Origin of the sequence: Candidimonas nitroreducens (assembly GCF_002209565.1) — a bacterium.
GTDB classification, from domain to species: domain Bacteria; phylum Pseudomonadota; class Gammaproteobacteria; order Burkholderiales; family Burkholderiaceae_B; genus Candidimonas; species Candidimonas nitroreducens.
The window spans coordinates 56,595-112,897 of record NZ_NJIH01000006.1; the positions used below are offsets into that span (position 1 = coordinate 56,595).

The 56,303-nt window shown below is 62.8% G+C and carries 57 protein-coding genes, 1 tRNA gene and 1 CRISPR repeat array (2 of these 59 cut by a window edge); of the genes, 22 read left to right on the forward strand and 36 right to left on the reverse strand.

The window, feature by feature from the left end:
• Positions 1-77, reverse strand: partial view of a 2-methylaconitate cis-trans isomerase PrpF family protein gene (locus CEY11_RS10505; protein WP_088603357.1) — the 5' portion only. Its footprint begins 1,075 nt before the window's first position; only the first 77 of its 1,152 coding nucleotides appear in the window; the start codon lies at positions 75-77; its stop codon lies off the left edge, out of view.
• A gap of 57 nt (positions 78-134) precedes the next feature.
• Positions 135-1,238 (reverse strand): mandelate racemase/muconate lactonizing enzyme family protein, encoded by a 1,104-nt coding sequence (locus CEY11_RS10510; protein WP_088603358.1) that lies wholly within the window; start codon positions 1,236-1,238, stop codon positions 135-137.
• Positions 1,239-1,576: 338 nt separating this feature from the next.
• Between CEY11_RS10510 and CEY11_RS10515 the strand changes: the two genes are divergently transcribed.
• The 6 genes from CEY11_RS10515 to CEY11_RS10540 all read left to right on the forward strand — a co-directional run bounded on the left by CEY11_RS10515 (position 1,577) and on the right by CEY11_RS10540 (position 8,402).
• Positions 1,577-2,965 carry an MmgE/PrpD family protein gene (locus tag CEY11_RS10515; protein WP_088603359.1) on the forward strand — a complete coding sequence of 463 codons (1,389 nt, stop codon included), beginning with the start codon at positions 1,577-1,579 and terminating at the stop codon, positions 2,963-2,965.
• A gap of 11 nt (positions 2,966-2,976) precedes the next feature.
• The gene (locus CEY11_RS10520; RefSeq protein WP_158215275.1) at positions 2,977-4,233 is read left to right on the forward strand and encodes a CaiB/BaiF CoA transferase family protein; all 1,257 of its coding nucleotides are present in this window, start codon (positions 2,977-2,979) and stop codon (positions 4,231-4,233) included.
• Positions 4,230-5,450, forward strand: a complete 1,221-nt coding sequence (locus CEY11_RS10525; RefSeq protein WP_088603361.1) for a CaiB/BaiF CoA transferase family protein — start codon at positions 4,230-4,232, stop codon at positions 5,448-5,450. The genes CEY11_RS10520 and CEY11_RS10525 overlap by 4 nt, the downstream gene beginning before the upstream one ends.
• Before the next feature lie 16 nt (positions 5,451-5,466).
• Positions 5,467-6,249 (forward strand): enoyl-CoA hydratase/isomerase family protein, encoded by a 783-nt coding sequence (locus CEY11_RS10530; protein WP_088603362.1) that lies wholly within the window; start codon positions 5,467-5,469, stop codon positions 6,247-6,249.
• Between the two features lie 70 nt (positions 6,250-6,319).
• Positions 6,320-7,318, forward strand: coding sequence for a D-2-hydroxyacid dehydrogenase family protein (locus tag CEY11_RS10535; RefSeq protein WP_088603363.1), 999 nt, complete (start codon positions 6,320-6,322; stop codon positions 7,316-7,318).
• A gap of 103 nt (positions 7,319-7,421) precedes the next feature.
• Positions 7,422-8,402 carry a Bug family tripartite tricarboxylate transporter substrate binding protein gene (locus CEY11_RS10540; RefSeq protein WP_088603364.1) on the forward strand — a complete coding sequence of 327 codons (981 nt, stop codon included), beginning with the start codon at positions 7,422-7,424 and terminating at the stop codon, positions 8,400-8,402.
• A 57-nt stretch (positions 8,403-8,459) separates the two neighbouring features.
• Here the strand turns inward: CEY11_RS10540 and CEY11_RS10545 are convergent, their stop codons facing one another.
• The 5 genes from CEY11_RS10545 to CEY11_RS10565 form a co-directional block, all read right to left on the reverse strand.
• On the reverse strand, positions 8,460-8,876 hold the full coding sequence (locus CEY11_RS10545; RefSeq protein ID WP_158215276.1) for a Zn-ribbon domain-containing OB-fold protein: 417 nt from the start codon (positions 8,874-8,876) through the stop codon (positions 8,460-8,462).
• 14 nt (positions 8,877-8,890) lie between these two features.
• Entirely contained in the window at positions 8,891-10,072 is a 1,182-nt protein-coding gene (locus CEY11_RS10550; RefSeq protein ID WP_233154829.1) for a thiolase family protein, read from the reverse strand.
• 288 nt (positions 10,073-10,360) lie between these two features.
• A complete protein-coding gene (locus CEY11_RS10555; protein WP_088603367.1) occupies positions 10,361-11,356 on the reverse strand; it encodes a Bug family tripartite tricarboxylate transporter substrate binding protein in 996 nt (331 codons plus the stop codon).
• 81 nt (positions 11,357-11,437) lie between these two features.
• Positions 11,438-12,586, reverse strand: coding sequence for a CaiB/BaiF CoA transferase family protein (locus CEY11_RS10560; RefSeq protein ID WP_088603368.1), 1,149 nt, complete (start codon positions 12,584-12,586; stop codon positions 11,438-11,440).
• Between the two features lie 16 nt (positions 12,587-12,602).
• Positions 12,603-13,547 (reverse strand): hydroxymethylglutaryl-CoA lyase, encoded by a 945-nt coding sequence (locus tag CEY11_RS10565; protein ID WP_088603369.1) that lies wholly within the window; start codon positions 13,545-13,547, stop codon positions 12,603-12,605.
• A 105-nt stretch (positions 13,548-13,652) separates the two neighbouring features.
• On the opposite strand from CEY11_RS10565, the gene CEY11_RS10570 reads away from it, so the two are divergent.
• On the forward strand, positions 13,653-14,573 hold the full coding sequence (locus CEY11_RS10570; RefSeq protein WP_088603370.1) for a LysR family transcriptional regulator: 921 nt from the start codon (positions 13,653-13,655) through the stop codon (positions 14,571-14,573).
• Between the two features lie 93 nt (positions 14,574-14,666).
• Here the strand turns inward: CEY11_RS10570 and CEY11_RS10575 are convergent, their stop codons facing one another.
• Positions 14,667-15,644, reverse strand: coding sequence for a 2-dehydropantoate 2-reductase (locus CEY11_RS10575; RefSeq protein WP_088603371.1), 978 nt, complete (start codon positions 15,642-15,644; stop codon positions 14,667-14,669).
• 928 nt (positions 15,645-16,572) lie between these two features.
• On the opposite strand from CEY11_RS10575, the gene CEY11_RS10580 reads away from it, so the two are divergent.
• Complete coding sequence (locus CEY11_RS10580; RefSeq protein ID WP_143322793.1) at positions 16,573-17,433, forward strand: c-type cytochrome; 861 nt, start codon at positions 16,573-16,575, stop codon at positions 17,431-17,433.
• A gap of 216 nt (positions 17,434-17,649) precedes the next feature.
• On the opposite strand, the gene CEY11_RS10585 is transcribed toward CEY11_RS10580, so the two are convergent.
• The 6 genes from CEY11_RS10585 to cysS form a co-directional block, all read right to left on the reverse strand.
• Positions 17,650-17,742, reverse strand: a tRNA-Ser gene (locus CEY11_RS10585).
• A 195-nt stretch (positions 17,743-17,937) separates the two neighbouring features.
• A complete protein-coding gene (locus tag CEY11_RS10590) occupies positions 17,938-19,200 on the reverse strand; it encodes an aspartate kinase (protein ID WP_088603373.1) in 1,263 nt (420 codons plus the stop codon).
• A 188-nt stretch (positions 19,201-19,388) separates the two neighbouring features.
• On the reverse strand, positions 19,389-20,378 hold the full coding sequence (gene tilS, locus CEY11_RS10595; RefSeq protein ID WP_233154849.1) for a tRNA lysidine(34) synthetase TilS: 990 nt from the start codon (positions 20,376-20,378) through the stop codon (positions 19,389-19,391).
• Positions 20,379-20,436: 58 nt separating this feature from the next.
• Entirely contained in the window at positions 20,437-21,402 is a 966-nt protein-coding gene (locus CEY11_RS10600) for an acetyl-CoA carboxylase carboxyltransferase subunit alpha (RefSeq protein ID WP_088603375.1), read from the reverse strand.
• 44 nt (positions 21,403-21,446) lie between these two features.
• A complete protein-coding gene (locus CEY11_RS10605; protein ID WP_408608118.1) occupies positions 21,447-22,091 on the reverse strand; it encodes a DNA-3-methyladenine glycosylase family protein in 645 nt (214 codons plus the stop codon).
• Positions 22,092-22,107: 16 nt separating this feature from the next.
• Entirely contained in the window at positions 22,108-23,565 is a 1,458-nt protein-coding gene (gene cysS, locus CEY11_RS10610) for a cysteine--tRNA ligase (RefSeq protein WP_088603377.1), read from the reverse strand.
• Positions 23,566-23,777: 212 nt separating this feature from the next.
• Between cysS and CEY11_RS10615 the strand changes: the two genes are divergently transcribed.
• The 3 genes from CEY11_RS10615 to CEY11_RS10625 all read left to right on the forward strand — a co-directional run bounded on the left by CEY11_RS10615 (position 23,778) and on the right by CEY11_RS10625 (position 26,175).
• Entirely contained in the window at positions 23,778-24,668 is an 891-nt protein-coding gene (locus CEY11_RS10615) for a tetratricopeptide repeat protein (RefSeq protein WP_198958881.1), read from the forward strand.
• A 194-nt stretch (positions 24,669-24,862) separates the two neighbouring features.
• On the forward strand, positions 24,863-25,372 hold the full coding sequence (locus CEY11_RS10620) for a peptidylprolyl isomerase (protein ID WP_088603378.1): 510 nt from the start codon (positions 24,863-24,865) through the stop codon (positions 25,370-25,372).
• Between the two features lie 17 nt (positions 25,373-25,389).
• A complete protein-coding gene (locus tag CEY11_RS10625) occupies positions 25,390-26,175 on the forward strand; it encodes a UDP-2,3-diacylglucosamine diphosphatase (protein WP_088603379.1) in 786 nt (261 codons plus the stop codon).
• Between the two features lie 9 nt (positions 26,176-26,184).
• Here the strand turns inward: CEY11_RS10625 and CEY11_RS10630 are convergent, their stop codons facing one another.
• The 3 genes from CEY11_RS10630 to CEY11_RS10640 all read right to left on the reverse strand — a co-directional run bounded on the left by CEY11_RS10630 (position 26,185) and on the right by CEY11_RS10640 (position 29,719).
• Complete coding sequence (locus CEY11_RS10630) at positions 26,185-27,045, reverse strand: undecaprenyl-diphosphate phosphatase (RefSeq protein ID WP_088603380.1); 861 nt, start codon at positions 27,043-27,045, stop codon at positions 26,185-26,187.
• Between the two features lie 192 nt (positions 27,046-27,237).
• Positions 27,238-28,818 carry a TerC family protein gene (locus CEY11_RS10635; protein ID WP_088603381.1) on the reverse strand — a complete coding sequence of 527 codons (1,581 nt, stop codon included), beginning with the start codon at positions 28,816-28,818 and terminating at the stop codon, positions 27,238-27,240.
• A gap of 115 nt (positions 28,819-28,933) precedes the next feature.
• Positions 28,934-29,719, reverse strand: coding sequence for an inositol monophosphatase family protein (locus tag CEY11_RS10640; protein WP_088603382.1), 786 nt, complete (start codon positions 29,717-29,719; stop codon positions 28,934-28,936).
• 105 nt (positions 29,720-29,824) lie between these two features.
• Between CEY11_RS10640 and CEY11_RS10645 the strand changes: the two genes are divergently transcribed.
• A complete protein-coding gene (locus CEY11_RS10645) occupies positions 29,825-30,601 on the forward strand; it encodes an RNA methyltransferase (protein ID WP_088603383.1) in 777 nt (258 codons plus the stop codon).
• Positions 30,602-30,754: 153 nt separating this feature from the next.
• On the opposite strand, the gene CEY11_RS10650 is transcribed toward CEY11_RS10645, so the two are convergent.
• The 3 genes from CEY11_RS10650 to CEY11_RS10660 form a co-directional block, all read right to left on the reverse strand.
• A complete protein-coding gene (locus CEY11_RS10650; protein ID WP_088603384.1) occupies positions 30,755-31,369 on the reverse strand; it encodes a 3-oxoacid CoA-transferase subunit B in 615 nt (204 codons plus the stop codon).
• Between the two features lie 33 nt (positions 31,370-31,402).
• The gene (locus CEY11_RS10655) at positions 31,403-32,062 is read right to left on the reverse strand and encodes a 3-oxoacid CoA-transferase subunit A (protein WP_088603385.1); all 660 of its coding nucleotides are present in this window, start codon (positions 32,060-32,062) and stop codon (positions 31,403-31,405) included.
• 95 nt (positions 32,063-32,157) lie between these two features.
• Positions 32,158-33,144 (reverse strand): tripartite tricarboxylate transporter substrate binding protein, encoded by a 987-nt coding sequence (locus tag CEY11_RS10660; protein WP_088603386.1) that lies wholly within the window; start codon positions 33,142-33,144, stop codon positions 32,158-32,160.
• Positions 33,145-33,260: 116 nt separating this feature from the next.
• On the opposite strand from CEY11_RS10660, the gene CEY11_RS10665 reads away from it, so the two are divergent.
• Complete coding sequence (locus CEY11_RS10665) at positions 33,261-34,040, forward strand: IclR family transcriptional regulator (RefSeq protein ID WP_088603387.1); 780 nt, start codon at positions 33,261-33,263, stop codon at positions 34,038-34,040.
• Positions 34,041-34,156: 116 nt separating this feature from the next.
• On the opposite strand, the gene CEY11_RS10670 is transcribed toward CEY11_RS10665, so the two are convergent.
• Complete coding sequence (locus tag CEY11_RS10670) at positions 34,157-34,990, reverse strand: mechanosensitive ion channel family protein (protein ID WP_088603388.1); 834 nt, start codon at positions 34,988-34,990, stop codon at positions 34,157-34,159.
• A gap of 648 nt (positions 34,991-35,638) precedes the next feature.
• Between CEY11_RS10670 and CEY11_RS10675 the strand changes: the two genes are divergently transcribed.
• Positions 35,639-36,628: an LLM class flavin-dependent oxidoreductase gene (locus tag CEY11_RS10675; RefSeq protein ID WP_088603389.1), complete on the forward strand. Its 990-nt coding sequence runs from the start codon at positions 35,639-35,641 to the stop codon at positions 36,626-36,628.
• Positions 36,629-36,892: 264 nt separating this feature from the next.
• Positions 36,893-37,690, forward strand: a complete 798-nt coding sequence (locus tag CEY11_RS10680) for a 4'-phosphopantetheinyl transferase family protein (RefSeq protein ID WP_158215277.1) — start codon at positions 36,893-36,895, stop codon at positions 37,688-37,690.
• A 110-nt stretch (positions 37,691-37,800) separates the two neighbouring features.
• On the opposite strand, the gene otnI is transcribed toward CEY11_RS10680, so the two are convergent.
• The gene (otnI, locus tag CEY11_RS10685) at positions 37,801-38,583 is read right to left on the reverse strand and encodes a 2-oxo-tetronate isomerase (protein WP_088603391.1); all 783 of its coding nucleotides are present in this window, start codon (positions 38,581-38,583) and stop codon (positions 37,801-37,803) included.
• Between the two features lie 177 nt (positions 38,584-38,760).
• Here otnI and CEY11_RS10690 point away from each other — a divergent pair, with 177 nt between their 5' ends.
• Together CEY11_RS10690 and CEY11_RS10695 are read left to right on the forward strand one after the other, a co-directional pair.
• Positions 38,761-39,252, forward strand: coding sequence for a MarR family winged helix-turn-helix transcriptional regulator (locus CEY11_RS10690; RefSeq protein WP_088603642.1), 492 nt, complete (start codon positions 38,761-38,763; stop codon positions 39,250-39,252).
• 92 nt (positions 39,253-39,344) lie between these two features.
• A complete protein-coding gene (locus CEY11_RS10695; protein ID WP_233154851.1) occupies positions 39,345-40,832 on the forward strand; it encodes an MFS transporter in 1,488 nt (495 codons plus the stop codon).
• A gap of 160 nt (positions 40,833-40,992) precedes the next feature.
• Here the strand turns inward: CEY11_RS10695 and CEY11_RS10700 are convergent, their stop codons facing one another.
• Entirely contained in the window at positions 40,993-41,544 is a 552-nt protein-coding gene (locus tag CEY11_RS10700) for an NADPH-dependent FMN reductase (protein WP_088603393.1), read from the reverse strand.
• A 365-nt stretch (positions 41,545-41,909) separates the two neighbouring features.
• Between CEY11_RS10700 and CEY11_RS10705 the strand changes: the two genes are divergently transcribed.
• Positions 41,910-42,398, forward strand: a complete 489-nt coding sequence (locus CEY11_RS10705; RefSeq protein WP_088603394.1) for a methylated-DNA--[protein]-cysteine S-methyltransferase — start codon at positions 41,910-41,912, stop codon at positions 42,396-42,398.
• Positions 42,399-42,492: 94 nt separating this feature from the next.
• On the opposite strand, the gene CEY11_RS10710 is transcribed toward CEY11_RS10705, so the two are convergent.
• The 6 genes from CEY11_RS10710 to CEY11_RS10735 form a co-directional block, all read right to left on the reverse strand.
• Positions 42,493-43,581 carry an amidohydrolase family protein gene (locus CEY11_RS10710; RefSeq protein WP_088603395.1) on the reverse strand — a complete coding sequence of 363 codons (1,089 nt, stop codon included), beginning with the start codon at positions 43,579-43,581 and terminating at the stop codon, positions 42,493-42,495.
• Positions 43,582-43,657: 76 nt separating this feature from the next.
• Positions 43,658-44,635, reverse strand: a complete 978-nt coding sequence (locus CEY11_RS10715; RefSeq protein ID WP_088603396.1) for a fumarylacetoacetate hydrolase family protein — start codon at positions 44,633-44,635, stop codon at positions 43,658-43,660.
• Between the two features lie 30 nt (positions 44,636-44,665).
• Positions 44,666-45,760 (reverse strand): Bug family tripartite tricarboxylate transporter substrate binding protein, encoded by a 1,095-nt coding sequence (locus tag CEY11_RS10720; protein ID WP_158215278.1) that lies wholly within the window; start codon positions 45,758-45,760, stop codon positions 44,666-44,668.
• Positions 45,714-46,295: a chromate resistance protein ChrB domain-containing protein gene (locus CEY11_RS10725; protein ID WP_088603398.1), complete on the reverse strand. Its 582-nt coding sequence runs from the start codon at positions 46,293-46,295 to the stop codon at positions 45,714-45,716. Before CEY11_RS10725 ends, CEY11_RS10720 begins: the two co-directional genes overlap by 47 nt.
• A gap of 76 nt (positions 46,296-46,371) precedes the next feature.
• Positions 46,372-47,424 (reverse strand): Bug family tripartite tricarboxylate transporter substrate binding protein, encoded by a 1,053-nt coding sequence (locus tag CEY11_RS10730; RefSeq protein WP_088603399.1) that lies wholly within the window; start codon positions 47,422-47,424, stop codon positions 46,372-46,374.
• A 30-nt stretch (positions 47,425-47,454) separates the two neighbouring features.
• Positions 47,455-48,423, reverse strand: a complete 969-nt coding sequence (locus CEY11_RS10735) for a cyclase family protein (protein WP_088603400.1) — start codon at positions 48,421-48,423, stop codon at positions 47,455-47,457.
• A gap of 217 nt (positions 48,424-48,640) precedes the next feature.
• On the opposite strand from CEY11_RS10735, the gene CEY11_RS10740 reads away from it, so the two are divergent.
• The 4 genes from CEY11_RS10740 to CEY11_RS10755 all read left to right on the forward strand — a co-directional run bounded on the left by CEY11_RS10740 (position 48,641) and on the right by CEY11_RS10755 (position 50,563).
• Complete coding sequence (locus tag CEY11_RS10740) at positions 48,641-49,255, forward strand: TetR/AcrR family transcriptional regulator (protein ID WP_158215279.1); 615 nt, start codon at positions 48,641-48,643, stop codon at positions 49,253-49,255.
• Positions 49,256-49,323: 68 nt separating this feature from the next.
• On the forward strand, positions 49,324-49,455 hold the full coding sequence (locus CEY11_RS26075; RefSeq protein ID WP_408608119.1) for an MGMT family protein: 132 nt from the start codon (positions 49,324-49,326) through the stop codon (positions 49,453-49,455).
• 165 nt (positions 49,456-49,620) lie between these two features.
• Positions 49,621-49,935: an ArsR/SmtB family transcription factor gene (locus CEY11_RS10750; RefSeq protein WP_088603403.1), complete on the forward strand. Its 315-nt coding sequence runs from the start codon at positions 49,621-49,623 to the stop codon at positions 49,933-49,935.
• Positions 49,936-50,035: 100 nt separating this feature from the next.
• Entirely contained in the window at positions 50,036-50,563 is a 528-nt protein-coding gene (locus tag CEY11_RS10755) for a rhodanese family protein (protein ID WP_088603404.1), read from the forward strand.
• Between the two features lie 134 nt (positions 50,564-50,697).
• On the opposite strand, the gene CEY11_RS10760 is transcribed toward CEY11_RS10755, so the two are convergent.
• From CEY11_RS10760 to casB, 7 genes are all read right to left on the reverse strand, one after another.
• On the reverse strand, positions 50,698-51,312 hold the full coding sequence (locus tag CEY11_RS10760; protein ID WP_088603405.1) for a 2OG-Fe(II) oxygenase: 615 nt from the start codon (positions 51,310-51,312) through the stop codon (positions 50,698-50,700).
• A gap of 253 nt (positions 51,313-51,565) precedes the next feature.
• Positions 51,566-52,389: a CRISPR direct-repeat array (repeat unit 28 nt; unit sequence GGTTCATCCCTACGCACGTAGGGAACAG).
• 84 nt (positions 52,390-52,473) lie between these two features.
• On the reverse strand, positions 52,474-52,776 hold the full coding sequence (gene cas2e, locus CEY11_RS10765; RefSeq protein ID WP_088603406.1) for a type I-E CRISPR-associated endoribonuclease Cas2e: 303 nt from the start codon (positions 52,774-52,776) through the stop codon (positions 52,474-52,476).
• Positions 52,776-53,663 (reverse strand): type I-E CRISPR-associated endonuclease Cas1e, encoded by an 888-nt coding sequence (gene cas1e / locus CEY11_RS10770; RefSeq protein WP_088603407.1) that lies wholly within the window; start codon positions 53,661-53,663, stop codon positions 52,776-52,778. The genes cas2e and cas1e overlap by 1 nt, the downstream gene beginning before the upstream one ends.
• A gap of 26 nt (positions 53,664-53,689) precedes the next feature.
• Positions 53,690-54,298 carry a type I-E CRISPR-associated protein Cas6/Cse3/CasE gene (gene cas6e / locus CEY11_RS10775; RefSeq protein ID WP_088603408.1) on the reverse strand — a complete coding sequence of 203 codons (609 nt, stop codon included), beginning with the start codon at positions 54,296-54,298 and terminating at the stop codon, positions 53,690-53,692.
• A gap of 2 nt (positions 54,299-54,300) precedes the next feature.
• Positions 54,301-54,960: a type I-E CRISPR-associated protein Cas5/CasD gene (gene cas5e, locus CEY11_RS10780; RefSeq protein ID WP_332888365.1), complete on the reverse strand. Its 660-nt coding sequence runs from the start codon at positions 54,958-54,960 to the stop codon at positions 54,301-54,303.
• Positions 54,957-56,153, reverse strand: a complete 1,197-nt coding sequence (cas7e, locus tag CEY11_RS10785; protein ID WP_233154830.1) for a type I-E CRISPR-associated protein Cas7/Cse4/CasC — start codon at positions 56,151-56,153, stop codon at positions 54,957-54,959. Before cas7e ends, cas5e begins: the two co-directional genes overlap by 4 nt.
• Positions 56,154-56,183: 30 nt before the next feature.
• On the reverse strand, positions 56,184-56,303 hold the 3' portion of the coding sequence (gene casB / locus CEY11_RS10790) for a type I-E CRISPR-associated protein Cse2/CasB (protein ID WP_088603409.1). 453 nt of this gene lie beyond the right edge of the window; only the last 120 of its 573 coding nucleotides appear in the window; its start codon lies off the right edge, out of view; its stop codon occupies positions 56,184-56,186.

The following is a 56,303-nucleotide window of genomic DNA, read 5'->3' on the forward strand; positions in this document are numbered from 1 at the left end:
CCCCTGCTCGTGCCGCCACGAAGAATGACGCAGCGCACACCACGCTGCCGCGACGAACGTCTTTGAAGAGCTGTCATGATAATGTGAGTCCTTGTTGCGGAAATCGAAATACCTGTTCACGTATGCGTTGCGGCTTACCAATCCAGCCGGTAGCGCGCCAACTTGTCCGGGTCGACCTCGGCACCAATGCCGGGAACGTCCTGAACGTGCAACTTGCCTTCGCGTATGTCTATCGGGCAAGCCAGCAGATCGTCTTCCTGCTTCAGCGGCGTAGAAAGATCTGCGGGATATGCAACGCTGCGGAAGGCAGCGGCAAAGTGCCCGCTGGCGACCGCGCCTATGCCGGACACACCTTGCGAGCCGATCCAGCATGGCAGCCCGTACCCCTCGGCCATGTGGACGATGCGCATCGATTCATACATGCCGGTACGGGCAATCTTGATACCCATCACGCCGATAGCTCCGTCCTGCAATTCACGCCGGACGTCGGTGAGCGAAAATACACTGTCGTCGGCCAGGATCGGGACGCTCGTGGCATTCGCGACCTTCTTGCGATAAGCCCCCAAATTGACCGCTACCGGCTCTTCGGCCATGGCCAGGCCGTATTCCGCCATCGCATTGATAGTACGGATAGCCACTTCGGGGGTGTACATCTGGTTTGCGTCGATGAACAGCAAAGCCTGGTTGCCGAGTGCCTCGCGCAGCATGCGCAGCCGCTCGATGTCGCCGCAAGGATCCGCACCAGCCTTGACCTTGAACGCCTGGATTCCATATTGGTCGCGCACTTTGAGGGCTTCCTGCACGAACTCGTCATCATTCGCGAAGTTCAGGCTAAGCATCCAGCTGACATCTACTGGCTTGACGCTGCCGCCGAGCAGGCGCGCGAGGCTGACGCCCAACGCCTGAGCCGCGACATCGTGCAGTGCCGTGTCGAGCGCCGCCTTCGCCGTGGGATTCCATGGGATTGCCGCCATAACCGCCTGGTAGCCTTCGCGATCGATTGCATCGCGGCCTACCAGCATGGGGCCCAGTACATCACGGACGATATGCACGATCGAGCGCTGCGTCTCTCCGTAGATGGTCGGGCGAGCCGGGGCCTCGGCCGTTCCAATCACACCACCGGCGTAGATCCGGATCAGCACGTGATCCTGGGCATCTCGCTTTCCATGGGCTCCCCAGCGGGACGCCTTCTTCAAAGGGATACGGAAGGGGATGGCCTCCACACGCTCGACTTTCACGCCCGGTCTCCTGGATATTCGTTAGCCGCTCGGCACACCCGCATTCCGCAAAACTCGGAAGCTTCGCAAATATGTGCGAACGGGCGCCATGCTGCCGACATGTAGTCTAGCGGAGCCAAGCATCGAATTGATCGTCTGGCCCGCAGGCTTGTTTCACGATATGGGAATCCATCCCAAAGCACGCGAAAACTGGATTCCGTATGCCATTCTCATATCGTGGACTTGCGTGACTGCCGGATCGGACGGTTTTGAGCTTTCCGGGTCTTATGATACCGCCGTAAAGCGTACAACTACTTGCCGATCCATCGACTCGGGAAGGCGGCAACCAAGAGGGAAAAATGACTGGATTAACCGAAGCAATGGCTCACGCCGTGGCCCGGAGGCGCCTCGAAGACTTTCCTGTAGAAACCATAGACAAGGCAAAGAAGGTAATCGTCGACACATTCGCGGTAATTCTCGCCGGTGCCGACAGCGAAGTGGAAGAGCCGCTGATGCGCTATCTGGACATGAGCGGCGCTGACGGCAATGTGCCCATCCTGGGCACGGGGCGCCGCACCAGTGCCGAGCTTGCCGCGCTGATCAACGGCACCTTCGGACACGCGCTCGATTTCGACGATGTGCTCTCCATGATGCCGGCGCACCCCAGCGCCATCATCGTCGCCGCCCTGCTGGCCGACCTTCCCGAACATCCTCTGAGCGGGCGGGAATTTATCGAGGCCTATGTCGTCGGCATAGAAATCGGAGCAAGAATAGCCCAAGGCATCACGGTCGGCCACTACGGCCGGGGCTTCCACGGCACTGGCACGCTCGGCATTTTCTCCGGGCTGGCAGCACTTGCCAAGGCGCGGCGCCTGGACGAAGCGCAGACACGCACGGCATTCGGCATCGCCGCCTCCATGGCCAGCGGGCTGCGCCGCAACTTCGGCACAATGACCAAGCCTCTACACACCGGGCTGGCAGCGCGCAACGCCGTGCAGGCTGTGCGCCTTGCCCTCTGCGGCTTTACCGCAGCACCGGACATTCTGGAAACAAAAGCCGGCTTTTACGCCGCCTACGGGGTAGAGGCATCGGATCCGGCAGTCGCGATCGAAGCCCTGGAAGGCCCCGGAGTCCTGATGGATCCGGGCATTGCCCTGAAGAAATTCGCCTGCTGCTACGCGTCACACCGCGGGATGGACGGGGTGCTCACGCTGCGCGAGCGGCTCGGCTTTACGGCCGATGATGTAGAAAAGCTCGAATGCCGCATGCCGCCGGGCGGCATGCTGGTACTGACCTATCCTGCACCCACGACCGGCCTCGAAGGTAAATTCAGTCTCCAATACTCGTTGGCCGCAGGGCTGCTGGACGGACGCTATACCGTCTGGACGTTCACGGACGAGGCGGTACGCCGCCCCGCAATTGGAGAATTGCTCAAACGCATTTCGGCTTACGAGGACGAATCCTGCCGGGACGACGACCCTCTCTTCGATACACGCAGCTCCGGCGGGCGCGGCTTCGTCGATGTGGAAGTCACCCTACGCAACGGCACTCGCGACGAGGTGCGTATATTCAAAGCTCCCGGCCATCCCTCCCGCGAACTCACGTGGGAGGACATCGAAGCCAAGTTCGACGACTGCGCCGGTCATGCACACATAGAAAAGCCGATGGTAAAGCAGGCGTTTGCGTCTTTGCGTGGCCTGGAAAATTGCGCCAGCGTGGCCACGCTGGTCGACATGCTGCACCAATGAACGAGGCTGCTATGAATCAGAATTCATGTGCATCGCCCTCTTCCGGCGCGCTGGAAGGCATCCTGGTGCTGGAAATCGCCGGGGCCGCGGTTCAATATTGCGGCAAGATGTTCGCCGACCTGGGCGCAGACGTCATTCTGATCGAGCCGCCGGGGGGCGCCTCCACTCGTGAAGCCGCGCCCTTTCTTGAAGGAACGCTCGATGACGACGGGCAGTCCGTTCGCAGCCTGCCCTTTGTGTATCTGAACACAGGGAAAAAGTCGGTAACCCTGGATCTGCAAACCGCCGAGGGGCGTGCGTCCCTGCACCGCCTGGCCGCCCATGCCGACCTGCTGATCGAAGGAGGCCGGCCGGGCGAGCTGGCAGCGGCTGGCTGTAGCTACGAGAGCTTGTCGGCCTCGAATCCGGCCCTCGTCATGACCAGCATCACTCCTTACGGCCAGACGGGGCCTTACAGTTCGCATGAAGCCGAAGACCTGGTATGCATGGCCACCGGCGGGTTCCTGTACCTGGGAGGCTACCCGGATACTCCGCCCATAGGCGCGTACGGCAATCAGGCCTACTTCTGCGGCAGCATGTTCGGCGCGGTGGCAAGCATGCTGGCACTGACACGCGCCGAGGCTACCGGCCAGGGCGATCATGTCGACGTCTCGATTCAGGAATGCATGGTGCTGGCCATGGAAAACGCCGTGCAGTTCTATGAGCTGGAAGGCACACTGCGCCGCCGCACCGCAGGCCTGCAGCGGTTTGCGGGCACAGGCGTGTATGCATGCGCCGACGGCTATATTTACATGATGGCTGGGGGCATTGGCGCCAACCGCTTCTGGGATCGCACCATAGAATGGTTGAAAGAAGAAGGCGTACCGGGTGTAGAACGACTGTACGGAGACGCCTGGTCAAAAACTGCCTATCTGCAGTCTGACGAGGCCAAACGCATATTCATGGAAGTCTTTGGCGAGTGGGCAGGCAAGAAAACAAAAGCCTATCTGTACGCCGCGGCCCAGGATCGCCACGTGCCGGCGGCGGCAATCAACGCCGTGGACGATCTGGTGGCCAGCCCGCAATTGGCAGCGCGCCAATATTTCTCGGAAATAAATCAGCCGGGATGGCCGCGCCCCGCCCTCATTCCGGGCCCCCCGTATCAATTGACGCGCACGCCATGGGCGCTACGCCGGCCTGCCCCGTTCCCCGGGCAGCACAATGACGAAATCTTCAGGGCGCTGAAGAACAGGCCCCAAAGGCGCCACGACAAAGAGGAAATTCAATGACGAGCCAGCTGCCGCTAGCAGGCGTACGGATAACTGATTTCACCTGGATCGGCGCAGGCTCTTATACCACGAAGATCCTGGCCGATGCGGGCGCAGAAGTCATCAAGATCGAGAGCATAGACCGTGTCGATTCGCTGCGCCTGGCCGCTCCGTATAAAGACGGCATCAAGGGGGTGAACCGCAGCGGCTACTTCGCCGACCGCAACTCCAGCAAGCGCAGCATGACGCTGAATATGAAACACCCCCGCGCGCTGGAACTGGTCTCCCGGCTGATCCGGCAAAGCGACATCATCGCGAACAACTTCACACCCGGCGTCATGGATCGCTTCGGCCTTGGCTATGAAGCGGTACGGGCGATGAAGGAAGACATCATCTACCTTGCCATGTCCATGCAAGGCTCGACCGGGCCGCAAAGGCATTATCTGGGCTATGGCGCCACGATGGCAGCGGTGACGGGCATCCAGCATCTTACGGGCCTGCCGGGCAGAGAACCGGCAGGCACCGGCACCAACTATCCCGATCACATCCCCAACCCGTGCCATGCGACGTTCGCAGTACTTGCCGCATTGCGGCATCGACGCCGCACGGGCCAGGGGCAGCGCATCGACATGGCGCAAACCGAGCCTACCGTTGCCCTGCTCGGGCCCGCGGTGCTCGAATACACCGCAAACGGCCACGTTCCCCAGGCGCGAGGGAATCGCCATCCGCAAGCCGCGCCCCATGGGGTGTATCGCTGTGTCGGGGACGATCGCTGGATAGCCATCGCGGTAATGAACGATGCGCAGTGGCGCGGCCTGCGCGACGCACTCGGCAAGCCGGCCTGGATGGGCGATGCCGAACTGGACAGTACCCAGGGCCGGCTGGAACGTGCGGATGAAATTGATGAGCAGCTGAATCAGGAAACCGGGAGATATGTCGTCGAGGCGCTGGTCGACCTGTTGCAGCAGCATGGCGTGCCGGCGGGCCGGGTCAGTACCGCCGCCGACGTCATCGCCGATCCGCAACTACGCCATCGCGGCCATTGGCTGAGCCTCGACCACCCCGAAATGGGGCCTTCTCTGTACAACGCCCAGCCGTTTCGCAATGCCCGAAGCCCTGCGGGACAGGCCAGGCCGGCACCCTTGCTTGGGCAACACACGCGAGAAATATGCAGCACGCTGCTCGGCCTGAATGACGCAGAAATTGCGCGCCTGACGGAAGAAGGCGCGCTACGTTGAGAACAAGGACAAGCCAATGAGCTCAGTCGAGATAACGGTCGAAGACCATATAGCCACTATAGTCCTGAATCGGCCGGAAGCCCTGAACGCGGTGGATCCCGACATGCGGGTTCTTCTGCATTCCGCCTGGGATCGAATACGCCAGGACGACGATATATGGGTGGCCATCGTCACAGGCTCGGGGGATCGTTCCTTTTGTACCGGCTCCGATCTGAAAAAGACCTTGCCGTCCGGCGAGACTGCCGGCCAGCAATTACTGGGCGCCCATGCCAGTGCAGGATCGCTTATTGCCAATCTCAATACAGACAAACCAATGATCGCGGCCGTCAACGGCTACGCCTTGGGCGGCGGCATGGAACTTGCTCTGGCCTGCGATATCCGCATATGCACGGAGAATGCCCAGTTCGCACTGCCCGAGGTCAAGGTCGGCAGCATGCCGGGGGCCGGCGGCTCCGTGCGCCTGCCCCGCTATATCGGACGCTCCGATGCCATGCTGATGCTGCTGACAGGCGCGCGAACCAATGCCGCGGAGGCGCTGCGCATAGGTTTGGTCAGCAAGGTAGTCCCGGCAGATCATCTGCTCGTCGAGGCACGAACTATTGCACAAGCCATCGCCGCCAACGCCCCGCTGTCGGTGCGGGCGGTCAAGCGCATGGTTCGTCAAGGCGAGGATATGCCGCTGTCCCACGCCATCGACGTAGAGCGAACCCTGTTCGCATTGCTCTACAACAGCGATGACCGAATCGAAGGACGCAAAGCCTTCGCCGAAAAGCGCAAGCCGCAGTTCAAAGGCCGGTGATCGAAGCCGGCTGCCGCCAGGCGCAGCCCTCGAGGTGATTGACCGCCTTTCAAGGCAAGGAGTTATCTGCATGGAAAAGCCGAGAGTCGCCATTCTGGACGACTACCAGAACTTGGCGTTGGAGCTGGCTGACTGGAGCCCTGTGCAAAAGCGCTGTGAAGTGGTCGTCTTCGACAAACACCTGTCGGAGGAAGCGGCCGCCGAAGCCCTCGGAACCTTTGATGCCGTCTGCCTCACGCGAGAGCGCATGGCCATTCCAGGCTCGTTGCTGAATCGTTTGCCGCGTTTGAAGTTCATAGCTGTCACCGGCCCCCACAACCGTACACTGGATTTCGAAGCAGCCGACCGGCTGGGCATCACCGTATCCTGCACGCCGCGCCCGGCCCAGGGGCAATTTGCCACGGCGGAACTGGCTTGGGGCCTGATTCTGGGACTGGCGCGGCACATACCCAAAGAAGCGGACAATATGCGCAACGGGGGCTGGCAGCATACCGTGGGCATGGCCCTGGCAGGCCGTACTCTAGGTTTGCTCGGACTGGGCCGGCTGGGCAGCCGCATGGTGCCCATCGCGCACGCGTTCGGCATGGAGGTGATCGCCTGGAGCCAGAACCTGACCGAACAGACCGCACAGGATCTGGGAGCCCGGCGCGTCGAAAAAGAGGATTTGTTCCGGCGCAGTGATTTCATCAGCCTGCATCTCGTGCTCAGTGAACGCAGCCGGCACACCGTAGGCAGCCGGGAACTCGCATGGATGAAACCCGGCGCATTCCTGGTCAACACGGCACGCGGAGCACTGATAGACCGCAAGGCGCTGCTGCAAGCCTTGCAGGAGCGCCGCATCGCCGGCGCGGCGCTGGACACTTTCGAGGTCGAGCCGCTGCCGCCGGACGATGCTTTCCGCGATCTGGACAATGTCATTCTGACACCACATCTGGGGTACACCGTACAAGAACTGCTGGGCCCGTTCTACGCCGCCACGGTACAGAACCTGCAAGCGTGGCTCGACGGATCCCCGCAGCGTCTGCTGACCGCGAGCCATCCCCGGCTAACCGGGCAAGTGACGGTTTAGGGCACTCATCCTTTTTTGTTCAGCCGCCACCGTCCAACAGGGTCGCGGCCCACCTCCGAACACCTCGTCGCACTTCAATACACCTTGCTCAGGGAGGCAAATCATGAATAGGCGATCATTCGTCGCGGCTGCAAGCACCGCTGCACTGTATTCCACATGGCTCGGGCTGGCTCGCGCGGCACAGGCCGGCTTTCCGTCCCGCCCCCTTCACCTGATCGTCCCCCTGGCGCCCGGCGGCGGAACCGACGCGGTATCCCGTCTCGTCGCAATTGAAATGGGCAAGATACTCGGCCAGGCAGTGGTGGTCGAGAACCGCAGCGGCGGCAGCGGCACAATAGGCATGATGGCTGTCGTAAGGGCTGATCCGGACGGTTATACCTTGTTGACAGGCACGCCCTCGCTGTCCATCGACCCTTCGCTTCGACACGACATGAAATTCGATCCATTGAAGGATCTGCAGCCGGTCAGTTTGTTCAGCAAGGTTCCCTACGTTCTCGTTTCAGCCAAGAAGCTGGGCGACATCACCATATCGCAACTGATAGAAAAGGCCAAAGCTGCGCCGAAATCCATTACCGTCGCATCTCCGGGCGTAGGCAGCGGAGGCCACCTGGCGGCGGAGCTTTTTCAGCTCATGGCCGGCGTCGAGTTCACGCACATTCCATACAAGGGATCCGGGCCAGCCATGAACGACCTGCGAGGCGGCCGGGTCGATATCCTGTTCGGCACGACGCCGGCCGTAGCACAGTCGATCCGCGCCGGAAGCCTGCACCCGCTGGGTATTTCCAGCACCCAGCGGTCGCGGATTCTGCCGGAGGTGCCGACCATCGCGGAAAGTGGCGTTCCAGGCTATTCAACGTATTCGTGGTATGGAGCATGGGTGCCGGCACACACCCCGCGCGACGTCATAGAAAAATTGAATGCGGCGATCCGCAAGGCGCTGGAAAGCCCCAAGGTCAAACAAGCGATCGAGCTGGACGGCGGCGAGCCGGAACCTACCACGCCCGAAGCGGCCGGCCGTTTCCTGAAAGCCGAAATAGACAAATGGCACGACGTCATCGCGCGAGCCGGGATCAAGCCGCAGTAGTGCGCTGCGGATGCCGCAATCCCCCGTACCGTCTTTCTACAATTCTGCCGGCACTCCTCAACTGTCCAATGTGAATTTCGGCACTTTGTAGCCGTCGGGATGATTCGCATAAACCAGCCGAACCGGCGCATCGAGCCTGATGCGCCCGAGTTCCGCGTGATCCATGTAGGAAACCATGATGGGCCCCTCTTCCAGCCTTACGGCCACTACGAGATGCGGCGCCGGATATGCCGGCAAATATTGCCGATGAAATACAGTCCAGGACACAATTGACGCCTTACCGGATATAGGCACCCATTCATATTCCATGCTCATGCTGACGGGGCATATCGGCCCCGGCGGATAACGGAATTCACCCGATTCGGGGCAGCGCTGCAATTTCATCTCGCCGGCCTCGATACTTTCCCACATCGGAGCGTCGTAAGGCGAGTACAGACGGGGAGCCTTTCTATTGGTCTTCTCGGTTTCGCTCATCATCATCCCCTAGTTCAGCGTCCATAGATAATGGACATAGCCTTGCCCGCCACATCCGATACATACTGCACATGGCGGCAGTCGGCGACCTGCCGGTCGCCCAGCCCTCCGCGAACCTGGCGCACGGCCTCGATCTGATGGCTCCATCCCTGCATATAGGACTCCGACAAGTGCCCGCCATGAGTGTTGACCGGCAGCTTACCGCCAACGCCAATCCCATTCTCCGCAATAAAGCGGGCCGCCCCCCCCTGCTCGCAGTAGCCGAACCCTTCCAAGGCAAAGAAAATGTGAGGGCTGAAGCTGTCATAGACCAGTAGAGCGTCGATGTCCTTGGGCCCCACGCCTGCAGCCGCGTAGGCCTGCTCGGCGGCGCCGCGCTGAGCGGGCAGGTAAAAGTCGACAAGGCGGGGCCCCAGGCCGGTGGCATTGTGATTCAGATCGCTGCGGCCCAGGCCGTGTATGGTCACTGCTTTCGCGGCATGACATTTACGCGCCCGGCCGGCTTCCATAATGATGAGCGCCACTCCGCCATCATTAATAAGACAGTAGTCATTCATGCGCAGCGGCTCTGCGATGTACTTCACGGCCAGGTAATCGTCCAGCGACAGCGGCTTGTTGCGCATGATGGCATTGGGATTCAAGCTTGCCCACTGGCGCTGGCTTACCGCGACCTGCCCCAGATCCCGGTCGGTCAATCCATGCAATTCCTTGTAGCGCTGGAACATCAAGGCATACAAAGCGCCCTGCGAGGTCAGGCCCCAGGGGCTGTGATAGACGTATGAGAGAAAAGAGCCGCCGCCCATGGCCTGCGGCCCGCCGTATTGGACGGCGGCCGAACGCTGGTCGTTGCCGTATACCAGGGCCACTACCTCCGCCATGCCGGCCTTGATCGCCATGACGGCCTGGAACACCGCCTGTACCGCGTCGGCCTGCCCTCCCCAACGCGGATCAATATTGAGGATCTCGCCCATACGTTCGTATGCCGTGGTGGGGCCCACGATGAGGCCGTCGATGTCGTCGCGTTTCAGCCCCGCGTCGTCCAGTGCCCGCTTGAACGCCAGGGCCGCGTAGCCGCTGGAATCATAGGGCTTTTCGCCGTTGCGTACGCGCCTGTAGTCTTCCACCCAGTCGGTGTGCCCAACACCCACCACGGCGGAAATACCAGAGGTGCTGGTATCCAAAGTCTTCGTCGTCACCTCATGTTTCTCCCATAACATGGACACCTCGCCGGGCTCGATCCCGCGATTCCAACATTATCGGTGAGCCATGGGGGCAACGTACTCTTTATGGAGTCCACAAGGTGAAATTAATCTCACCCGGGGGAGAACTCATCGGCAAAGCGACCCGCATGGCGCTTACGGCCGGCCACGGCCAGTACCGTCCAGGCCGGAAACACCGTGCCAGCCCTATGCATCGCCGCCTCGGCATCCTCGTCCAGACCTCGGCCGCGTCCGGGCTCTGTCACATAGAGGAAGCGTGTCTGCCTAATTCACATGGATGCCGGCCCGCTTGACCAGCTGCGCGTAGCGCTTCTCTTCCGAGGAAAAAAACGCGCTCGCCTGCGCCGGGGTGTCCAATACGAGGAAGTCGTCGCGCTTGTCGAAACCGGCCTTGACCTGGGGATCCGTGAAGCCCTTGACGAAGCCGTCATGCAAGCGCTGCACCTGGTCGGCCGGGATGCCCTTGGGGCCGATGACCGCGAACCAGCCGGCCACGTCGACAGTGGGGAAGCCCTGCTCGATGAAAGTGGGAATGTCGGGCATGGAGCGCACGCGCTGCTTGCCCATGACGCCGATCGCATGCAGCATGCCGTTCTTCAGGTAGCCCTGCACGACGGCCAGCGCGGCCACGCCCATCTCGACCTGGCCGCTGAGTATATCGGCAATCATCGGGCCCGTGCCGCGGTAGGGAATATGCTGCGCCTTCACGTCGGCGCCTTGCAGGAACATTTCCGCGGCCAGCTGAATGATCGTGCCATTGCCGGACGAGCCGTAGCGCAGCGAGCCGGGCTTGGCTCGCAAGTAGGCCTGCAGCTCTTTGGCCGTTCTGACGGACACTTTCTTGGGGTTGACCACGAACACGAAGGGCGACCCGCCGATGACGCTGATGGGCGTGATGTCGGCCAGGCTGTCGTAGGGCAGGTTCTTGAACACGGAAGGATTGACGCAGTGGTTGTTCGATACGACGCCCACCGTCAGGCCATCGGGCTTGGAGCGCACCAGGGCGGCAGTACCGGTAATGCCACCCGCGCCCGGCCGGTTTTCGATAACCACAGGCTGGCCGAACGCGGTACCCAGCGCGTTCTGCGCGGAGCGCACGATGATGTCCACCCCCGAACCGGCGCTTAGCGGCAGAATGACGTGTAGCGGCGCCGAGCTTTGCGCCAGGCTGGTAAAGGGCCGGGCGATCAGCCCTGTCGCCAGGGCGGCGCCCCAGCCAAGGATTTCGCGGCGCCTGGTGGAAATTTTCGTCGTGGCCATGGTGTTTCCTCCGATGTAGTTGTGTAGGTGCTGCACTGTTTCATGCCTGGCCCAGGCCGCCTAATACGGCGGCCGCCCGGCTCAGGATATGGAAGCCTTGATCGCCCCCAGCACTTCTTCGGTATGCTCGCCGATCTTGGGCAGCGGCATGCGTACCCCCGGCCGGCGGCCGCCCAGTGTCAGCGGCAGCAGCACCACGTCTGTGGTGCCGCCGTCTTCGGTCTGCATGGGCGCCAGGCCGCCGCTTTGCTTCAGGTGCGGGTCGTCCACGAGCTGCTCGGGGCGGCTGATGGGCGCGTAGGGCACGCCGCAAGCCTCGAGCTGCGGCGCCAGGGATTCGACGCTTACCTTGCGCAGGATCTCGCCAAGCTCTTGCAACAGTTGCGGCCGCACCGCGACGCGCGCGGCATTGCCGGCGTATTCCGGCCGCGCCAGCAGGTCTTCGCGTTCCAGCAAGCGGCACAGCGTGGCGAACTGCTTGTCGCTGACGGCGCCGATGAACAGCTGCTCGCCGTCGGCCAACGTAAATACATCGTAGACACTCCAGGCGGATACCCGGGAAGGCATGGGCGGCGGCGCTTCGCCCGTCATCAAGTACTGCTGCATGTGCTGCGACACCAGGAACACGCAGTTCTCGAACAAGGCGCTCTGCACCTCCTGCCCGCGGCCGGTGATGTCTCGTTCCCGCAGGGCGGCCAGCACGCCGATGGCGCCGAACATGCCGCCCATGATGTCGTTGACGCTGGTGCCGGCCCGCAGCGGCCGCCCTTCGGGCCCCGTCATGTACGACAGGCCGCCCATCATCTGCACGACTTCGTCCAGCGCCAGACGCTTTTCATACGGCCCGGGCAGGAAGCCCTTGTGCGACACATAGACCAGCTTCGGATAGCGCGCCGCCAGCGCCGCGTAGCCCAGGCCGAGCTTTTCCATCAGCCCGGGCCGGAAATTCTCCAGCACCACATCGCATTGCCCGATCAGCTCGGCCGCGGTGGCCTGGCCCTCTTCGGTCGTGATGTCCAGCACCACGCTTTTCTTGTTGCGATTGAAGCTGCGGAAAAAGCCGATGCCCAGACCCGGCAGCTTGCGAGTCTTGTCGCCGCCCGGCGGCTCGACCTTGATGACCTCGGCCCCCAGATCGGCCAGGATCATACCGCAGGTCGGCCCCATGACCATGTGGGTGAACTCGACCACGCGGATGCCCGCGAGCGGGAGGGTAGTAGATGAACTCATGCGACAGCTTCCTTTTTCAGGCGGCGGATGGGTTGAAGTGCTTGGGCAGGCCCGCCTGCCACAAGCTGCCATGCGTAGGCTCGCCGGCCAGCCAGCCGGCCACCTTGGCGCGCAAGGCCAGCAGTTTGTCTATGTCTATGCCGGTGGCGATGCCCATGGAGGCCAGCATGAAGGCCAGGTCTTCGGAAGACGCGTTGCCGCTGGCGCCCGGCGCATAGGGGCAGCCGCCTATGCCCGCCAGCGAGGCATCGAAACGCCGCACACCCAGCAGCAGGGCGGCATGAATGTTGGCCAGCGCCAGGCCGCGAGTGTCATGGAAATGGCCGCAGCAGAACTTGTCGCCGGCAACACGCAAGGCCTGTTCGAACAGGTTCGCCACCGCGCCGGGATCGGCATAGCCCACGGTATCGGCCAGGCTGACGCGGTCGGCGCCCGCGTCCAGCAAGGCCTGCATCAGGCGCAATACTTCCGACACCCGAACCTCGCCCTGGATCGTGCAGCCAAAGGCCGTACCTACCCCGCCCTCGATCAGCGTTTTCTTGCCCGAGGCGTCGCGCGCGGCGCGGATGCGGCCCACTTCGGCGACGACTTCGTCGGGCGTCTTGCGCAGATTGGCCAGACTGTGGGCGCGGCTGGCCGAAAGCGGCAGGATCATCAGGTCGGCTTCGCCTTCCAGGGCGCGCTCGGCGCCCTTCAGATTGGGAACCAGCACCGAGGCGGACAGGCCGGGCAAGGTCTTGGCATAGGCCAGAACCTCGGGCGTATCCGCCATTTGCGGCAAAAGACGCGCGGGCACGAACGAGCCGACTTCGATCTCGGTCTGGCCCGCGGCCACGGCCTCGCGGATCCATGCACACTTCTGCGCCGTCGACAGCTGGGTTTGTATGCTTTGCAGGCCATCGCGCAAGCCGACTTCACGGATGATCACCTGACTGGGAACGCGGGCCGATAAAGCATTCATCGCGTGACTCTCTTGCTGGGAATATGGCTGGGAAGTTTAGAGTTTCCTCATCAGGTGGTAAATTGATAGTTTTTACGGATTTCGTTTCCTATCAAGAAACCCATAATGCATGACTTCGACCTGACTTCTTTACGGCTGTTCGTCGCTGTCTGCGACCAGCGCAACCTTGCCCGTGCCGGCGAACAGGCGCACCTGGGAGTCTCGGCGGTCAGCAAGCGCATGACGCAGCTGGAAGAGCAGCTGAACGTGCCCTTGCTGCTGCGCCACCGGCGCGGGGTCACCCCCACTCCGGCCGGAGAAATTCTTCTGGAACACGCGCGCGTCATGCTGTCGGGGGCAGACAAAGTCGCGCGCGACATGGCCGCCTACCAGCACGGGGTCAGGGGGCAGGTGCGGATGCTGGCGTCCGTGTCATCCATTACCGAATCCCTGCCCGACGACATCGCGGCCTTTCTGCAGCTGCCCGGGCATGCCCACATCCGGGTGGACATCGAAGAGCGCAACAGCACCGAGCTGCTGCGCGGCATCCGCGAAGGCGAGGGACAGCTGGGAGTCTGCTGGGACGCGACGGACTTCGGCACGCTGCAATCGCTGCCCTATCGCGAAGACCATCTTGGCGTTGCCGTGCATCCCGCGCACCCGCTGGCGCGCTTGAAGCGCTGCCGCTTCGAACAGACCCTGGACAGCGAACATGTAGGCCTGCCCGGCTCTTCCGCGGTGCATACCATGCTGGCGCGCGCAGCGGCAATCATCGGCAAGCCCTTGCACTATCGCGCCGTGGTGTCCACCTTCGATGCGGCGCTGCGCTGCGTGCGCGCCGGGCTGGGCCTGGCCATCGTGCCAGGCGAAATCGCACAATCCTTTGCACGCGACGGCCAGATCAAAGTGATCGCACTGAGCGATGCCTGGGCCAAGCGCCGCTTCAGAATATGCTTTCAGGACGAGGCGTATCTGTCCCCCGCCGCGCGGCTGCTGGCCCGGCACCTGTCGGCGGTGGCAAGCCAGGCCGAACTACAGAGCGCATGATGCGGCATCGAGCCGCGCAACAATAAGGAGCGGTGCGCTGGCGAAACCGCTGGTGAAGTTGAAGAACGCCACCAAAAGTTTTTCTGGCCAATATCACGCATACAGGCCGTGCACTCGCCCGAAAAGCCGGGTCAGGCCATACAGCGCAGCCACGCCAGGGGCAGGCACATTCAGCCGCAACGCGATTTCGTGCACGGCACCGACAATGGCATCGATTTCTATGGCGCGCCCCGCTTCGGCATCCTGCAGCATGGACGTCTTGAACGCGCCCAGCTTCGCCGTTACTACATGGCGGTCTTCTGGCGATTGATCGATATTGCAGCCGATCCTGCCCCCTATCTCGGCAGCCTCCTGCATTATTGTGGTGCAGAACTGCCGCACCAGCGGATCTTCCAGAACCTTGTCTGTCGTAGCCCCCGTGATCGCCGACACCGGGTTCATGGTCAGGTTTCCCCAAAGCTTGTACCAGATGTCCTGGCGTATATCTTGAGAGACCGAAACATCGAATCCGGCCTGCCCAAGCAGCTTGTGCAAGGCCGAGGTACGCTCGCTGGCACCCCTTGCCGGCTCGCCGATGATCAGGCCCTTTCCCATCTTGTGCTCGACCAGTCCGGGCGCACTGGTCGATGCGCTTGCGTGCACCACGCAACCGATGACCTGCGTGTACGGGATGGCCCGTGCAATCACGCCACCCGGGTCGACCGATTCCAGCGCACCGCCGGGAAAATCCTGCAATCCATCGCAAAACCACCACGGTACGCCGTTCATTGCGGGAACCACCACGGTGCTGCCGCCTATCAAAGGTGCCAGAGTCGGAGCCAGGCCGGTCAAGGCCGGCCCTTTTACGGCAATGATGACGACATCCTGTACGCCCAGGGCCGCAGCGTTGTCCGCGGCGCGGGCGGGATATTGCCGCAGCGCGCCGTCGTGACGCACACGCCAGCCATGTTCACGCAAGGCCTGCAAGGTTTTGCCGCGCGCCAAGGCGCAGACATCGGCATTCGTGCCGCCTGCGAGCGATGCTCCGATGAGGCCGCCTATGGCGCCCGCGCCTACGATACAAACTTTCACTGTTTACTCCTGATCTATATATATACGTTATAGATACATACTAGCCCTACCCTTCAGGTCGCAGAGGCGGGCTTGATACAAAGGCATCCCGGCAAAAGACATGTCACGACAAATCGGGCGCATTTTCGTCGAGCCGCCGCGCCTGCGGATGGGCGCCGTCAAGCAAAGCATACCGGAGCCGCTGATGCATTGGGCGGGCATATGAGCACGCGCGACCCAGCGCCTACACCGCATCCGCCCAATTGGCACACGACCTCGATGGCCATATCGACCAGGCCGGTATAGCTCCAAAGCCAGTTTCAATCGGCCGCAGCAAGCCCCGGGCGAGATGTATTCGATGCGCTGCAGCGGCTGATGGAGCAAGAAAACCCGCGGCCGCACAAAGGGGAAAGTGCGGCCGCCAATTGAAGCCGGCAGGACATGCCCCGGATTGCCGCAACACGCCCGCATGAGCTCGATCCCCTACGATGCGGTGCACGCCTTCGGCGCGAGCGGCACGCGCCCATGTGGCATCCGCCGCGGCCAGCGGCGAAACCGCGTGCAGCGACAACTCATTCCATTTCCAAAGCTACCGCGAACACGAAAGCGAAAGCGAAGCGCAGGTCGATTTAAAAATGGGATCAATGCACGAAAGCCAGTCACCGCCAGGCCAATACGATTTCCAAAATTTTGAATTAAAGTATTACAATTCCACCAAGATCATCAGGGCGAGAAGTCTGCGAGCCCCGGTCGTTCACTTCGTCGTACTCCGACCCTGCACGGCTGGTGCGGTTTTTGCAGGCCAGGGTCGCTGCAAGCCTGGGCAGCACAGGCGCGCTTGCAGCGGAATTTCCGTAGCTGGACTAGCGGTAGACGTCAAATAAAAAACAAGGGCTTCTTGGCGACATGCCAAGGATCCGGACAACGAACGGCCAAGGAGAAACGAGCCATGTGGAGACTTTTGCGGATTGCCGCAGGCATCGCGCTGGCCGTGCAGGCCGCGGCGAGCTGGGCGGGAGACGATGCACTGCTGGTGCGCGGCGACTACCTGATGAACGGCGTGGTGGCTTGCGCCAACTGCCACATCGCCCGAAGCGACAAGGGCGCGCCCTTACTCGACAAAGGCCTATCCGGAGGCATGGTGTTCGCGGACGCCGCATTCACAGCGTACGCGCCGAACATCACCCCCGATCCGGAAACCGGCATCGGCAAATGGACCGACGCGCAGATCGGCAAGGCCATCCGCGAGGGCATCCGGCCCGACGGCAGCGTGATCGGGCCGCCCATGCCCATTCATTTTTACAGAAACATCTCGGATAACGACCTCGCCGCGATCATTGCCTACCTGAAGGCCCAGCCGCCCGTGCGGCACGTGGTGCAGAAATCCACCTACCACATCCCGCTGCCGCCCAATTATGGGCCGCCGGTTGCACATGTCGGCACCCCGGCCCCGGCGGACACATTGAATTACGGCCAATACCTGGCCAACATCGGCCACTGCATGGATTGCCACACTCCGCGCGACAGCAAGGGCATGCTGGTCACCGCGCACCTGGGTGCCGGGGGCCAGGTGCTGAAAGGCCCGGGCGGCGACGTCATCACACCCAACCTGACATCCGGCAAAGGCGGGCTCGCAAGCTGGAGCGACGCGCAAATCGAGCGTGCCATCCGCAAAGGAATCGACAAAAACGGCAGGCACCTCGCACCCGTCATGGCGTTCTACTGGTACAACCACATCAACGACTCGGACATGCACGCGCTGATCGCATACCTGCGCGCGCTGAAGCCACAGCCCTTCGGCGGCAAGTAGCAGGGCCGTAGCAAACCGCCATGCCGGAAATGGGGTAAAAGCCGATGGATGCCCGTTTCCTGGAAATAGAGTAAAGCCCCATGGGGTAGAGCCGATGAATATCCCGTTCCGCGGCAATGGGGTAGAGCCTGGGTAGGGCCGGTGGATACCCCGCTCCGCGGCGATGGGTAGGGCCCGAAATAAAAAGCCCCTGAATAAATTCAGGGGCTTTTTTTCTGGCGGAGACGGAGGGATTCGAACCCTCGATACGGGTATAAGCCGTATGCTCCCTTAGCAGGGGAGTACCTTCAACCTCTCGGCCACGTCTCCAAAAGAGTCAGCAATTCTAACATGGAAATATGCTGCGTCCGGCGCGCCGCTGGCCTGCGCACTGAACGACGCGCGGGCCGCGCGCCCGGCAGGCTACGGCGACAGCTAAGCCAGCCTTGGGCTAGAGCAGCGGGCCGGCATGGCAAGGCCATGACTAAGGGTTCGAATCCCTCCGTCTCCGCCACTGCAAGCTCGCTAGGCCGCGCTTTTGTCCTGATCCAGGCCGAATGCCTTGTGCAGGGCGCGCACCGCCAATTCCATGTACTTGTCGCTAAGAACCACCGAGGTCTTGATCTCGCTGGTACTGATCATCTGGATGTTGATGCCCTCTTCCGACAGCGTGCGGAACATGAGGCTGGCCACGCCGACGTGGCTGCGCATGCCTATGCCGACGATCGAGACCTTGCAGACTTTCTCGTCGGCCACGACTTCGGCCGCGCCCACGGCCTGGGCGACGTTGTCCTTGAGCAGTTCCAGCGTGCGGGTGAAGTCGTTGCGGTTGACGGTGAAGGAGAAGTCGGTGGTACCGCGCACCGACTGGTTCTGCACGATCATGTCGACGTCGATGTTGGCCGCGGCAACGGGGCCCAGGATCGAATAAGCCACGCCCGGGGTGTCCGGCACGGCCAGCAGGGTGATCTTGGCTTCGTCGCGGCTGAAGGCTATGCCCGAAACGACTGCGGCTTCCATTTTCTGGTCTTCCTCGAAAGTAATTAAGGTGCCGGAGGTCATTTCTTCCTCGAGCGGCATCAAGGGGTCGGTCAGCGACGAGAGCACGCGCACGGGCACGTGGTATTTGCCGGCGAACTCCACGGAACGGATCTGCAGCACCTTGGAGCCCAGCGAGGCCATTTCCAGCATTTCCTCGAAGGACACCACCGACATGCGGCGGGCCTCGGGCACCACGCGCGGATCGGTGGTGTAGACGCCGTCGACGTCGGTGTAGATCAGGCACTCGTCGGCCTTGAGGGCGGCGGCTACCGCGACCGCGGAAGTGTCCGAGCCGCCGCGGCCCAGGGTGGTGATGTTGCCGTCGTCGTCGATGCCCTGGAAGCCCGTGACGATGACGACCCGGCCCAGATCCAGCTCGGTGCGCAGGCGTGCGTCGTCGATGGACTGGATACGGGCCTTGGTGTAGGCGGAATCGGTGCGCACCGGCACCTGCCAGCCGGTATAGCTGCGTGCCGCCACGCCTTCGGCCATCAGGGCCATGGCCAGCAGCGCGCTGCTGGCCTGCTCGCCGGTGGAGGCCAGCATGTCGAGCTCGCGCCCATCGGGCTGGGGGTTGATTTCCTTGGCCAGGCCAAGCAGGCGGTTGGTCTCGCCCGACATGGCCGAAGGCACCACCACGACCTGGTGGCCAGCCGCATGCCATTTGGCAACACGCCGCGCCACATTGCGGATGCGCTCCACCGAGCCCATCGACGTGCCGCCGTATTTATGAACGATCAGGGACATCTTCTACTCTGTTTGCGATATTTTGCCGGGCCTGCGCCCGCAAAAGGCGTAAGCCCGCCCGGGGCCGCGCGACAGCCAATAAAACTACGATAAATCTGCAGGAATCTGTTATAGGACTGCTACCAGACTGCTGCCGGGGTATCAGGGATACGGCGCGCCGCAGGCCCGTGCGGGCAAAGTTGATTATTTTAGCCGTTTTCGCCGGGCTCGGCCGACGCCAGCATCACCCTGCCCCGTACGCAGCGGATCCAGGCGTCGCCGTGGCGCACGCGCATCTGCCTGTCGTGCCCCAGCGCATGCAGACCGCGCAGCTGGCGCATCCAGTCGCGCAGGCGCCCTTCGGTAGGCATGGGGCAGCCCAGTAAGGCCAGCCAATGGCGCAGCGCCAGGGCCTGGCGCGGCTCGGACAGGCGGCGCCAGGCGACCAGGGAAAAGCTGGCACCGTCCGCCGCAAGATCGAGGCCGGCGAGGTCGGCGGCCGCCACTTCTTCCAGCACCTGGCGCGTTTCGGCGCTGAGCCGGGCGTGGCGCACAAGGTTGGCGCGCCATGCGGGCCAGCGCGCATCCAGCTCGGGCACCAGCCGTTCGCGCACGGCGGCGCGGGTGTAGCGGTCGTCGGCATTGCTGGGATCGAGCACCGGATGCCAGCCGCTGAGCCGGCCGTACTGTTCGGCCTGCGCCAGGATTTCGTCGCGGTCGATGTCGAGCCAGGGCCGCAAATAGCAGATGTCGTCACGCCGGAAGTACGGCGCCATGGCCGCCAGGCCTTGCGGCCCGGTGCCGCGCAGCAGGCGCAGCAGCACGGTTTCGGCCTGGTCGCCGCGATGATGCGCCAGCAAAATGTGGCGCACGCCCGCCTGCCGCGCCAGGGCGGCAAAGGCCTGGTAGCGCGCCTCGCGCGCCGCGGACTCCATGCCGTCGCCGCGCATGACGTCGACCGTCACGCGCAGGCTATGGCAAGGCACGCGCAGGCGCTGCGCCAGGTCGTGGACGTGGTCGCGCCAGCGGTCGGCCGCCGGCTGCAGGCCGTGGTGGACATGGAAGAAATGCAGGGTGACGGCGTGGCGCGCCGCGTACAAGGCGGCATGCAGCGCCAGCATGGCGGAATCGGCACCGCCGCTCAAGCCTACGGCCAGGGATTGCGGCGCCTGCGGCAGGCCGGCGATGCCAGCGGCCAGCGCCTTCAGCAATACGGCCGAGCCCTGGAAGCCCGGCACCGGCCCGGCGGCCGCATCCTCAGGCGCGGGTTTCCTGGAAGCGGCCATAGGACATCAGGCGCTGCAGGCGATGCTCGACGAGCTGCTCGTGCGACAGGCCCGATACCTGGCGCAGGGAATCGGCCAGCGCGCGGCGAAGCTGGCGCGCCATCATGACCGGGTCGCGGTGCGCGCCGCCCACGGGTTCGTTGACGATGCGGTCTATCAGGCCCAGTTCTTTGAGGCGCGGCGCGGTGATGGCCAGGGCCTCGGCGGCCACCGGCGCCTTGTCGGCGCTGCGCCAGAGTATCGAGGCGCAGCCTTCGGGCGAAATGACGGCGTAAGTGGCGTACTGCAGCATCATGACCACGTCGCCCACGGCAATCGCCAGCGCGCCGCCGGAACCGCCCTCGCCGATGATGGTGCTGATGATGGGCACGCGTAGCTCGGCCATGGCGTACAGATTGTGGCCGATGGCCTCGGACTGGCCGCGCTCTTCGGCGCCGATGCCGGGATAGGCGCCCGGGGTGTCGACGAACGTGAACACGGGCAACTGGAATTTTTCCGCCAGGCGCATCAGGCGCAGGGCTTTGCGATAGCCTTCGGGCCGCGGCATGCCGAAGTTGCGCATGGCCCGCTCTTTGGTGTCGCGCCCCTTCTGGTGCCCTATCACCATGCACGCCGTGCCGTTGAAGCGCGCCATGCCGCCGACGATGGACTGGTCGTCGGCATACATGCGGTCGCCGTGCAGCTCGTGGAAATCGGTGAAGATTTCGCGCACGTAGTCGAAGGTATACGGCCGCTGCGGGTGGCGCGCCACCAGGGCAGTCTGCCAGGGCGTGAGCTTGGAATAAATGTTCTTGGCCAGCGTCTGGCTTTTTTGCTGCAGGCGCCCCACTTCCTCTGAAATGTCGACCGCGGAATCGGTCTGGACGAAGCGCAGTTGCTCGATCTTGTTTTCCAGCTCGGCCAGGGGTTGTTCGAATTCGAGGAAAGTATTACGCATATATGCTGTTATCCGGAAAATTGGGTATGCCCCAGGTCAGCGGGTCACGCCCGTATGGCAGCCGCATCAAGGCTGCGCCACAGATACCATGTCGCAACGGTGCGCCAGGGCGCCCAGGCCTGCGCGACTTCGCGCGCTTCGAAGCGGGACACCGGCTCGCCACTGAAGTAGTGTAGCGAAATTGCCTTGAGCAGGCCCACATCGTCCAGCGGCAGCACGTCGGGACGCTGCAGGTTGAAGATCAGGAACATCTCGGCCGTCCAGCGTCCTATGCCGCGAATTGCGCACAATTCGGCGACCACGGCCTCGTCGTCCATGTCGTTCCAGGCGGCCGGGCGTATCTTCTTTTCCGCGAAATGGCGCGCCAGGTCGTGGATGTATTCGGTCTTGCGCTTGGAAAGCCCAGCCTCGCGCAGCAGTTGCGCATCGGTTTGCAGCATGGTGGCCGGCGTGGGCCGGCGGCCGCATTGTTCCAGCACGCGCGCCCAGACCGAATCGGCGGCCTTGACCGAAACCTGCTGGCCGACGATGGCGCGAGCCAGGGTGATGAAGGGCGTGGCCGTGGGCAGCAGCCATTCGGAATTGAGGCCGGGAATCAGTTTGCGCAGTATGCGGTCGCGCTTCATGAGGTGGGCCGAGGCCTCGTCCCAGAACAATGGCTTGTCGGCGTTCACGGCGGCGGATTGGATTGTCATGCCGCGCCCCTCATGCCCTGCGCCACTGGGTCAGGCCGCCGGGCTTGTCCTCGAGCTCGATGCCCGCCGTGCGCAGCTCGGCGCGGATGCGGTCGGCTTCGGCATAGTCGCGCCGCCCCTTGGCCGCGGCGCGGGCCTCGATCAGGGCTTCGATGCTGGCCGCGTCCAGTGCCGGCCCGGTGGCGGCGCCGCGCTGGTAGCGGCTGGGCGACTGCAGGTAGGCCGCCGGATCGGCCTGCAGCAGCCCCAGCACGCCCCCTAAGCCGCGCAGCAGCCCCACGGCCTGATCCGAGCCGCCGCGATTGGCCTCGGCGGCCAGTTCGAACAGCACGGACACCGCGCCGGAGGAATTGAAATCGTCGTCCATGGCCGCGCGGAAGGCCTGAGCCGCGGGATGCTGCCAGTCTATGGGCGCAGCCTCGCGGCTGGCGGGGCCGGCATTGTGCAGCGTCTGGTACAGGCGGTCGAGGGCGTTCTGGGCGTCCAGCAGATTGTCCGGCGTGTAGTTCTGTACGCTGCGGTAATGGTTGCGCACGATGAAAAAGCGCAGCATCTCGGCCTCGCGCAGGTTCACCGGGTAGTCGGCCTGGCCGGCGGCCAGCCCGGCGCCGCCCGCGACCGTGTCGCGTATGGTGCGGAAGTTGCCCAGGGATTTCGACATCTTGTCGGAATCGACCATCAGCGGCCCGCAATGCATCCATATATTGGCCAGTACGCCGCCGAAGGCGCCCTCGGTCTGGGCGATCTCGTTTTCGTGGTGGGGAAACTTCAGGTCGGGGCCGCCGCCGTGGATGTCCAGGGGCAGGCCCAGCAACGCGCGGCTCATGGCCGAGCATTCGATGTGCCAGCCCGGCCGGCCCAGGCCATAGGCCGAGGGCCACTTGGATTCGGGAGGCTCTTCTTCCTTGGCAGACTTCCACAGCACGAAATCCAGCGGATCGCGCTTGCCCGCGGCCACCGCCACCCGCTCGCCGGCGCGCAGGTCGTCGAGCGACTTGCCCGACAGCTTGCCGTAGCCGGGAAATTCCCGCACCGCGTAGTTCACGTCGCCGTCGTCGGCCTGATAGGCCAGCCCCTTGACGCGCAGCCGCTCGATGATGTCGAGCATGTCGGGCACGTAGCGCGTGGCGCGCGGCTCGGCGTCGGGCGGCTGCACCCCCAGCGCACGCTCGTCGGCGTGCATGGCCTGAATGTAGAACTCGGTGACCTCGCCCAGGCGCCGCCCGCTTTCGACGGCGCGGCGGATGATCTTGTCGTCGATATCGGTGATGTTGCGCACATAATCCACCTGGTAGCCGCTGGCCCTCAGCCAGCGCTGCACCACGTCGAAGCTGACCAGCATGCGCGCGTGGCCCAGGTGGCAGAAATCGTAGACCGTCATGCCGCAGACATACATGCGAACCTTCCCCGGCTCGACCGCCTTGAAGGGCTCTTTGGTACGGGAAAGGGTGTTATAAATGTGCAGCATGCGCGCAGCCGGCCTCTGGTATGGATCGCGGCCCGGCCTCGCGGCGCGCCGGCCGCAAGACCGGTAAGCCGCCTCTGGCCGGAACCAAGGCTAAAATGGTGGTCGATAAGTATAGCAAGCGGCCAGAAAACAAGAATCCGGCCCTGGCTGAAACAATTCTCTTGACGATAGGTGCGCAGTCCGTGTTTCTGTTCCGATCAGTGTGCTGTTCCATGAATGATCAGGCAAGTCGGCCCGCGGCCCGGGCGGCACGGCCAGCCTTCCGGCGGCGCAATAACGGCGACGCAGCGCCCACCGGCTCGGTGGCGCGGCAATCAGAACCCTGCGCCGGCGCCCTGCCCGCCCGCTTCGCCGCCGCGGCCCTGCTGGCCGCGGGGCTGGCCGTCTTCGGGCCGGCCCATGCCCAGTCCCCGGCTGCCGGCCTGCAGCCCAATATCGACCTGAATGCCACCCTCTCGGCCCCCGGCCTGGGGGCCACGCAAGACATGGTGCCTTCCAGCGTGCGCACGGTACCGCTGAACATACCCCTCTCGACCACCAGCACCGACCTGTTCAACGAACCGCCCGAGCCCGACGGCGGCTGGCAGGCGCTGGCGCACATACTGCAGGCCCTTACGCCCAGCGTGAATACCGAACTGCCGCTCACGCCCTCGCAGATCACCGACCACATCAACAGCATGCTGAACCAGGGCAAAGCCGTAGAGGCGATGGCAGTGATTCAGAAACGCATCGCCCAGGAGCAGGCCCGAGGCGGCCTGGGCACCGACGTGCAGCTCATGTTCCTGCATGCGCGAGCGCTGGCGGCACTGGACAGGCACCAGGAAGCCATCGCCGTGTACCGCCAGATGACGGAACACTACCCCGAGCTGCCCGAGCCCTGGAACAACCTGGCCGCCGAATACCTGCACCAGGGCAAGCTGGAAATGGCCCGCGATGCCCTGCAGATGGCGCTTACCGCCGACCCCGGCTATGCCACGGCCAACGCCAACCTGGGCCAGGTGCAGCTGATGCTGGCGCAGCAGTCTTTCGATCGCGCGGCCCGGCAGGGCGACGCCGCGGCGCATGCCCGGGCCCAAGAAACCCAGGCCGTCATACAGAAATGATCCCTTCCATCGGCCGGACTCGCCCGACCCCATCCACCCGAGACAGTATCATCATGCGTTTCCTCCGCCACCTGCGCCGCGTCCTGGCATTCCCGGCGCGCCACGCCTTCCTGGCCTGCGCGGCTACCCTCGCTCTGGCCACGGCCGGCACCGCATACGCGGCCCCATCAACTACCCACCAAGGAAAACCCGCAATGAGCACATCCCCCAAAGTCAAGCTGCATACCAATATGGGCGACATCGTCATCGCGCTGGATGCGGAAAAAGCGCCCAAGACGGTCGAGAATTTCCTCTCGTACGTCAACGAAGGGTTCTATGACGGCACGATCTTCCACCGCGTCATCAACAACTTCATGATCCAGGGCGGCGGCTTCGAGCCCGGCATGAAGCAGAAGCCCACCCACGCGCCCATCGACAACGAGGCCAACAACGGCCTGAAGAATGACCGCTACACGGTGGCCATGGCGCGCACCGCCGACCCGCATTCCGCCACAGCGCAATTCTTCATCAATGTGGCCGACAACGACTTCCTGAACTTCACCGCCCCCACGCCCAACGGCTGGGGCTACGCGGTGTTCGGCAAGGTGGTCGAGGGCACCGACGTGGTCGACCATATCAAGGCCGTCAAGACCGGCAACAAAGGCTTTCACCAAGACGTGCCCGTCGAGGACGTGGTGATCGAAAAAGCCAGCGTGGTCGAATAAGCGTCTTCGAACAAAGCTTGGACAAACTCCGGATACCGGGCCGCATCTGGCTGGCCTCGGACATCCACCTGGGGCCGGACGTGCCGGCCACCTGCGCGGCCTTCCTGGATTTCCTGGGCCGGGCGCGCGGCCAGGCCGACGCGCTGCTGCTGTGCGGCGACATCTTCGATGCCTGGATAGGCGACGATCTGGCGGTGCTGGAACCGGCCGCCTGGCTCGCGCCCATACTGCAGCGCCTGCGCGAACTGGCGCAAGACACACCGCTGTGGCTGGGGCGCGGCAACCGCGACTTCCTGATGGGCCGCACACTGGCCGGGCACCTGGGCGCGCGCCTGCTGCCCGACACGGCCCGCCTGGACACCGACTGCGGCGCCGTGCTGCTGTCGCACGGCGACGAATACTGCACCGAAGACCACGCCTACCAGCGCTTCCGGCGCATCGTGCGCAACCCCACGGTGCAGCGCCTGTTCCTGGCGCTGGGCCGGGGCACGCGCCGCGCCATCGCGCGCTGGGCCAGGGCGCGCAGCATGTCGGCCAACCGCAGCAAGCACAGCCGCATCATGGACGTCAGCCCGCAGGCCGTGGCTGCGGCTTATGCACGCAGCGGCGTGGATCTGATGGTGCACGGCCATACGCACCGCCCCGCCGTGCACCGCATCGAGGTCGGCGCCCGCATGCGTACCCGCATCGTGCTGCCCGACTGGGAATGCGACCATGCCCGGCCGCCGCGCGGCGGCTGGCTGGTCATAGACCGCGAGGGGCCCAGGCTGTACGGCCTGTCGGGTGAGCCGATCGCCGGCTGAGCCCGCGCGTCAAGCGCCGAAGGCGAGCCAGGCCCAGACCACCAGCCCCAGGGCGATGCGGTACCAGGCGAATACCCGGTAGGTGTGCCCGGCGACGAAGCGCAGCACGGCCCGCACCACCACCAGCGCGCTGGCGAAGGCGGCGACGAAGCCCACGGCGATGGCCGTGGCCTCGAGTCCCGTCAGGGTCGCCCCATGGCGCAGCAGGTCGTAGGCGCTGGCCGCCAGCATGGTGGGCATGGCCAGGTAAAAGGAAAATTCGGTGGCCGTCGAACGCTGGATGCCGGCCAGCATGCCGCCGATGATGGTGGCGCCCGAGCGCGAGGTGCCGGGCACCATGGCCAGGCATTGGGCGCAGCCCACGGCCAGGGCCTGCTTCCAGGTGATGGTTTCCAGCGTGCGGGCCGTGGCGTGGGCGTCGGCCGCGCTCGTGTCGGCCACGCCGCCGCGCTTGGACAAATGCGGCTTGCGCTCGACCCACAGCATGATCAGGCCGCCCACGATCAGCGTTACCACGAACACGCCCGGATGATGGAACAGCGCCTTGATGTACTTGATCGCCAGCGCGCCCACGACGGCCGCGGGCAGGAAGGCGATGATCAGGTTGCGGGTGAACATCAGCTCGCTGCGCTCGCCGCTGAAGGTGCCGCCGATGAGCCGCGCCAGGCGCGCGCGAAACACCCACATCACCGCCAGAATCGAACCCAGCTGGATCACGACCTCGAAGACCTTGGAGGCGCCCGAGGAAAAGCCGATCCAGTCGCCCACCAGCAGCAGGTGGGCCGTGCTCGAAACCGGAATGAATTCGGTAAAGCCTTCGATCAGGCCCAGGAACAAGGCCTTCAGCAGGTACAGGGTATGCTCGCTCATACAGATTCCGATGCTCGGGTGGGTGTCGGGTCAGGGTTGGAGAAACAAGATAATGAACTGGGCCGGCGGGACGACTGGCGCCGGCTTCCACTATAAGGGGCACCCCTTATAGTGGAAGCCGGCCCTAACGAGGATGGCAGTTGAGGATGACAGTTGCGGCCACCCCCGAGGATGAAAGAGGCTTCTTTCACATTAAGCTGAGCCATCGGCCTGCGCCTCATCATCGGGCTGGCGCCAATGGCGCTGCACCAGGACGCTGGCGATGCGCCGGCCGTCCAGGCGCTGCACCTCGAAGCGGAAGCTGGCGTAGGGCCGCTCCAGCTCGCAGCTGTCGCCGGGCTCGGGCAGGTGGCCGAAGCGCTCGAGCAGGTAGCCGGCCAGGGTCGAATAGCTTTCGTCGTCGTCGACCAGGCCGTCCACGTCCAGCACCTGTTCCAGGTGATGCAGGTCGGCCGCGCCGTCGACGCGCCAGCGGTCGGGCCCGTCGGACGCGATGTCGGGCGCTTCGTCCTCGTCGGGAAATTCGCCGGCGATCGCCTCGAACACGTCGATGGGCGTGACCAGGCCCAGTATCTCGCCGAACTCGTCGGCGACCAGCACCAGTTGCCCGCGCGAGCGCTTCAGGGTTTTCATCAGGCGCAGCACCCCTATGGCTTCGAGCACCACGATGGGTTCGCGCAGCTGCGCCAGACGGATATGGCCGTGCGTGATCAGGTCGGCGATCATCTCTTTGGCGCGCCCGATGCCGACCACCTCGTCGAGCGAGCCGCGGCACACCGGAAAGAAGCTGTGCGGCGTCGTGGCGATCTGCCGGCGCTGGGTTTGCGGGTCGTCGTCCAGGTCTATCCACGACACCTCGGTGCGAGGCGTCATGATGGAATGGATGGAACGCTCCGCCAGGGTCAGCACGCCGCTGACCATATTGCGCTCTTCGGCGTTGAACACCTGTACGGGCGCCTCGGGCTGGGCCGCCCGCGATTCGGGCGCTTCCAGCGGGCGCTTGCCCAGCATGCGCAGCACCCCTTCGGCGGTGCGCTCGCGCAGCGGCCGCCGGGCCTCCTGGCGCCGCAAATTGCGGCGCGCCAGCTGGTTCAGGGCCTCGATCATCACCGAAAAACCGATCGCGGCGTAAATGTAGCCCTTGGGCACCGGGAAGCCGAAGCCCTCGGCCAGCAGCGAGAAGCCGATGGTCAGCAAAAAGCCCAGGCACAGCACCACCACGGTCGGGTGGCGGTTGACGAAATGCGCCAGCGGCTTGGAAGCCATCAGCATGATGCCCATGGCGATGACCACGGCCAGCATCATGATGGCCAGGTGATCCACCATGCCCACGGCAGTTACCACGGCATCGATGGAGAACACCGCGTCCAGCACCACGATCTGGGTGACGATGACCCAGAAGCCGGCGTGCATGCGCTCGCCCGAGGCGTGCGCCGTGGTGCCCTCGATGCGTTCGTGCAGTTCGACGGTACCCTTGGACAACAGGAACAGGCCGCCCAGGATGAGGATCAGGTCGCGCCCCGAGAACGACATGGGCCCCAGGCTGAACAAGGGCGTGGTCAGCCGGATCAGCCACGACATCACCGACAGCAGCACCAGGCGCATGAGCAGCGCCAGCATCAGGCCGGTGACCCGCGCCCGGTCGCGCAGGGCCGGCGGCAGCTTGTCCACCAGTATGGCGATGAACAGCAGGTTGTCGATGCCGAGGACGATTTCCAGTACGACCAGGGTCAGCAGGCCGACCCAGGCGCCCGGACTGAATATCCACTCCATCAGCGTACCCCGCGCCTGGCGCGCCGCCCCGTCATGGGGCCGCCGGCCGCCGCAGGCCGGCCTGCCGAGAGTGGCTGCGCGCGGGCGCCATGCGTGATGAACTCAAGCCCAGGCCTCAAGCCTGCAGGTGCGCAAGCATCTGGGGAAAGATCTTGGGCGAGGCGGCCAGCACATTGCCGCTTTGCATCCAGCCCTGCTCGCCCTCGAAGTCGGCCAGCAGGCCGCCGGCCTCGAGCACCAGCAGGCCGCCCGCGGCCATGTCCCAGGGCTTGAGCCGGGCGCCACAGAAGCCGTCCAGGCGCCCGGCGGCCACGTAGGCCAGATCCAGCACGGTGGAGCCCAAACGGCGCGCGCTGGCGCATTCGGACAGCAGCTTGGCGTAGCGCGAGGCCGGCACGGCTGGCCCGGCCGAGCCCGGCACGTGCGCCCCCACCAGTGCATCGTAATAGCGGGTCTGGCCCGAGACGCGCACCCGGCGGTCGTTCAGGAACGCGCCGCCGCCGCGGCTGGCGGTGAACAATTCGTTGCGAGCCGGATCGTAGACCACGGCCTGGGTGATCTGGCCGCGATGAGCCAGCGCGATCGACACCGCGTACATGGGAAAGCCATGGATGAAATTGGTGGTGCCGTCCAGGGGATCGATGATCCACTGGAACTCGGGGCGTTCGCCGGTACCGGCCGCCGTGGTGTCGCCGGACTCTTCGGCGAGGAAGCCGTGCTCCGGATAGGCGCTGCGCAGCGCCTCTATGATCGCGTCTTCGGCGGCCCGATCCACTTCCGTGACATAATCCTTGGGCCCCTTGCGCGCCACTTGCAGGCGCTCCAGGTCGAGGCTGGCACGGTTGATGATCGAGCCGGCACGGCGCGCCGCCTTGATGGCGGTATTGAGCATCGGGTGCATAAAATTCCGTATTTGTTTATGAAACACAGGCGCCGCAAGGGCATTCGCGGCCCCGGCATCATGCCGCCGCCGCGCACCCGCGCCCGCCTGGACTTGGTATTTTAAATGACTCAGCCATTTTCACGCGTGCGCTTCATCATGGTGCAGCCCAGCCACCCCGGAAACGTCGGCTCGGCGGCCCGCGCGATCAAGACCATGGGCTTCCACGAACTGTGCCTGGTAGCGCCGCGCCTGCCCGACACGACGGCGCAACCCGAGGCCCTGGCGCTGGCCAGCGGCGCCGCCGACGTGCTGGCACAAGCGCAGGTGGTCGCGACCCTGGCCGAGGCCCTGGCACCGGTCACGCTGGCGTTCGCCCTGACCGCAAGGCCCAGGCTCATAGGGCCGCCGGCCTGCGACATCCGCGTGGCGGCCGGCCTGGCGCAAGAACACCTGGCCGGGCATCCGCAAGGCGTGGTGGCGATCGTGCTGGGCACCGAAAGGTCGGGCCTGACCAATGAAGACATTGAACTGTGCCAGCGCATCTGCCACATCCCCGCCAACCCCGAGTACAGCTCGCTGAACGTGGCCCAGGCCCTGCAGCTGGCCGCCTGGGAACTGCGCTATGCCCTGGCCACCGGCGCCGCGCTGCCGCTGCTGCCCAGCACCGCAGGCCATCCGCAAGCGGGCGACGAACCGGCATCCAATGAAAAAGTCCAGGCCTTCCTGACGCACTGGGAACAGGCGCTGGTGGATGTGGGCTTCCTGGATCCGCGGCACCCGAAGAAGCTGGTGCCGCGCATGCGCCATCTGTTCTCGCGCAATGCGCTGTCCAACGACGAGGTCGATATGCTGCGCGGCCTGTGCACGGCGATGATCAAGACTGCCGCGCACAAACCGTAGGGCCTGTCGACCCAAGGGAACACCGACGGGGCTATGCCGCGCCTTATGCGGGCTTGCGATCAAAGAGAACAAGGCGCGCAGCCGCGGAACACTACACATAGTGCGGCAGTGCCGCTATTTCACCGCGCTTGCCGTGTTGATCGGAAATCCGTATCAGGCTGCGGCAATGTCGAGCCCGGTCAGGCGCCGCAACTCTTCGATGCCTACGCCGGCCAGGTCGTCGAGCAGCACCACGCGCCCGCCGCCCAGCTGGAACACCGCCATATCGGTATAGACGCGCGACACGCAGGCCACGCCGGTCAGCGGGTAGGTGCACTTTTCCACCAGCTTGCTTTTCCCGTCGCGGGTCAGCAGCTCCATGAGCACATACACCGACTTGGCGCCGATGGCCAGATCCATGGCGCCGCCCACTGCCGGAATGGCGTCGGGCGCGCCCGTGTGCCAGTTGGCCAGGTCGCCGTTGGTCGCCACCTGGAAGGCGCCGAGCACGCAAACATCGAGATGGCCGCCGCGCATCATGCCGAAAGAATCGGCGTGATGGAAAAAAGCGCCGCCCGGCAGCAGCGTGACGGGCTGCTTGCCGGCATTGATGAGGTCGGGATCTTCCTGGCCGGCGGCCGGCGCCGGGCCCATGCCGATGACGCCGTTCTCGCTGTGCAGCATGATTTCCCGGTCGGCGGGCAGGTAGTTGGCCACCTTGGTCGGCAGGCCTATGCCGAGGTTGACGACGCTGCCCTCGGGGATGTCCTGGGCGACGCGCGCCGCCATTTGTTCACGATTCAAACGATTCACCGCAGCCTCCTACACCGTTACCACGCGTTGTACGAACAGGCCCGGGGTCACGATGGCCTCGGGGTCGAGCCCGCCCAGTTCCACGACCTCGCCGACCTGCACCACGGCGACCTTGGAGGCCGTGGCCATGATGGGCCCGAAGTTGCGCGCGGTCTTGCGGTACACCAGATTGCCCCAGCGGTCGGCGCGCAGCGCCTTGATGAAGGCATAGTCCGCGTGCAAGGGGTATTCGAGAATATAGTCGCGGCCGTTGATGCGGCGGGTTTCCTTGCCCTCGGCGATCAGCGTGCCGAAGCCGGTGGGCGTGTAGAAGGCGCCGATGCCGGCGCCGGCGGCGCGGATGCGCTCGGCCAGGTTGCCCTGCGGCACCAGTTCTAGTTCGATCTTGCCGGAGCGGTACAGGCCATCGAATATTTGCGAATCCACCTGGCGCGGAAACGAGCAGATGATCTTGCGCACCCGCCCGGCCGCCAGCAGCGCCGCCAGCCCGGTCTCGCCGTTGCCGGCATTGTTGTTGACAATGACCAGGTCTTTGGCGCCCTGCTCGAGCAGGCCGTCGATCAATTCCAGGGGCTGGCCGGCCATGCCGAAGCCGCCGACCATGATGGTGGCGCCGTCCGGAATGTCGGCAAGCGCATCTTTGACGCTGGGAAACAGTTTGGAAATCATACTGGCTCGGTTCGCGCGGGGGCCGCCTTGTATAAGTTGAACAATATCGCCGGCCTGCCCCGCCAGGGGCCGGCCGGCGGCCATAGCCGACCGGATCAGTCGACCGTCGCGCCCGAGGCCTTGACCACCTTGGCCCAGGTATCGACTTGCGACTTGATGAATTCGCCGAATTCGGCCGGCGTGGTCTTCACCGGAACGGCGCCCAGATCGGCAAAGCGCTTCTGCACGTCGGGCTTGCTGATCGCCTTTTCAACGGCCGCGTTCAGCGTGTTGACGACATCGGCCGGGGTGCCGGCCGGAGCCAGCAGGCCGAACCAGGACGAAACGTCGAAGGTCGGGAAACCCGATTCCTGCATGGTGGGCAGGTCGGGGGCGGTCTTGGAACGCTCGGCAGTGGTAACCGCCAGGGCGCGCAGCTTGCCGGCCTGCACATGAGGCCATGCGGCAGGCATGTTGTCGAACATCATGTCTACCTGGCCGCCCATCAGGTCGGTTTCGGCCGGGGCGCTGCCCTTGTAGGGCACGTGCAGAATGTCGACGCCGGCCAGCTGCTTGAAGAGCTCGCCCGCCATATGTATGGAGGTGCCGCTGCCGGAAGACGCGAAATTGAGCTTGTCCGGATTGGCCTTGGCATAGGCCACCAGTTCCTTGACGCTGTGCGCCGGCACCTTGGGGTTCACCACCAGGACGTTGGGCACCTTCACGGCCAGCGCGATGGGCGCGAAATCCTTGACCAGGTTGAACTTGATGTTCTTGTACAGCGTCTGGTTGATGGCGCTGGTAACCGCCACCATGTACAGGGTGTAGCCGTCGGGCTTGGCACGAGCCACGAGTTCCGTGCCGATGTTGCTGCCTGCTCCGGGGCGATTCTCGACCACGACCGCCTGGCCCAGTTCCTGGCTGATTTCCTTGCCGACGAGGCGTGCCACCACATCGGTGGTGCCGCCGGCGGAAAAGCCGACTACCAGCCGGATGGCGTGATCGGGATACGCCGCGGCGGCGCCGGTGGAAAAGCCGGCGAGCCCGGCAAGCGCTGCACCCGCGGCCAGCAGCTTGAGGGACTTGAAAACAGGTTTCTGCATGATGTGCTTTCCTCTTTCGTGAGCGTCCATTTTGTGGACAGTTTTATAATGCAGCAGGGATTTTCCGATAGAATCAGCGTTGCTGACAACCGAATGTTCACCCTGCGGACGTTTCTTTGAACAACACGCCAGAACTCACGCCGGACACTGAAAGCGCCGCGGGGCCGCGCACCTTGCGGCGCGGCCTGCAAGTACTGAACACCCTGCGCGAACACGGGCCTGCCGGGCTGAGTGTAACCGCACTGGCGCGCGCCACCGGCCTGCAGCGCCCCACCATCTACCGCCTGCTCGCAGCACTGATCGACAGCGGCCTGGTCGGCAATGTCGGGCACAGCAAGCTTTTCGTCGCCAAGCTGGACGCCCCGCCGGCCCCACCCGCCAGCCAGGATCCACGCATCGAGCCGACGTTGCCCGCCATGCGCCGGCTGGCCCAGGCCACCGGCGACGCCGTGTTCCTGGTGGTGCACGACGGCCACGAGTCGATCAGCCTGTGGCGCGAGATCGGCCCCTACCCGGTGCAGATACTGGCCACCTACGCCGGCAAGCGCCAACCCCTGGGCGTGGGCTCGGGCGGCATGGCGCTGCTGGCCGCGCTGCCCGACCCCGAAGTCGAGCGCATCATCGAATGCAACAGCTCGGAGCTGGAGCTCTACGGCGGCATGACGGCGCGCGAGATGAGGCGGCTGGTGGAAAACACCCGCATGCGGGGTTATTCGGTGGTGGGCAACCACGCGGTGCGCGGCGCACTGGGAGTCGGCTGCGCGCTGCTGGATCGGCGTGGCAAGCCGCTGCTGGCCATCAGCGTCACCGCCATCACCGAACGCATGCCGGCGCAAAGGCAGCGCGAGATCGCCGGCCTGATCCGCACCGAACTGTCCGGACTGGTGCTCAAATAGAGCGCGGCCAACGCCATGCGGCCGGGTTCGCGCAAGCTGCCGCCTTGCGGGCCGCCGACGCATGGCGAGCTGCCCGCCATCCCCCCTGCCGATGCGGGTCGGCGGGCGGCCTGCCCTTATGCCGCCAGCGCGTCGGGCGCGGCGGCTTTCACTTCGCGTACCGGTATGGGCAGGCGCATGCCGGCCTGCTCCAGCACCTTGCGCGCCGCCTGATGCAGATCGAAGTTCAGTTGCCAGAAATTGCTGCTCTCGGCCCACACGCGGATATTGACCATGATCGTGCTGTCGCGGTATTCGTTGACCATGACCTGGGGCTTGGGATCCTGCAGCACCAGCTTGTGGTTTTCCACCAGCTTGAGCAAAGCGCCCATGGCGACGTCCAAGTCGTCGCCATAGCGCACGCCCACCTGAAGATCCAGGCGGCGCGTCGGGTTGCGGCTATAGTTCAGAATGGGGTTGCCCCACACCATGCTGTTGGGCAGCGAAACGTGGATGCCGTCGATCTGCACGATGCGCGTCAGGAACAGCCCCACCTCCTCTACCGTGCCGTCGGCCTTGCCGACCACCGAGATGTATTCGCCGGCGCGTATCGGGCGCAGCGCCAAGAGCATCATGCCCGCCGCGATGTTCTGCAAGGTGTTCTGCAGGGCCAGGCCGATCGCCAGGCCGGCGGCACCCAGCACGGCAATGATGCTGGCCGTCTGCACGCCGAAGCGCGCCAGTATCGCTATCAGCGTGAAGCCGCGAATAGTCCACACCACCAATGAATACATCATCGGTACGATCGTCGGGTCGATGCGCGGCGAACGCCGCGCCGCGCTGCGCACGCCCTTGCCCGCCAACGTGGCGATCGACCAGCCGACGATCAGAATCGCGATCGCAATGACGACGTTGACGGCGAAGCTCTTGACGATGGGCATCCAGTAAGCAAGCTGATTCAGACTGTCCATGGCGGGTTCCTGTACGGGGTTCCAAAACCCGAATAGTACCGGTAGCGGAAGAAGATGTAATTCCATTTCTAAATCAGTCTTGAACGTCAATCGCCAGCGCACGAGAAGCTGGCAAAACGCATGGTTGATCTGGCAATGGAACAACGGCGTGCCGGCCGCAATGACGCAAAGTCGATACAAAGGTAAAGACAATGTAGCGTCGCGATGGCGGGACATCGGGCCGCGCAGCGCGCAACTTATCCACGCCGCCTGTGGAAAAAGCCGCGGATAAGTCGGGGGCTAATGCCGAAAATGCATGTAGATCAATACATTGCGGCCCAAGGCAAAAAATTGCCCACGCCCGGCGCGCCGACTTATCCACGCTTCGTGTGGATAAGCCCGAGGAAAACTGCTTGATTACCTGAAATATCCCTGCAATAACAAACTGCTAGGCATGGCGCTTAAAAAATGCCCGGCGTGGCGGCGGCCGGCCCTGAAGATCAAAAAATGCGCCAGCAGGTGGAAGGCGCCATAAACGGCTGTATCACACCACCCACGCCATGGGCCCGGGCCAGCTCGGCAGTGCGATCCCCGCCGCGAGGGTAGCCCCAAGGCATGGCGGCGACGGGATGAGATATATTGGTTTCTTTTTTCTGGCAACCGCGCGTCATGATTCCGCTATCCGTACTCGACCTCTCCCCCATCGCCGAAGGCGGCGACGCCGCGCAATCCTTCCGCAATTCCCTGGATCTGGCGCGGCATGCGGAGCAATGGGGCTTCAACCGCTATTGGCTGGCCGAACACCACGGCATGCCGGGCATTGCCAGCGCCGCCACCGCGGTGCTGATTTCCCATGTGGCGGCCGGCACGTCCCACATACGCATAGGAGCCGGCGGCGTCATGCTGCCGAATCACTCGCCGCTGGTCATCGCCGAGCAGTTCGGCACGCTGGAATCGCTGTATCCGGGCCGCATCGACCTGGGCCTGGGGCGCGCCCCGGGCTCGAACCAGACCACCGCCCGGGCGCTGCGCCGCAACCTGGCCTCGGATGCCGACGAGTTCCCGCAAGACGTCATGGAACTGATGGACTATTTTTCGGCCGAGCCGCGCCTGCCGGTGCGGGCGGTGCCGGGCACCGGCCTGAACATTCCCTTGTGGATACTGGGTTCCAGCCTGTACGGCGCGCAGCTGGCCGCGGCCTTTGGCCTGCCCTACGCCTTCGCCTCGCACTTCGCGCCCGAGCAGATGATGGCGGCCATCAGTATCTACCGTTCGACCTTCAAGCCCTCTGAGCACCTGAAGGCGCCGTATGTCATGCTGGGCTTCAATGTGTTCGCCGCCGACACCGACGAAGAAGCCCGCGTGCTGGCGAGCTCGGCCCAGCAGTCCTTCGTCAATTCGCGCACCGGCAGACCCTCGCGCCTGCCGCCTCCCATGCCCGACTTCCTCGAACGTATCGGGCCGCAGGGCCGCGCGCTGCTGGAGCAGATCCTGTCGTGCTCGGCGATAGGCGCGCCCGACACCGCCGCCGAGCAGCTGCGCGCCTTCATAGCGCGCACCGGCGCCGATGAAGTCATGATCGCCTCCAATATCTACGATCATCGTGCACGGCTGCATTCGTACGAAATCGTCGCCGGGCTGATCCAGGCCCAGGCCTGAACCTGCCGGGAAAAAAACATGCGCGCGCCCAGGCAACCGCCCCCAGGTGCATCTTCCCGCGGAGCGAATGGCGCGCAGAGGCAAGAGAGTGCGTCAGAGGCTGCGCCCAGGCGGCCATCCAAGCAACGTGCTCTTCTTCCAGGGGAAGATGACTGGCGGCGACGCCATCCGGGCGCGCCCCATATAAAGAACGAAGGCGCCGCCACGCGGCCCGATGCGGCCTGGGCCCCTACGCTGGAAGCGGGCGCATGCCACGTCTGGTCCGTGCCGCTGGAACAGCCTGCACATGTGCAGGCCGCGCTGGCGGCGCACCTGTCCGAGGAAGAAAAACAGCACATGCAGGCGCTGCGCCGGCCGGAACTGCGCAGCCGCTACGCGGTCGCGCACGGCGCGCTGCGCGTGCTGCTGGGGCGCTACCTGGGTGTGGCGCCGCAGCTCTGCCGCTACGCCACAGGGCCGCGCGGCAAGCCCATGCTGGCCGGGGCCTACCCCGCCATGGCCGTTGACGACGCCCCCGCGCCCGGTGCAAGAACGTGCCCAGGCTCCGAATCCACCCTGCATTTCAACATGTCCCACGCCGGCACGCAGGCCTTGATTGCCGTGGCGCGCGGAGTCGAGGTAGGGGTGGATATCGAGCAGCGGCGCGACATGGACGACATGGCCGGCGTCGCGCGCACCATCCTGTCGCACGCCGACCTGGATCTATGGCTTGCACTGCCCGAAGCGCAGCGGGTGCAGGCCTTCTATGCCATCTGGACGCGCAAAGAAGCCGTGTCCAAGGCGGCGGGAACCGGGCTCTACATGGACTTCCCCGGCCTGAGCGTGGAGTTCCGGCCCGGGCGCCCGGCCGCCGTGCGGCGCATCGAGGCCGCCTTCGGCAAGCCCGGCGAGTGGCTGCTGGCCGAGCTGGACTGCGCGCCGGGCTACAGCGCCGCGCTGGCGGCTCGTACACCGGCACTGCGCGTCAGCCGGCATACGGCCCGCATGGGCGAAGACGGCACCGCCGATGTGGATGCCGATGCCGATGCGGCAGCCTCGTCTGATCCGGCTCCACCTGTATAGGCCTGGCCTGGCCGTAGCAAGGCCGCGGTGCACTGGCCGCGGTCGTGCGCGCCATCACGGCCCCGCCTTGCGACGGGCCCGGCCAGCTACACAGCCAGCTACACGGCCGGCTACAAATACGGCTGGATCCAGCCCAGGCCGGCGCGCGTACCGACTGCCGGAAAATATTCACAGCCTATCCAGCCCTCATAACCCAGCTCATCCAGAACCCAGAACACATACGGATACGCCAGCTCGCCCGTACCGGGCTCGTGGCGATCCGGCACCCCGGCTATCTGCAAGTGGCCCACACGGCCCGTGGGCAAATAGTTGCGCAGCTTGCGCGTGACATCGCCTTCGACGATCTGGCAATGAAACAGATCCATCTGCACCTTGACGTTAGGCAGGCCCAGCGCCTGCACCACATCGTGCGCCTGCTGTTGCGTGTTCAAGAAATACCCGGGCATGCCGATGGGGTTGATGGGCTCCAGCATGATGTCCACCCCCGCCTGCGCGGCCAGCAGCGCGGCCGCGTGCACATTCTCGCGGTACTGGCCTTCCAGGGTCGCGCGCGGCACACCGGCCGGCGCCAGGCCCGCCATCAGGTGAATGCGCGGCGTGCCCAGAACCACGGCGTATTCCAGTGCCCGCTCGACCCCGTCCAGACATGCGCGGCTGCGCCCCGGCAGGCAGGCCAGCCCTTTCTCGCCGGCCTTCAGGTCGCCCGCCACGGCGTTGAACAGCACCGATGCAAGCCCCTGGCCGGCCAGACGGCGGGCGATGTCCGCCGCTGGGAAATCATAAGGAAACTGGAACTCCACCGCCTCGAAGCCGTCTTGCGCGGCGGCCTCGAAACGATCCAAAAAATCATATTCGCCGTACATGGTGCTGATATTCGCGGCAAAGCGCAGCATGGATGACTCCCCGGTTGTTGCTGGCCTGCCCTGCGACTGGTTCTTGTTCTATTGCCCCGGCGGCCAAGTCTTGCGGCACACACGCCACAATACCCACCGTTTTTATCACAGCCTCTTGCCGAGTTTGCTACATTCGATATAATTACATTTGAAACTAAATTGCAAACCGAGGCTCGCGTGTCTTCCTTCGAATCCCGCATAGACCAATTCTGCCAGGCCCACCCCGAGGCACCCCGTGAAGACATACTCGCCACCCGCTTGTTGTTTCGCACCACCCAGTTGCTGCGCGCCCACATCGATCGCGCGCTGGCGGCCTACGAGCTGAACATGTCGCAATACCTGGTGCTGAGCCTGCTGTCCACCGACAAGTCCGACCCCAGCTCTCCGTCCGAACTCAGCCATACGCTGGACGCCACCCGCACCCAGATGACGCGCTTTCTCGACAGCCTGCAATCGCGCGGGCTGGTGCGGCGCATCGCCTCGGAACAAGACCGCCGCAGCCTGGAACTGGAACTTACGCCCGCCGGGCGCGAGCTGCTGCGCAAGGCCGTTCCGGCCGTACATAGGGCCTATCGCCAGGCCTGGTCGGTGCTCGACGGCGGCGAACGCGACCAGGCCTCGCGCAATTTGCAGCGCCTGCACGCCAATCTGCAGCAGCTGGAAAAATGAGCCCCCGCGCCGTCCATCAAAGCCTGCGCAATGCCCTGCGCGGCTATCTGAATACCAACCTGCTTACCCATGGCCAGCGCCAATATTGCATCATGGTCACGCTGGCGCTGGCGGTATCGGTGGAATTCCTCGAGAACATCATGTTCGTGTTCTCGGCCGGCCACATCATGGGCGGCATCGACGCCGACCCGCGCGGCTTCGCCCTGGCGCAATCGGCCTACGCCATCGGCAGCATGCTGATGATCGTCAAGCAGCAGTGGCTGGCGCGCCGCTACGGCTACCGGCGCTACCTTGCCGCCTCGCTGCTGGTGTTCAGCCTGGGCACCTGGTATGCCGCGGCCAGCACCAGCCTGAGCATGCTGGTGACCGCCCGCCTGGTACAGGGCGTGGGCGGCGGCGCGCTGTTCACCAGCAGCCGCGTGCTGATTCCGCTGATGTTCGCGCCGGCCGACCGGGGCCGCGCCGTGCGCCTGTTCATGCTGGGCATCTTCGGCGTCTCGGCCATCGGGCCCGCGCTGTCGGCCGAACTCATAGACAACGGCGCATGGCAGCACGTATTCTACGGCGTGCTGCCCCTATCGCTGCTGGCCATGGCGGGTTCCTGGCTGTTCCTGCCCGATGCCGAGCCCAGCGAAAAACCGGGGCGCCCCGCGCTAATACCCCTGCTGTGGTTCGGCGCGGCCATCGCCGCGCTGCAGATCGCCATGAGCGATGCGCGCTTCGACGTCTTCTCGCACCCTGGGCGCCTGCTGGCCATCGCACTTTGCGGCATCGCCATGCTGCTGGGTTTCCTGTGGCACCAGTGGCACCAGGACGCCCCACTGCTCAAGCTACGCGTGCTGCGCAACCCCGTCTACCTGACCGGGCTGCTTTTGTATTTCATGTACTACCTGCTCAGCCACCTGCATGGCTACGTGTTCCCCATCTACGCCGAGCGCGCACTGCAGATACCCCTGACCACCGTGGGCTGGCTCAGCACCATCGGCGGCCTGGTCAGCCTGGTCAGCATCATGGCCTACATACGCTACGCGCCGCGCCTGAAACGCAAGAAGCCATTGATGATCCTGGGCCTGCTGATCATGGCCTATGCCGCCTGGCGGTTCTCGGCCATGCCGCCCGACGCGGGGGTAGAGTCGCTGATCCCCATTCTTGCGCTCAAGGGCCTGTTCGGCGTCATGGTCGTCATCCCCGTGGCGGGCCTCACCTTTCGCGGCCTGGGCGAAGACAACTTCGCCCACGGCTACCAAAGCAAGAACCTGATGCGCCAGATCGCCAGCTCTTTTGCCTCGGCCCTGGGCGCAGTACTGCTGGAAAACCGCCAGTTCAGCGTCCAGGTGAGCCTGGCCGGCGCCGCCGCTCAGGAACCCGCCATTGCCATGCAATGGCTGCACCACATCCAGGACGCGCTGATGGCTCGCGGCATGGACGCTGCGCAAGCCGGCAGCAGCGCGCTGGCGCAGCTGACCGCCCTGCTCGACCGCCAGGCGCTGCTGATAGCCAGCGAAGACATGTTCCGGCTGATCGCCGCACTGGCGATAGGCGGCGCGGTGCTGGTGCTGGCCCAGCGCCGGCTGGCGTAAAACATGCCCCCACGCCGGGCGCTACGCGGCGCTACCGGCAAGAAGGGGCATTTCCGCCCCGGGCCACCACGATAAGCAAAGGGCCGGCGCTCCGATCGGGCGCCGGCCCCGGCGAAATGGCTGCGCGGCAGGCCGCCAGGCGGCCGCTACCGGCGTGGCCTTAATTGTTCTTCTTGACCCACGCCACATAGGCGTCCATCCAGCCCTGCAGGAACTTGCGCGTGTCCACATTGCCGATATCGCCGGCGGCATCGAAAAAGCCCTCTTTCGCCTGCAGGAACACCTCGGGCTGATTCAGCGTCGGCATGTCGAGGTAGGCCGCCACATTGCGCAAATGCTGCTGCGCCAGCGACGTACCGATAGCCCCGATCGAAATCCCCAGTATCCCGGCCGGCTTGCCGGCAAAGGCGCTTTGGCCATAGGGCCGCGAAGCATTGTCGATTGCGTTCTTGAGCACACCCGGGATCGAACGGTTGTATTCCGCCGTAACGAATATCACGCCCTGGGCGTCCTTGATGCGGCCCTTGAAATGCTTGACCGACTCGGCCTGGTTCGCGTCATTGTCCTGGTTGTACAGCGGCAAACCGCCGATATCCAGTTCCTCAAAAGAGAAATCGGCCGGCCCCAGCTTTTCCAGCGCGTGCGCCAGCTTGCGGTTGAACGAATCCTTGCGTAGGCTGCCGACGATAACGGCTATGCGGTATTGGCTCATGGTGGATCCTTTACAAAAGTACAGCACAACAAAATAGCAAAACTGCCCGGATGTTCCCCGCTCTTTTTTACGCTATGTTGCCACAATCGAATGGACTGCGCCCTACCCGGCCTGGCCATCGCACAGAAAAGCGGATATTTCAGGAGCCATAAGATCGGACATCCCTATTTGCCCGCAACGTACACAGTCCGAATCCCGGAAAGGCAAGCGGGCATTTCACGAACTATAAGACTGGACGCTTCTATTTGTTCTAATTTTTCCGGGCAACGGCCGATGATCCATCGCACATGAATTCAAGCGCAAGGATCGGAGTGCGTCCAGGGCTCCGGCCGCAGTACAAAGACTTGAAACGCAAGGAGCCTTCCATGACCCACATCTTCAAGACCATCGACTCCCCTGTCGGCAAACTCACCCTGGTGGCTAGCGGCCCGAAACTGGCCGCCATCCTGTGGGAACACGACAAACCCGGCCGCGTACGCCTGGGGCCCATGCAAGAATCGCCGCAAGAGCCGATACTGCTGGAAGCCGCAAGGCAGCTGCAGGAATACTTCGCCGGCACCAGAACACACTTTGAACTCGAACTGGAATTTGCCGGCACCGAGTTCCAGAAAAACGTCTGGCAGGCGCTGCTGGACATCCCCTACGGCCAGACCCGCAGCTACGCCCAGATCGCCGCGCAGATAGGCCGCCCCAAGGCCGTACGCGCCGTCGGCGCCGCCAACGGCAGGAACCCGCTATCCATCGTCGCCCCTTGCCATCGCGTAATCGGCAAATCAGGCGAACTTACCGGCTACGCCGGCGGCCTGCAGGCCAAGGAACTGTTGCTGGCGCTGGAAAACGGGCCCCGGACGTAGTCGCGATACCAAGGCCAGGCAGGCCGGGGGCGCGATTGCATAAATAGCGCCGCCCGGGGACAAAGGCCGAGGAAGCCTCGGCCCAGGCCGCGACTCAGTCCTTGGGCGCCCGCAACCGAAGCAGCGCGGCCGCGTTCGCGCCGCGAATCTTTATCTTTTCTTCTTCGGTGATCCGCAGTTGATCAATGGCGCCGACAGGGTCGTCGTCACCCATATCATACGGATAATCGGTGCCGAGCACTACATGATCCGGCCCCCATTGTTCCACGAGCGCCTCCAGCTGCCCGCGGTCGAAGGCGATGGTATCGAAGAACATCTTCTTCAGGTATTCGCGCGGAAGCTTGGAGGCATGCCGCCGGCAATCGGGCCTGGCGCAATATGCATGGTCGAAGCGGCCAGGGTAGGCTCCCAGATAGCCGCCGGCGTGAGGTAGGCAGATATTCAGGCCCGGCACCTTGTCGAGCACACCGTCGAAAATCAGATGGGCGACCGCCACCGTCGTATCCAGCGGGTTCCCGATCAGGTTATTCAGATAATGCTTCGATAACCTTGCCCCGTCCGTGTATCCGTTCGGATGCAGGAACATGACCATCTGCGCCTCTTCCATCCGGCGGTAGAGTTTATGGAACTTCTCGGACGCAAGCTCTTCGCCATTGATGTTGGTGGAAAACTGGATCCCCTTGAAGCCAAGCTGTATGCATCGTTCCAGTTCGCCCTGCGAGGCAAGCGGATCTTGCATGGGCAGCGTGCCGACGCCAACAATCCTGCCTGACTCATGAGCGGCCATGTCGGCGATGTTGTCGTTGACGATGCGCGCCAGCTCCGCTCCGAGTTCGGGCTCGGTCCAGTGAAAATACTGGAACGGCGAGGTCGACACCACCTGGATGTCGACCCCCATGTAATCCATGTCCGCCAGCCGCTGCTCGAGGCTGCTCATTTTTGGAGCCGTGATCTTTGCGTGACTGGCGGACACGGCTTTTGTGTCCTGCGACGAGAAGAAGACAAAGGGGTCGTCTTTGGGCCGCGGAGGCGTGCCGGCGAGTTTCGCGGCCTTTTCCGAAACGACGTGGCAGTGCACATCGATGTGAAGCTGGCCCGCGCTTCCGCGCTGTCTCCGGATCGGAGTGATGTCGGTCAGCGCATCCTGGTAAGCAGGATCGGAGGAACCACATTTGAAAAGCATAATGACCTTCGTAAGCTGGAAATGCGAAAAGGTATGACGGGCAGCCCCGCGATGCGGGGCAATACGGGGATTCCCGTCAGAGCGACGCCGTGCCGTCGCCGAGTTTCGCGTCCGGCCGGTTGCGCTTCACGACCGCGTGATGTGTCGCGTCGCTTCCAAGATAGACCCCCCGATCCCACTTGCGCTTGAGCGGGTCGACGACTTTGAGTTCCATGGCGCCGATGCCCTGGATCTGTATCTTCACGGTTTCGCCGTCCTGGATGAATCCCAGGCCTTCGTGATTGGTTCCGCAAGAAATGACGTCGCCCGAATTGAGGGTCATGATCATGCTGGCCATTTCGATCAGCTCGGGCACCGGATGCTCCATGTCGTCCGTACTGTAGTTATGGCGCAATTCGCCGTCGTTCCACAATTGGACATGGAGGTCGTTGGGCTCTTCGATTTCATCCGCCGTCACGATGCAGGGGCCCATCGGCGCGAACGTGTCGAACGACTTGCCGATCCAGCTGGTGCCTATGGTGGTCTTCCACGTCACGCGGCCTTCTCCCCGTGCCGACACGTCGATGGTGCAGGTATAGCCGAAGACAGCCTTGCGCCATTCGGCACGGGAAACACTCTTGACCGGCCCCTTGATCACCACGCCCAGTTCCGCCTCATGCATGAAGGCCCAAGGCTCCGTCGTCTCGGGCAATCGGATCGTGTCGCCGGGCCCGATAACGGCATCCGGATTTTTCAGGAATATGTTCAAGGGCCTGGCCTCGCGCTGCGCATGCTCCCAGTAGTTGCCCATGGCATTGATCAGCTTGCGGGGCCTGGGCAGGGGCGGGTGCAGCTTGATCAATTCCATCGGTAGTCGCGCCGCGCAGCTGGCCAGCGCCTCGATGGCGGGACGCCGCTCTTCGAAGCTGTCGATAAGCGCCTCCATCGTGAGTTGCGGCGTACTGAGTATCTGCACGGCGGGCGAAATGTCGACGACCGAGTCTTCCAGCATGACGCCAGGCTTGACAGGAGCATTACCGCTTCCGGCTGCTATAGAAAACAAAACCAGTTTCATTTTTATTTCGCCTCCATTGACAGAAATAACTTACTTGGCATACAGGTTATATTTCTTGACAAGCGCGCCAAAGGCCAACTTGTCTAAAGCTATGGTCTTGGCAAGCTCCTCCGGCCCGCCGGTGTCCACCTGAGCGCCGATCGAGTCGACCCAATGGCGCATGGGCTCTTCGGCCATGACATCCCGGATCATGCCGCTGAGCGCCTGCAACGATGCAACGGGAATACCGGCACGGGCAAGCATACCTATCCACAGCGAGCCATCCACGCCCGGCATGAACTCGCTTACCGTCGGCACATCGGGGATTTGCTGGATTCTGCGTTTGCCGAACTGGGCAATGATCCTTATTTTGCCAGCCTTCATTAAAGGCAAAGCCTGGTTGAATTCCACGACCGTCATTTGCACCACATTGGACAGAAGCGCTTGCATCGCCGGCATGCCTCCCTTGAACGGAACCTGCAGAATATCCAGGCCCGCGCCATCGGCGAGTTGCGCTATCAGCATTTCCGCGTTGGTTCCCTTGCCGGCATTGCCCGCCGCAAACTTGGACGGATCCTTCTTGACCAAGGCCAGCAGTTCCGGCAACGTTTTTGCCGGAACCGACGAATTGGCAATCAGAACCAGTGTGGATTGCGTGATGCCGGTGACGGGCGCCAGATCGGACAAATTGAAAGGCGCCGGCCTGACGATAAGTGTCGGAACCACCAGTGTCCCGGTGGTCGCCATGAGTACGGTATTGCCGTCGCTCGGGAATTGCAAGACGGTATTGACACCGATGACGCCCATCGCACCCGGCCGATTATCGACGATGACCGCCCTCCCCGACCGCGCGGTGATCCGCTGAGCAATCTTGCGGGCCAGCGTATCGATCGGCCCTCCCGGGCTTGCGGGGACGACGATACGAAGCGGCGCCGTGGCGCCCCCAAACTCCCGCTTCGGCTGCGCACTGGCCGCCAATGCCCACGCCCCTTGCAGGGCCAGCAGCGCGCCACTTGCGACGAAGCGCCTGCGGGCGCCGTCCAACGGCCGTGGGGATACCGCTTCCTCGGCGTCGACTTGGTTACGCTTCGAGATTGACTTAGACTCCATTCGAGCCTCCTGCCCGTGAATGAGAAAACACGCCATGCGTTGCCAGCAACCGGCGGAGAAACTGTGTGGGATAAGTCGGCCCGCGCCCTTCCTGTTCGGGGATCCGCTCGTTACCCGCTTCGACCAACCCATGCGCTCTTCGCTGTGCATACAAAGCGTCATAAATGGGCAGCGCGGCATCGACGATGTCGTCGTCGGAAGAATGCAATAGCTGGAGCCCCTCGCACACCGCGAGCAGGCCTAGCGAAAGCAGGCCGCACTCGTCATCCGGCTGTGGCGATGTCCTGTGCAATGCATAGGCCACACCGGCGTCGATGATCCGACTCAACTCGGCCAGCGTCGGATCGGGCAACTCATATTCCGCGAGAATCTTGGAAAAAGTGGCGCCATGGGCATCGTGCGGCCCGAGCGCCGTCCCCGGGATGGAGAACGGAATAGCGTCGGGTGCGCGTGTATGTTCGCTACCCCATGGAACGAAAGTAAAAGTGGCGGCGGGATCGATAAAACGCTTGATCAGCCATGCGCAGGCCACCCGATCGAAATGCAAAAAATCTCTTGTCACCCATCTCATGATACTTGTCTCTTTTTTATCGAAGAAAATGCCACCGGCGCATGAGTTCCGCCCGAAAACATGGCTACGCGGGGAATCAGCCCGCTTTCAGGCCCAAACGTTTGATTTCGCTTTGCCCCCGCCCGACTTCAGCCTGCACGAACGACTTGTAGGCGGCCGGACTGAGCAACGAGAACTGCGCGCCCAGCTCGGTCAGCTTGCTTTGCATATCGGGACGATTCAAGGCCGTGCCCACCGCCTGGTTGATCTGGGCAACCAGGGCGGGCGGCATCGCAGACGGCCCGAAGAGGCCGACCCAGAGCGATGGCGAGAACTCGTGCAAGCCGGCTTCGGCAAAGGTGGGCACACCGGCAAGCATCTGGCTCCGGTGCTCTCCGGCAACTCCGTATACCTTGAGCTGGCCGGCCCGCTGGTGCGGGCTCGACTGCACGACGGAATCGAAGGCGAGCGCCACTTCTTTCGTCAGCACCGCCTGCAGCGCGGGTGCTGCACCGCGATAGGGCACGTGGACTATATTCAGCCCGGCGATCGACTTAAATTCCTCCATCGCGAGGTGGGCAACGCTGCCGATGCCGGGAGATGCGTACGAATAGCGGCCGGGACTGCGCTTGACAAGTTCAATCAGGCCCGCGATGTCGTTCGCCGGCAGCGATGTCGCGCCGATCAGGCACAGCGGCATCCATGCAACATTGACGATCGGCACCAAATCCCGGAAAGGATCGAAAGTCGGTTTGGAATACAGCATCGGTGCGATCATGCCGCTGTTCGATCCCATCAGCAGGGTCTGCCCATCCGGTTGAGAACGGGCTACCTTCGCGCCTCCGAGCATGCCGGTGGCTCCCGCGAGATTCTCGACGATCACCGGCTTCCGCCAGATTTCCGTCAGGCTCTTCGATAGGAGCCGAGCCAGAATATCGGACGCTCCGCCGGGCGGCACAGGCACAATAATCTTCACAGGCGCGGCAGAAAACGCCCGCGCCATGGCATCGGGCCAGTTCCATGCGAGCAACGCGGCGGCGGACGCAAGAAACCGACGTTTGCCGGTGGAACCGATGGAGTCTTGTCGAGCGGCAAGCCGCCGCCCCGCCGGCGGCTTGCCGCCGGGCTTCATTTCGACGTTCTTAGCCATGAACTGTCTCCTTTTCTATTGCCATTGCTATTACTTGATAGCCATGGGGTTGATCGGGGAGCCGACCGCACGCGTAATGGGCAGGGGCGGCGCAACGAACATGAATTCATAGATGCCGTCCTGCGCGCAGTCCTCGGCCAGGTCTTTCAGGAAGAAGATTTCACCCATGGTGATCCCGATCTTGGGAATCACCACCCAGTGCCAGGGTTGCGTGCAGTCGTCCGTTTCATTCGGGCGAACCTCGCAACCCCAAGTGTCCGTACAAATTGCCGCAATCTCTTTCTGGTGGATCCATTCCGCCGTATCAAAGGAAAGGCCGGGCGCCGAACCACCCGCATAGCCTCCCCATTCCTTTTCCTCCAGGCAGCGTTCCATGTGCCCCGTGCGCACGATTACGAAATCGCCGCGGCGCACCTGTACACCTTGCCATTTAGCCGTGAGGTCGAGATCCTCGATGGTGATCGCCTCGCCATCATCGAGCGACGACCGGCCGAGATATCTCGCCACATCAAGAAGTACGCCGCGGCCGACCATGCGATCCTTGACCTTTTCGATCCCGTTCCTTTGCGCGCCGCCGGCATCCACCAGCCGCGCATCATAGCCGTTCCACATTTTGTCGTCATAGAAGATATGCCCGAGCGCATCCCACTGCGTTCCGCACTGCAGCGGCATAGAAACCGCGTCGTCCGCGAACCGCAATCCCCCCGAATCCTGGTTGCCGACCACCGCATCCGTGCCCGTCGCAAGCATCACGTGGATGGGGTTGTAGCGATTGCCCCAGAGGCCTTTTTGCGGCCCCTCGCGATCGAAATTCAATCCCAGCGAGAAGACCTTGCCCTTGCGGACGAGGCCAGCGGCTCCGATCACTGCCTCAGCCCCAATGAAGTTCAGCGTGCCCATTTCGTCGTCGGGGCCCCATCGGCCCCAATTGCTGCATCGCTCGGCCACCTCGCGCAGATGTGCCATCTTGAACTTGTCTTGGTCAAATCGCTTGGTCATGAGTCTTCCTGGCATAAATATTATTAATTGAGCATTTGCTCATCATATAGAGGTGTGGGAGAATCTGTCAATACAGAATGTTCCTGTTCTCCATCCAGCCTTCCATTTGAATATGCCATCAACCAGTTCGCGATCACGAACACCCTCGTCCAAGCAAACCGAGCCGGTTGCAGCGACGACGATACGCAGGCGGCTACGCCCCGACGAGCGGCAGGCAATGATCCTGGATGGCGCGATCCGGTACTTCGCCGAAGCCGGCTTTCATGGGCAGACACGCGAACTCGCCTCACGCCTGGGCATCACCAATTCGTTGCTGTTCCGCTATTTCCCCACCAAGGACGACTTGGTGGAGCAGGTCTACCAGCAGGTCTATGTCGGCCGCTGGCAAGCCGATTGGGAACACCTGCTGCTCGATGATTCACAAACTCTTCGAAACCGCCTGCGCGGTTTCTACAAGAGCTATCTTTCAGTGATCTACTCGTACGAGTGGGTACGCATCTTCTTCTTTGCGGGTCTGCGCGGCGTCAACATCAAAAGCCGCTACCTGAAACTGCTCGAGGTGCGCGTGATAGAGCCGATCTGCATCGCCATTCGGCGCGAGTACCGCTTGGCGGATCCCGCAACCGTCCCGCTCTCTTCGCTCGAGCGCGATGCGGTGTGGGGATTGCAAGGCCAAGTACTCTACATCTGCGTGCGCCGCTTCGTGTACGACCAGGACATACGTGACCCGGAACAGATCATGGATGCAGCAATCGACGTATTCCTGGCCGGTATCGCCCAAGTGGCGCGAAAGGCGATCAGCCGATCCCAGGCTGCCGCACGCGGTTCCTGAACCCGGGCGTCGCTCAATATCTATCGGCTCAACGCCTAGCCTTCGATCAGATCCGCAGCTACGCCCGGATCGGTCGCCCCAAGGCCATGCACGCCGCTCGCGCCGCCAATGGCGGGGATCCTCTTCCCACCGTGGCACCCTGCCGCCGTGTGGCAGACAAGTCAGGCGCACCTACCGGATACGCTGGCGGGTCGGGATGAAGGACGGAGTAGTTGCTGGGGTTGGAAGGCAATCTCGGCGCTCAATGAAGGATGGGTAGATAGGTACAGGCGCAGAAATTAGATGTCCCTCTAATAAAAAAAGATTAGAATATTCTAAATTAGCAGAATCTAATTTTTTTGGCACATTTCGTCCCACCTAAAGACATGGCACAGAAGAAAAATAAAGACCGGCAGTTCTACATAGAGGGAGCCGCCAAGGCCACTGCGATGCTGCGGGCAGTCGGCAACGAGCACCGCCTACTGGTGCTTTGCCTGCTGATCGAGCATGAAGAATTGACCGTGGGTGAACTACTCGCACAGATCGCCCTCAGCCAATCCGCGCTGTCGCAGCATCTGGCGAAGATGCGCGAAGAAGGACTGGTGACATACCGGCGGGAATCCCAGACCCTGCACTACCGTATCGACAACCCGGACGTCGCCAAACTCGTTGCCACGCTCAAGTCCATCTTCTGCCCATGACCCGCCATCCGGCCGCCCACTTCTTCATTTAGTCAGCCTCGTCCAGGCATATAGCCCTACATTTCCAGATACCGATCAACTATCCCCGGAGCACGAATCCATGTCGCTGAAATCCATTACCCCCGAAGCGGCGCAAGCCCTGCTGGATCAGGGCGCCGTGCTCGTCGACATCCGCGGCGCCGACGAATACGCCCGCGAACGTATCGGCAAGGCCCGCCATATTCCCATGCAGCAGCTGGCCGGCGGCGCCCAGCGACTGGACGGCGCCACGGCCGTCATCTTCCATTGCCGCTCCGGCGCCCGCACGCGCGCCAATGCGCAAGCGCTACAGGCTTGCGCCAAGTGCGATGCCTACATGCTGGAAGGCGGCCTGGACGCATGGAAAAAAGCAGGGCTGCCGCTGGAAATCGACAAGTCCAGGCCACTGGAACTGCAGCGCCAGGTTCAGATCGCCGCCGGTTCAATAGTCTTGCTCGGTGCAATCCTGGGCGCCGTGGCCTCGCCCTGGTTTCACCTGCTATCGGCGTTTGTCGGCGCCGGGCTGGTGTTCGCAGGCATTTCAGGGTTCTGCGGCATGGCGCGCGTGCTGACGAAGATGCCGTGGAATCGAGAGGCCAGGATCGGATAAGCAGGCATCGCACCTCTCGATCTTGCGTCGCAGTCCCGCGTCGCCGTCCCCTTTCAGCCTCAATAGCCAAAAGGGGCTATGGAACGACCGATGGCCGAAGGCGTACGCGCAGCAAGGCCATCAAACGAACCGCCTCAGGCACGTATCAAATCGTCGGTGCGCATCCAGCCGGTAAGGCTCCATCGAGTCGCCCGGCTCGGCAACACCTCATGCGGCATATAACCGCTGACAAAAACCGCCAAACGCCCGCCCAGCGGCGCAAAACGCCCAATCTCGGCATCGATGTTATACGGGTCATACAGGCACAACTCACCCCCATTCGCCTCATCCCAATCGGAATTCAGATAGAACACGATGGAGATTTTTCGATAGTTGGTGCCCCGATGCTGGTCGATATGCTTCTTGTAGCCAGCCCCATCGTCGTAGCGAGCGAAGTGAAACTCGTGCCTGCGCAGCCCCATGTCATAGCTCTTGTTCAGCGCTTCACGCAGCCCTGTCATCCACTCGAAAAACGGATGCTGCGCCAGCGCCGAATCCGGCTCCACCCAGCAAATGGCATCCCCGCGAACCGCCGGCTGGCGCGCATCATTGGCGCCACGCCCGATCTCCCCGCCCGAGAACTCTCCCGCAACCCATAGCCGCTGCGCTTGCTCCAGCAGGCTGGCGTGCCAAGCGCCGGGTACAGCGGTATCCGATACCGCCCAACCCTGTTTGTTCAGCAGATAAAGGATCTCGTCAAAATCGCTCATGGGGTGTCTCGTTGCAGGATTGCTTGCCTATTTGTTGAGCCAGGGATTTTACTTCGGAGGAGAAGGTGCCGGATACTAATGCGTCAGGTGCTTCTCCATGACAACGTTTCAATCATCGGTTTTTCCTCTCAACATTAAATCTGGGGCCAAGCCACTGACGATACATCTCCAGTTCTACTCTAGACACATAATGCCGGGATAGGCTGCTGCACCGACCGCTGATATTGGGACGAGCCCAACAATGCATTCCATTGATCCATCCCTACGCACGTAGGGAACAGTTTGGTGATGCTATGCAGGCTGTTGGCTCTGCCGGTTCATCCCTACGCACGTAGGGAACAGGTCTGACGCGATTTTGCGATGGCTGAAGATGCCGGTTCATCCCTACGCACGTAGGGAACAGGGGCTGTCGGGCGCCAAGACGATGGAGCGCTCGGGTTCATCCCTACGCACGTAGGGAACAGAAAAGGTGGGAAGTTCTCCGCCGCCCTGACCCACGGTTCATCCCTACGCACGTAGGGAACAGTTCTCGAACTGCCAGAATTGTTTTTGTTCTGTCGGTTCATCCCTACGCACGTAGGGAACAGGGCAGCCCCAGCCCGAATCGCTGCAAGCAGCGAGGTTCATCCCTACGCACGTAGGGAACAGGCGTCCGATCTTGATGACCGCCTTGGCACCGTCGGTTCATCCCTACGCACGTAGGGAACAGATAGGGTATGGCGCCATGCTCCATCCACGCCCGCAGGTTCATCCCTACGCACGTAGGGAACAGTGGATATCGGCAAAACCGCCAATCCGCTGACGCGGTTCATCCCTACGCACGTAGGGAACAGGAATGCCGCTGAGGCGTCTGTGGTTCGTTTGGCGGTTCATCCCTACGCACGTAGGGAACAGCTACGGTACGCCGAACATGCTTGTGTCCGGTGCGGTTCATCCCTACGCACGTAGGGAACAGACACCGGCACGAATGTCCGAAGGCATCAACAACGGTTCATCCCTACGCACGTAGGGAACAGCCTCGTGATGATGGCCCGGATGCACATTCTGACGGTTCATCCCTACGCACGTAGGGAACAGACTTAATTTAACCTATTGTTTTTACTATATTAAATAGGCGCTAAAGATTCTACCAATTATTTTGTTAAAGGGCTTCTTTTCTAATCACCCGGTTTCATGGCCATCCAAGGGATGAAACGCGACGAGGCGAAGGCCATCGAAGTCAATAGGCATGCGCCGGCTAGGCCCCAAAGTCTGGAATTCATAGCCAGACTCGTTGTTGCTAGCCCACGCCATTACAACGCTGCCATTTTCATGCCCTTCAGCCAGTTGCTCCCAAACCATCTCGCGCGTCCGTTTGGACACATCTCCGATATATACCCCCGCCCTCACCTCCAGCAGCCAGATGGCAATACGCCCACGCAATCGGGGAGGAACATTTTCCGTCACCACTGTCAGGAAACTCATTACTGTGTCCTATGCCCCGCCTCACCAATAGTTTCTGGATTGGGAATCGCCGGAGGGACTGACTCTATGGGTGCCTCTGGTGGAGAGATGCCTCCCTCCGCCAGGACTTCTTCTATAGTTGGAATTATCTTTTCAAGTATCTTGCTGGTTCTGAATAAATCACGACAAGCCAAACGAACCTCGCGTTCGGGTTCCACAGGAGACTTTGCCGCGACACGAAAGGCTAGCGGAACAACCGTCTCGAACTTGAATAGATCAGCAATGTCGTAAACAAAGGAAAGAGGCTTGCCGGTATGGATAAACCCAATGGCTGGGGCATACCCCGCTGCCAGAATAGCGGCCTCGGAAATACCATAGAGGCATGCGGTTGCAGCGGAGAGGCAACGATTGGGAATATCTGCCGCATCCCATTGATGACGGTCATAATTGCGACTTTGCCATTGGACACCATACTGCCTGGCCAGTTGCTTGTATATTTCACGCACCCTCGCGCCTTCAATCCCGCGAAGCTGTTCCACACTTCTTCTTGCCGGCGCGGGCTCTTGAAATCGGAACTCGTACATCTTGCGTACGACTTTCAGGCGCAAATCGTCGTCCAGAGCCAATTTTGCCTGGTACAAGAGCCGATCTGCCCGCGCTCCACCCGGCTGCCCACTTGCGTATAAGCGTACCCCCGCTTCTCCTACCCAGACCAGCAACGAGCCAACCAACGACGCCAAATGAATGGCCGCATGCGATATCCGAGTGCCAGGCTCCAGCATAATGCAGGCCACCGAGCCTACAGGGATATGCGTACGTATACCGTTCTGGTCTATAACGACAAAGGCGCCATCCTTGATATCGATCTGTCCATATTGAACGAACACCATAGACACGCGATCTTTCATCGGTAGTGGCTTCAATGGAGGCAGCATCAGTAGGGCGCCAAACTCAAGAGACCACAACCAAACGCCTTACCCGGGCCAACTCCCGCACGAACAGCCTGCTGCAACGCAGACCTGTCTGTAACCTGCAAAATGCCATCAAAACATGCTCGGCGCAAACTAATTCGTATTTTCTCTTTTCTGCTATGCTGCACGTCACTACCTGTCACCAATCCTGCCTTAATGACGAAGCCAGCCCGCTCAGCTTGACGACCTAACCAAGCAAGTTGCGCGTCCTCCGTCACCAACCCCCACCGCTTACCCAACCGGGCGACAGTCGGATTAGCCAATAGTCGAAAGCGGAATGTCTTATGATTCGCGCACATCACCTCTAGATCAAACTGTCGGGTCTCGACGCTAGCCCCGCCCGCTAAAGCCTCCTCCACTGCACCCCAGCATCCGGAAGACTCCGACTGAATCAAGACAACGGGTCGGCGGCCGGACAAACCGGGATCCAGCCGCCACAGGAAGCGGTCAATCTTATCCCCTTCCTCGGCAACGAACGCACGGCTCAATGTTCGATGCATATCATATGAATTTCCCAAGTCTCTGCGGACAGCAGATACACTCAAATCAAGCGACAGTCGAGCGAGATACATGTTCACCCCCCTCGAAGTTCAGCAACGGTGGTAGTTCTAACGAATCGTGGCCCGAAACGCCGCATCGCAAAAGGGGCAATCGGCTGATCCAGGCGCACAGAGCCAGCTGCGGCGTCCTCCAGCAAGACCCGCTTATCTTCCGATATCGATGCTCCTGAAACCAGATCAGGCCAGCGGGACAAAGCAGGCTCTAACTCATGACCAACGATGCCATCGGACAAGCAGACCGGCACCGACGGTAGGCACGCTTTGCGCCCCAGGCATAAGGGCCATACGGGACGCAGGCAGGCTGACTGGATGCATTCCAGCAGGGCCGCATCAGCGCCTTGCAAGCCCACCAGAAATACCGCATCAGCCAAGTAAAATCGGGGGCTGACCACTGTACGATCTCGCTGCACTTTACCGTCCGCGGCAATCGCAACTCCCGTCGCCGTTTGAAAGTCACGCATGAGCAGGCCCTCCTGATCCACTCGAACGCCCATTCTGAGAGCCGCTAAGTCATCGATCAACTCATGACGATCACGCCCCAATGCAGCGCACACAAGGCCCAGGACACCCGATTTGGACGGTTCTAGTTGCGTCTCACGCTCATCGAACCGACTGCTCGTCCCCCAAGACTGTAGCGGCCCCTGCAGTCTAAGCAACAAGGTCGCCACGCTCACCCTCCAAAGGATCCGTTGACTAATTCAGACGCCTGTTGCGCTAGCGCCGACACAGAAGAGCACAGCACACCTTTGTCTTCTGGCCAACGCCCAGTGAGGTCAAGCCCCAGCCAGCGATCCTGAGGATCACCATAAGCAGCAGACTGTTTTCCCTCGTACTGCATCAAGGCAGCCACTGACAATGCCGTCAACGAATCGTCATTTCGCCGAGTTGAGATCGGTTTCTGAAAGGCATTAGCTAGGCTCAGGGGTGTACCATGGCGCAAACAAATTCCGACAAATTCCGGGGCATTGTGTGCAGCAAAGCTATTCTGCTTACCCGTAGGGATTGCCCGGACTACCGCTTGTGTATAGGCATGAATCGCTGCCAGCAGCAACTCACGATCCCCTTGAAGATTATTGAGCAGCTTTCCAACATCGAGCACCGCGTAGCGATATAAGGTAGCTGAATTGAATTCCACCTGCCCTATCATTCCTGCACCGGCATCTTCATACGCCACTTCATCCACTGCAGTGAAGTAGTCGAACTCACGCTCCACCTGATGCGTACTAATCGCATGAGCTACTTGGCATGAAGCATCCTGGTTGACTGCGGGCAAGTCGGCCAGCATTCGACCGAACAAGGCCACATCGACCGCTTTGGCGCCATCGAAAATTGCTTTGGCCTGTTTTTGTAGTTCAGCAGGTATGCTAGCTTTGGCATCCTTCTTCGACTTTTTCGCCGCTTCTTTAGCCGGATTGGCATCCGCGGAATCGGCAGCAACGCCTAGCACATCCCAGTGCCTCTCAATCAGCTCGGCCATGGCAGCGATCTCTCCAGCCCCCAAAAACAAGAGGTACTGCGTAGAATCGTCTTTCAGCGTCAAGCCCACAGCCGCCAAAGCAGCTCCGATCCGGACGCTTGCCTCTTGCTCATCACGCCCCACTAGCTTCTCCAGCAATAATTTTTTCAGCCGCTTGGTACGAATCCCCTGATTTTCAGCAGGCAAGAGCTCATTGATACGCACATATTCACGCACCGCTCGCTTCTGACACTGGCTACTTATCCGGGCGCGACGATACCCGCCGAACATGGCATCTTTAGGCGCCCCCGTATCGTCCCGATTGAGGTTAGACGGCGCAAAGTTCTGGATAACGTGAAACTCGAGAAATTGACTCATGGCTGCACTCACCCCTTCGATTGGATTCTGCATCACTGACTGCGCTCCTATGAGAGCTGTCGACTATTCATCAACGGAGACAGCAACTTGATAAAACTGACGTGCCCACTTCTGACGAATGCGGTCAAGCCCATCGGAGCCCGCAAACGGGTTCATCCATATGCAGAGATCATCCGTCAAAGC

Bases quoted from the DNA above. Each gene is read 5' to 3' on its own strand.
- CEY11_RS10515 (WP_088603359.1), top strand. From the start codon at position 1,577: ATGACTGGATTAACCGAAGCAATGGCTCACGCCGTGGCCCGGAGGCGC.
- CEY11_RS10520 (WP_158215275.1), top strand. From the start codon at position 2,977: ATGAATCAGAATTCATGTGCATCGCCCTCTTCCGGCGCGCTGGAAGGC.
- CEY11_RS10525 (WP_088603361.1), top strand. From the start codon at position 4,230: ATGACGAGCCAGCTGCCGCTAGCAGGCGTACGGATAACTGATTTCACC.
- CEY11_RS10530 (WP_088603362.1), top strand. From the start codon at position 5,467: ATGAGCTCAGTCGAGATAACGGTCGAAGACCATATAGCCACTATAGTC.
- CEY11_RS10535 (WP_088603363.1), top strand. From the start codon at position 6,320: ATGGAAAAGCCGAGAGTCGCCATTCTGGACGACTACCAGAACTTGGCG.
- CEY11_RS10540 (WP_088603364.1), top strand. From the start codon at position 7,422: ATGAATAGGCGATCATTCGTCGCGGCTGCAAGCACCGCTGCACTGTAT.
- CEY11_RS10545 (WP_158215276.1), bottom strand. From the start codon at position 8,876: ATGAGCGAAACCGAGAAGACCAATAGAAAGGCTCCCCGTCTGTACTCG.
- CEY11_RS10555 (WP_088603367.1), bottom strand. From the start codon at position 11,356: ATGGCCACGACGAAAATTTCCACCAGGCGCCGCGAAATCCTTGGCTGG.
- CEY11_RS10560 (WP_088603368.1), bottom strand. From the start codon at position 12,586: ATGAGTTCATCTACTACCCTCCCGCTCGCGGGCATCCGCGTGGTCGAG.
- CEY11_RS10565 (WP_088603369.1), bottom strand. From the start codon at position 13,547: ATGAATGCTTTATCGGCCCGCGTTCCCAGTCAGGTGATCATCCGTGAA.
- CEY11_RS10570 (WP_088603370.1), top strand. From the start codon at position 13,653: ATGCATGACTTCGACCTGACTTCTTTACGGCTGTTCGTCGCTGTCTGC.
- CEY11_RS10580 (WP_143322793.1), top strand. From the start codon at position 16,573: ATGTGGAGACTTTTGCGGATTGCCGCAGGCATCGCGCTGGCCGTGCAG.
- CEY11_RS10590 (WP_088603373.1), bottom strand. From the start codon at position 19,200: ATGTCCCTGATCGTTCATAAATACGGCGGCACGTCGATGGGCTCGGTG.
- CEY11_RS10600 (WP_088603375.1), bottom strand. From the start codon at position 21,402: ATGCGTAATACTTTCCTCGAATTCGAACAACCCCTGGCCGAGCTGGAA.
- cysS (WP_088603377.1), bottom strand. From the start codon at position 23,565: ATGCTGCACATTTATAACACCCTTTCCCGTACCAAAGAGCCCTTCAAG.
- CEY11_RS10615 (WP_198958881.1), top strand. From the start codon at position 23,778: ATGAATGATCAGGCAAGTCGGCCCGCGGCCCGGGCGGCACGGCCAGCC.
- CEY11_RS10620 (WP_088603378.1), top strand. From the start codon at position 24,863: ATGAGCACATCCCCCAAAGTCAAGCTGCATACCAATATGGGCGACATC.
- CEY11_RS10630 (WP_088603380.1), bottom strand. From the start codon at position 27,045: ATGAGCGAGCATACCCTGTACCTGCTGAAGGCCTTGTTCCTGGGCCTG.
- CEY11_RS10635 (WP_088603381.1), bottom strand. From the start codon at position 28,818: ATGGAGTGGATATTCAGTCCGGGCGCCTGGGTCGGCCTGCTGACCCTG.
- CEY11_RS10640 (WP_088603382.1), bottom strand. From the start codon at position 29,719: ATGCACCCGATGCTCAATACCGCCATCAAGGCGGCGCGCCGTGCCGGC.
- CEY11_RS10645 (WP_088603383.1), top strand. From the start codon at position 29,825: ATGACTCAGCCATTTTCACGCGTGCGCTTCATCATGGTGCAGCCCAGC.
- CEY11_RS10650 (WP_088603384.1), bottom strand. From the start codon at position 31,369: ATGGCGGCGCGCGTCGCCCAGGACATCCCCGAGGGCAGCGTCGTCAAC.
- CEY11_RS10655 (WP_088603385.1), bottom strand. From the start codon at position 32,062: ATGATTTCCAAACTGTTTCCCAGCGTCAAAGATGCGCTTGCCGACATT.
- CEY11_RS10660 (WP_088603386.1), bottom strand. From the start codon at position 33,144: ATGCAGAAACCTGTTTTCAAGTCCCTCAAGCTGCTGGCCGCGGGTGCA.
- CEY11_RS10670 (WP_088603388.1), bottom strand. From the start codon at position 34,990: ATGGACAGTCTGAATCAGCTTGCTTACTGGATGCCCATCGTCAAGAGC.
- CEY11_RS10675 (WP_088603389.1), top strand. From the start codon at position 35,639: ATGATTCCGCTATCCGTACTCGACCTCTCCCCCATCGCCGAAGGCGGC.
- otnI (WP_088603391.1), bottom strand. From the start codon at position 38,583: ATGCTGCGCTTTGCCGCGAATATCAGCACCATGTACGGCGAATATGAT.
- CEY11_RS10695 (WP_233154851.1), top strand. From the start codon at position 39,345: ATGGTCACGCTGGCGCTGGCGGTATCGGTGGAATTCCTCGAGAACATC.
- CEY11_RS10700 (WP_088603393.1), bottom strand. From the start codon at position 41,544: ATGAGCCAATACCGCATAGCCGTTATCGTCGGCAGCCTACGCAAGGAT.
- CEY11_RS10705 (WP_088603394.1), top strand. From the start codon at position 41,910: ATGACCCACATCTTCAAGACCATCGACTCCCCTGTCGGCAAACTCACC.
- CEY11_RS10710 (WP_088603395.1), bottom strand. From the start codon at position 43,581: ATGCTTTTCAAATGTGGTTCCTCCGATCCTGCTTACCAGGATGCGCTG.
- CEY11_RS10715 (WP_088603396.1), bottom strand. From the start codon at position 44,635: ATGAAACTGGTTTTGTTTTCTATAGCAGCCGGAAGCGGTAATGCTCCT.
- CEY11_RS10720 (WP_158215278.1), bottom strand. From the start codon at position 45,760: ATGGCGTGTTTTCTCATTCACGGGCAGGAGGCTCGAATGGAGTCTAAG.
- CEY11_RS10725 (WP_088603398.1), bottom strand. From the start codon at position 46,295: ATGAGATGGGTGACAAGAGATTTTTTGCATTTCGATCGGGTGGCCTGC.
- CEY11_RS10730 (WP_088603399.1), bottom strand. From the start codon at position 47,424: ATGGCTAAGAACGTCGAAATGAAGCCCGGCGGCAAGCCGCCGGCGGGG.
- CEY11_RS10735 (WP_088603400.1), bottom strand. From the start codon at position 48,423: ATGACCAAGCGATTTGACCAAGACAAGTTCAAGATGGCACATCTGCGC.
- CEY11_RS10740 (WP_158215279.1), top strand. From the start codon at position 48,641: ATGATCCTGGATGGCGCGATCCGGTACTTCGCCGAAGCCGGCTTTCAT.
- CEY11_RS10750 (WP_088603403.1), top strand. From the start codon at position 49,621: ATGGCACAGAAGAAAAATAAAGACCGGCAGTTCTACATAGAGGGAGCC.
- CEY11_RS10755 (WP_088603404.1), top strand. From the start codon at position 50,036: ATGTCGCTGAAATCCATTACCCCCGAAGCGGCGCAAGCCCTGCTGGAT.
- CEY11_RS10760 (WP_088603405.1), bottom strand. From the start codon at position 51,312: ATGAGCGATTTTGACGAGATCCTTTATCTGCTGAACAAACAGGGTTGG.
- cas2e (WP_088603406.1), bottom strand. From the start codon at position 52,776: ATGAGTTTCCTGACAGTGGTGACGGAAAATGTTCCTCCCCGATTGCGT.
- cas1e (WP_088603407.1), bottom strand. From the start codon at position 53,663: ATGAAAGATCGCGTGTCTATGGTGTTCGTTCAATATGGACAGATCGAT.
- cas6e (WP_088603408.1), bottom strand. From the start codon at position 54,298: ATGTATCTCGCTCGACTGTCGCTTGATTTGAGTGTATCTGCTGTCCGC.
- cas7e (WP_233154830.1), bottom strand. From the start codon at position 56,153: ATGCAGAATCCAATCGAAGGGGTGAGTGCAGCCATGAGTCAATTTCTC.